Here is a 54,933-nt window from a genome sequence, read left to right on the forward strand (position 1 = left end):
CAGCCGTCGTCCTCCACCCGCACCACCAGACAACCGGGGCGGTGCTCGATCGACACCGCGGCGGAGCGGGCCGCGGCGTGCCGGGCGATGTTGGTCAGCGCTTCCTGGACGACGCGGTAGACCGTGCGTTCGACGGCGGCGGGCACGCTGCCCACCTCGCCGCGGACGGTCAGTGTCACGTCCAGGCCGCTCCCCTGGGCCCGCTCGATCAGCTCGGGCACGTCGGCGAGACCGTGCGGGGGGCGTTCGCCGTCGTCGCGCAACGCTTCCAGGGTGGCCCGCAGTTCCCTGGCGGCTTCGCGGCCCGCGTCGCGGATGGCCAACAGCGCCGCGGGCACCTCCTCACCCCGTTTCCGCGCGACGTGGACAGCCGCCTCGGACTGGACCTTGATGACCGAGATCTGATGGGTCAGCGAATCGTGCAGTTCGCGGGCGATGTGCAAGCGCTCCTCGTCGGCACGGCGGCGCGCGAGTTCCTCGCGGGTGCGCTCGGCTTCCTCGGCGCGGCGTTCGGCCTGGCGCAACGCCTCCCCCGCTGCGCCTGCCGCGATCAGCCACGCGATCTCCAGCGCACCCCGCGCCTGCGCGAACGCCGCGCCGGTGTCGTGCAGGGTGGTGAGCGCGGCCAGCGGTAGCGCCGCCAGCAGAGCCACCGACGCGATCACCGTGACGACGCGGTGCCCGGCCCGCACGGCGGCGTAGACCGCGACCAGGAAGGCGACCGCGGGCACGTCGAAACCGGCGGCCTGGTACCCGAGCGCGCACAGGCCGGTCGCGATCAGCACGGGGATCGGGGCGGTGCGGCGGGCGCCCAGCGCCAGTCCGCTCGCGGCCAGCAGCGCGTAGCCCAGCGGGTCGAGCACGCCGGCGACGGGGTCGGCGGTCGCGCCGGCGACGAGCAGCACCGCGGCCACACCGGCCGCGACCGCCCAGTCCGCGATCCAGGCACGCCTCATGCGTGCACCCTAGCCCGGCGGCGGCGCGATCGGATCCCACGCGCGGCGGATCTTCGCACTACCGCCGACGCGGTAGTGCGTGCCCGGAGTCCGCGGTATGCCCGCACCCGGCGTACGTCATCGGGCCGACCTCGAATTGTCCACGAACACCGGATGTTCCGGCTGTGCCGCGCCGACATGATCGAGGCGACACCTCACTCGTCCGCGAAGGAGCGCGCCATGGATCTCCACCACCTGCTCACCGCAGCGCAGTCGACCCTCGTCCGATCGGCCGTCGACTCGCGAGTTCTCGCCGAGCGCGCGGCCGCCCCGCTGGCGGCAGTCACCGATCTGAGCACCGGCCGGATCGCGGCGAGCAGCGCCGCCCTCATCGGACTGGCGGGCGTGCTCGCCGGCGTCCTGGCGCTGACCCGCCCGCACCGGTTCGGAGCCGGACGCACCGCGATCGCCGCCCTGGCCGCGGGACTGGCCGGTCTCGCGATCGGCGGTGTCGTCGTCGCCACGGCCCGGGGCGCGGTCGGGTCCGGTAACGGTCTCGGCGGCGCCTATGTCGCGGTCCTGGTCGGCGCCGTCGCAGCGGCACTCGGCGCCGTGGCGCTGGTGCGGGCCCGCCGCGCGGAGTAGCCCACGCGGACGCGGAACCGGCGCACCCTCACCCGCCGACCGGCGCGGCCGGATGGGTCTGCGGGTTGGTGCCGGTGGTGAGCAGATCGCGCACCGCCGAGCGGGTGTGCGGCAGCCACAGCGCCTGGACCGGGGTGAGCGGCGGGTCCTCGACGTCGACGACCACGACGCTGCCGCCGAGCGCCGGGCCGCGCGGCGCGGTGACGAAGGCGACCGCGTCGGGGTAGTCCAGCACGGCGGTGACGGGCGCGGTGCCCTGCACCCGGTCGACGACCAGCGCGGGCTCGAAACCGGCACGGCGGCAGGTGCTCAGGATGAAATCGGTGTAGAACGACGCACCGGGCGGCGCCCACACCACGATCCGCTCGCCGCGCAACTCGGTGACCGCGACCGAGGTGCGGTCGGCGAGCCGATGCCCGGCGGCGACCGCGATCCGCACCGGATGGTAGGCGATCACGGCCGCCGCCAGGGCGTTCGGCACCGCCGTTCCACGGCGCAGCGCGAGGTCGACGCGCCCGTCGAGCACCGCAGGCTCCAACTCCGACGGATAGATTTGCCGGGCGGTTACCGACTGCTCGGGCATGGCGTGCCGGACCGGCGCCAGCAAGGCGTGGACCTCCTCGGAGGTGATCGCCGGGGTGTGCGCCACCACGTAGGCGCGGCGCTGCGCCGCCGCCACATCACGCACCCGCCGGGCCAGCACCTGCCCCGCGGCCAGCAGCGCCTGCGCGCCGGACAGCAACTCCTCCCCCGCCGCGGTGAGCCGCACCTGCCGGCCCACCCGATCGAACAACGCCACCCCCAACTGGTTTTCGAGCTTGGCGATGGAGCTCGACAGCGCCTGCTGACTCAGATGCAGCACCTGCGCCGCCCGGCTGAACCCACCCGCTTCCGCCACGCACACGAACTGCTGCAACCGCCGCAGGTCGACGGGATCATCCAGGAGCGACACCGGGGGATTGAACATGAGCGGATGCTAACCCGTGCCCTCCGCCGCTATCGACAACCACCGTTTGTAGTTTGCTCACAGTTATCTGTTTCCTCCGGCGCAACCGGGCCGGTAACGTCGATGCCCGGCGTGGGTGGGCGTGCCGCGAACAGCCCACCCACGCCACGCCACCCCGCACTTCCGCCCTCGGACCCGAGCGATCGACGCCGCACAGGCGATGTGCCGCACGACCGCTCAGGCGACGATCATCACCGGGATTCGGGCATCGTGCAGCACCGCCCGACCGACCGAGCCCAGCGTCGCGGCCGCGAGACCGCGGCGTCCACGACTGCCCAACACCATCAGTTGCGCATCCGCGGACTCCCGTATCAGCACCGGTGCCGGGTCGCCGTCACGGACGAGCCGGGTCACCGGCACGTCCGGGTACTTCTCGGAGTAACCGACGAGGTTGCGGGCCAGCAGAGCGTCGGCGGACTCCGGCGGTCCGGGCCTCGCCTGCCGTTGCGGACTCTGCCGCACCAGCACCGCGACCAGGGCGGTCGCGCGCGCCGACGCCTCGGCGAACGCGACATCGAGGGCGTGGGCGGCGCTGTCGGAACCGTCCACCCCCACGAGCACCGGCAGACCCGGCGATCCGGGAACCTCGGCAGCGGGGACGACCACCAGCGGGCAGCGCGCGCGCCCGGCCAGCGCCGTGCTGACCGACCCGAGCAGAACCCGTTCGAAGGCGACCATCCCGCGCGTGCCGACCACCAGCAGTTGCGCCTCGCGCGAGCGGCGCACCAATGCGGGCACGGGTGCCGGTCCGTCCACGAACCCGGCGATGTCCACGGGCTGCGGATGAACTGCACGCGCGGCGGCCTCGGCGGCCGCCGCCACAGCCGCAGCGCCAGCGTCGCGATGGCTCTGGTCGTGGAAGGCCACCACGCCCAGCCGTGGGCCCAGGTCGATCGCCGCGCCCATCGCATAGACCAGATGCAGTGGAGCGCCGCGGCGGACGGCTTCGGCGGCTGCCCAGCGCACCGCGGCGGTCGACTCGACGGACTCGTCGACGCCCACGACGACGGGGTCGGCGGTGTCCGCGCTCATCGGCCCGCCGCGGCCGGCTGTGGCAGCGCGTCGATGGCATCGAGCTCCCGCAGGCGCGCCTGGGTGCGTTCACCCCGTTCCTTGAAGCCCAGCAACATCTTTCGTTCCATCACCAAGCTGGCCGGTTCCATGACGAGGGCGTAGGCGACCGTCGTGCCGGGCACGCGGCTCGCCGCCCTGATGCGATTGCGGCTGATCAGCCGGGTGCCACCGGCGACCGGACGCAGGGCGAACGACCATACCCAGGTGCCGTCCGCGGCCGCGAACACCAGCGCCCGCTCGGGCTCGACGATCCGCACGGCCATCCGCGGCCCACCGGGCCCGAGCGCGAAGGAGTCGCCGACGCTCACCTGCTGGAACTGCGGCAGGATGTGGTCGGCGCTGTGCATGTTCAGCCCGAACAGGTTCTCGATCCAGTCATAGGTGTAGGCGCCGCCACGGCCGGGTCCGAACTGGACGAGCCACGGCCAGATCGCGGCAGGCTCGGCGGCGATCGTCACCGCCCGGGTGGTCGTCAGGTCGGGGGCGGCGAGCAGTTCGTCGCCCGGCATCGGCGCAGCGGCTTCGGTGGCGGTGGCGCCCCAGCGGACGCAGCGTTCGCGTAGCCCGAACCAGTATCCCGCGGCCAGTGCCGCGGTCACCGCCAGCGGTTTCGTCAGCGACATGGCAGAACTCCTCCGGAGTAGACGTGCACCGCGGCGAGGGGATGCTCGTCGAGCGTGGGTAGCCGCGGTTGTCTTCCAGTGTGGTCGAGCCCGCTCGTCGGGGGCAGGGCACTCGTGCTCGCTGCGTCGGGACCAAGGACTCTCCGCGGCGTCATCCGGCCCATCATGCCGAGTTCTGTCATGATCGTGTCGGCCGACCCGACCGCTCTGGTCCTGCCCGCCGTGGGGATCGCGGTGGCGGGATTCTCCGACAACGCCCTCACCACCCGCGCGTTCGCCGCCCGCCACGGCCACCACGTAGCCGCCGATGCCGAACTCGCCGCGACCGATCTGGCCTCGGGTGCGCTGCACGGGTTCCCGGTCAGCTGCAGCGGCAGCCGCACCACCATCGCCGATGCCATGCACGCCAGGACCCAGCTGTATTCACTGGTTACCTTGGCCGCGGTGGCGGCGGTACCGATCGGCGCGCGGGAGGTGCACGCGGCGTTCCCCACGGCCGCGCCGGCGGCCCTGGTCATCTATGCCGCGCTGCGCCTGATCGACGTGGCCGAACTACGCCGGATCGGCCGATTCCGGCGCAGTGAACTCGTGCTGGCGCTGGCCACTCTCGTCGCGGTGCTCGCCCTCGGCGAGCGCTACGGCGTGGTCCCGGGACTGACGGGCATGCACGACATCGACGATTACCCGCGCGCCGAACCCGTCCCCGGGCTGTTGATCTATCGCTATGACGCGCCGTTGTGCTTCGCCAATGCCGAGGACTTCCGTCGACGCGCGCTGGCCGCGCGCGACCAACGGGTGGCCCTCGACGCCGCCGGGTCGACCACCCGCATCGGTGCGCAGTACCTGTATCCGACGTTGCCCACCGCGATCGCGGCATACCATGCGGCGCAGCGAGATTCGCCCTGAGCCGGCACCGTCAGGAGTGCTGGGCCGCCGCCCGCGCGGTCATTGTCGCGCCGAGGTGCGCACCCCAGGCGGCCGCGCGGTCGAGTTCGCCCGCCGCCAGCGGCCCCGGCGTACCGTCGACGTAGAAATCCCTCGGCTCGTCGATCAGCTGAAACCCCAACGCCCGAAGTCGCTTGCCGATCCCGCGCGCCGCAGATCCGGGCAGCCACGGCGGCTTGCCCACCTTGGTCCCGAACGCGGCGGCCGCGGTGTCCGGCGGCACCGGGGAGGTGTCGGCCAGCCATTCCCGGATGCCGATCTCGGTCTCGACCGGCCGATCGGTCTGACCGGCGGCGTCCAGGCGGGTGCGGGCGCGGCTGAGCCCGAAGGCGTGCGTGGGCCCGCCGACCACCAGCAGGTCGACCGGCGAATCGGGCAGGTCGGCGACGGCGGCCACGTTCAGCAGTTCGACATGGACATGTCCGGCCAGACCGCGGGCGATCGCCTCGGCCACCGCGGCGGTGTTACCGAACATCGATTCGTGGACGATTCGTGCGCGCATCGGATTCTCCCTCGTTGTCGTTGTCTCCACGGTCCGCCGCGCGGGCCGGTCCCGGCAGGGCCACAGGGCCCGGTCCGGCGAGTCGCATGTCCCGACATCGGCCCACGGGACGGAGCGACCGGACCCTGCGCGCGGTGGCTTTCGGGCCTGCCATAACCGGCGGCCGCGGAGGATCATCGAAACCATGAGCTCCCACCCCCGCACCGTCGCCGCCGTCCCTCCCCATCCGGCCGTCGCGACCACCGGCTCCCGACAGTGGCTGTGGCGCCGATGGTTCGGCCTGGTCACCCTCGGCGAGTTGTTGGGTTTCGGGGTCCCCGCGGTGGTGGGAGCGCTGGTGGCCGATCGCGCCGGCGCCGTGGCAGCGGTCGCATTGCTCTCGGCGGGCGCGGTCGAGGGTGCGGTGCTTGGCTGGTTCCAGGCCAGGGCGCTGCGCCCGGTGCTCCCCGCGTTACGCGGCCGGAACTGGGTCGCGGCCACCGTCGTCGGGGCACTCGTCGCGTGGTCGGTGGGCGCACTCCTGGTACTGACCGACGGATTGCGGGGCTGGGCGCCGACACTCACCGCGACGACGATGGTGCTCGGCGGCGTGGTGATCCTGCTGTCCATCGGCACCGCACAGTGGTTCGTGCTGCGCGATCTGGTGGACCGGGCGGCCCGTTGGATCGCGGCGACGGCAGCGGCGTGGCTGGCGGGCCTTGCGGCCTTCACCGCCTTCACCACGCCGCTGTGGCAACCCGGGCAGCCGGTCGCGCTGATCGCGCTGATCGGCGGGGGTGGCGGGCTGGTGATGGCGGCGGCGATGGCGGCGGTATCGGGCGCATTCCTGGTCCGGTTGCTGCCCCGCGGACCGTGGCGATGAGCCGGCTGGGCCCGCTCGACGCGGGCTTCCTGGAGCTCGAGGACACCGATCAACACGTCAGCGCCGGCATCGGGGTGGTGGCGATACTCGGCGGCAAGCCCGGTGAGCGCGACGCGTTCGGGCGCGAACTCGGCCGTCGCGTCGCGGTGGACGACCGGCTGCGGCAGAAGGTGCGCCGCGGCCCGCTCGACATCTCCGCGCCGGTCTGGGTGCCCGATACCGACTTCGACCTCGGGCACCACCTCACCTGGGCGGCCCTGCCCCAGCCGCGCGACGAGCAGGCCCTGTGGCAGCTGGTGGCCACGACGATGGAACGGCGGCTCGACCGCGACCACCCGCTGTGGCACTGCACCGTGGTGGAAGAACTCGACGGTGACCGGTGGGCGATGATCCTGTGCGCCCATCACAGCATGGTCGACGGCGTCTCGGGCGTGTCGCTGTTCGAGCGGTTGTGCGACCCCCCGCCCGGGGTGTCCGGCCGAGCGCCCGATCCCCCGCAAGCCGAGACACCGCAGGCGCAGCGACGCGGGCTCCTGCACAGGGCCACCACCGTGCCCGCACAGGCGGTGCGGGCGGCGGTCGCGGCCCCGCGAGTGCTCGCCCGCACCGCGCTGGGCATGGCACCGCTGGTGTGGAACATCGTGGATCCTCGGCGTGGTTCCTCCCTCAACGGCCCGATCGGACGGCAGCGCCGCTACGCGGTCGCCCGTGTCCGGCTCGACGACATCCACCGCGTGCGCGCGGAATTCGGCGGAACGGTCAACGACATCGCGCTGGTCGCGGTGACCGCGGCGTTGCGGGCGATGCTGCTCGCGCGGGGCGAACGCCCACGGCCGGACACGATCCGGGTACTCACCCCCGTCTCCACCCGATCGGCGAACGCACGGGGGCGATTGGACAACCGGGTCTCGGTGATGCTGCCGCTGCTGCCCGTGGACCTCGCCGACCCGGTGGACCAGTTGCGTGCGGTGCGGACGCAACTGGGCAGGCTCAAACACGGCAGCGAGACCGGTGCCGGGCAGACGTTGATCGCACTCGCCGGACTGGTTCCGTTCGGTCCGATGGCGTGGACCGTGCGGGCCGCGCTGCGCTACCCGCAACACGGCATCGCCGCCTTGGCCACCAACGTGCCCGGGCCCACGGAAACACTGCGCCTGTTCGGCAGTGACGTGCACGACCTCGCACCGTTCGCTCCCATCGCGATGCGCCTGCGGCTGGGCATCGCCATGCTCAGCTACCGGGACACGCTGTGCTTCGGCATCACCGGAGACTACGACAGCACTCCCGACACCGATCTCATCGCGCGCACGATCCCGGCCGCCGTCACCACCCTGCTCGACCGCGCTCGACGGTGACCCGCACCCGTGCGGCGGGCCAGGCCGCGCTTCGGCGCTGCACACACCACTCGGCACCTTCCCGATTGACGATATGACACTTCGTGTCCTATCGTTCTCAATGTGTCTCACAGAAGGAAGGAGTTTCCATGGCCGAGACGATGAACGACTCCAAGACCGTGCTCACGGAACGGGCGAAACAGGACATGGCGACGCACTTCGGCGCGTCGGAATGGACGACCCGGCAGAAGCTGGCGCTGACCTGCCGCGCGCTCTACGACGCGGGGCACGATTCCGGCCTCGCCGGGCAGATCACCGCGCGTGCCGAGCAGCCGGGCACCTACTACACCCAGCGGCTCGGTCTCGGATTCGACGAGATCACCGACGCGAATCTGCTGCTGGTCGACGAGGATCTCCAGGTACTGGAGGGCAGCGGGATGGCCAACCCGGCCAACCGTTTCCACAGCTGGATCTACCGTGCCCGGCCCGATGTCCGGTGCATCGTGCACACCCACCCGTTCCACGTGGCGGCGTTGTCCATGCTCGAGATCCCCCTCGTGGTCTCGCAGATGGACATCGCCCCGCTCTACGACGACTGCGCGTTCCTACCCGACTGGCCCGGCGTTCCGGTCGGCAACGAGGAGGGCGAGATCATCACCGCCGCGCTCGGCGACAAGAAGGCCGTGCTGCTCGCCCACCACGGCCACGTGGTCGCCGGGGCCAGTATCGAGGAGGCGTGCTCGCTGGCCGTGCTGATCGAACGGGCGGCCGCGCTGCAACTGGCCGCGATGGCCGCCGGGACGATCGCGCCGCTGCCCGACCGGCTCGCCCGCGAAGCCCACGACTGGACTCTCACGCCCCGGCGCAGCCAAGCCAACTTCGCCTACTACGCGCGCCGCGCGCTGGTCCGGCACCCCGACGCGATCAGCGGCTGACCCCGAACAGGAGCACCCATGTCCACCATCCACGGCATCATCGCCTACCCGGTGACCCCGTTCGCTCCCGGCGACACCACCACCGTCGACACCGCCGCGCTGACCGCGCTCGTCGAGCGACTGGTCGCCGCGGGCGTCCACGCGATCGCACCGCTGGGCAGCACCGGCGAATCGGCCTATCTCACCGAGCAGGAGTACGACCTGGTCGTCGACACGACCGTGGCCGCCGTCGGGGGGCGCGTCCCCGTCGTCGTCGGCGCCTCCGACCTCACTACCGCCACCACGATCCGCCGCGCACAGTACGCCGAACGCGCGGGGGCCGATGCGGTGATGGTAGTGCCGGTGTCCTATTGGAAACTGTCCGACCGCGAAGTCGTGCAGCACTACCGCAGCGTCGCCGACGCGATCGGCCTGCCGCTGATGGCCTACAACAATCCCGCCACCAGCGGCATCGACATGAGCCCGGAACTGCTGGTGTCGATGTTCCGCGACATCGACAACCTCACCATGGTCAAGGAATCGACCGGCGATCTCGGCCGCATGCTCGCGATCCGCGAGCTGAGCGAGGGCGAACTGCCCTACTACAACGGCAGCAACCCACTCGTGCTGGACGCCTTGGTCAACGGTGCCACCGGGTGGTGCACCGCGGCCGCCTGTCTGGCGCCACGCAGCTGCCTCGACCTGTATGCGGCGGTGCGCGAAGGCGACCACGAGGCCGCGGCCGCGCACTACCGCGATCTCGGACCTCTGCTGCGATTCATCGTGGCGGGTGGCCTGCCCATCACCGTCAAGGCCGGCCTCGACCTGTTGGGCGAGGCCACCGGCGACCCCCGACCGCCGCTGCTTCCGCTCGTGGAGGCGGACCGGAACCGGTTGCGCGACATGCTCGCCGGCCTCGGCGCGACCGGCATCGCGCACTGAGGTCGAGCGCGGCGCCGTGGCGTTCCCCTCGCGCCACGGCGCCGCGCGTGCGGTGTCGTATAGTGCTACCAAGTGTCCGGACGCCGCAGACAGGAGGGACGGTGTCTTCGCTGGTACGGGCGGTGCGCAGGCAGCGCGGACTGACCCTGGAGGAGGTCGCGGCGCAGGCCGGGCTCACCAAGAGCTACCTGTCCAAGATCGAGCGGGAGCAGAGCAACCCCTCGATCGCGGTCGCGCTGAAGATCGCAAAGGCACTCGGGGTCGATGTGGGGCAGCTGTTCGCCACCGACGGCGCATCCCGCTCCCTGGTGATCGACCGCGCCGCCGACGACACCGGCGGCCCCGGCTACCGTACGCTCGCCACGGCCATGCTCGGCAAGTCCATGACGCCGTTCGTGCTGCGCCCGCACGACGACACCGAGGACTACGTGCACGCCGAACACCCCGGCCAGGAGTTCGTCTACGTCCTGACCGGGGAGGCTGAGCTGCACCACGGCGAGCAGGTGACGGTTCTCGCCGCCGGTGACAGCGCTTACTTCGACGCCGCGGTGCCGCACCGGATCCGGCGCCGCGGCGCGGCCGAAACCAGCGTCCTCGTCGTGGCGCATCACGAGCCGGGCGGCCGCGGGCAGTGAGGATCGCCGCGGCCGGCACCGCGCCCTCGGCCGGGGCCCGTCCCGGCCCGCGGAGCGCGGCAGCGCCTCAGCCCGGCCGGACCTCGGCGACGGCGCGCGCCGGTGCGGTGGCCGGGCCCACCGCGGCCGCCACGGCGTTCCCCACCGCGTCGCCCGCCGTGCGGCCCCGGCCTGCCGACCATCGCACGCCCGCGCCGTCGCGATATTCGACCAATGCCAGCGGCTCGCCCGTCACGGTGGTGTGGTGCACGGCGAGTACCTCGAGCTCGACGCCGTGCCGCCGCAGTGCCGCGCCCAGCTCCGCCGCGCTCGCCCCGGAGGCGACCACCCCGTCGATGCCGAGCCGATGGCCCGGATCGTCCTGCGGCGCATCCGCTTCCCCCTCGCGCAGATACACCGCACTGAACAGCGACCACAGTTCCGCCGCCGTCACCTCCCGTCCGGTGTCGTCGGTGTGCTGCTGGACGTGGCGGGCGAAATCGATCTGCAACCGCCGCGGCAGCACCGTGCCGTATTCCGACTCCAGCAGGTAGGCGATCCCGCCCTTGCCGGACTGGGAGTTGACCCGGATCACCGCGTCGTAGCTGCGGCCGATGTCGGCCGGGTCGATCGGCAGATACGGTACCCGCCAGTCGATCTCGCGTTCGGGAACACCGCGGGCGGCCGCTCGCGCGCGATGCTCGGCCAGTCCCTTCTTGATGGCGTCCTGGTGGGTGCCGCTGAACGCGGTGTGCACCAGGTCGCCGACATAGGGGTGCCTGGCGTGGATTTCGACGCGGTTGCAGTATTCGACGGTGCGGCGGATCTCGTCGATGTCGGAGAAGTCGATCATCGGGTCGACGCCCTGGGCGTGCAGGTTCAGCGCCAGGGTGGCGATGTCGACGTTGCCGGTGCGCTCGCCGTTGCCGAACACGCAGCCCTCCACCCGTTGTGCGCCGGCGAGCACCGCGAGTTCCGCGCACGCGATGCCGGTGCCGCGGTCGTTGTGCGGGTGCACCGAGAGGATGACGCTGTCGCGGCGGGCGAGGTTGCGGTGCATGTATTCGATCTGGTCGGCGTAGACGTTGGGGGTGGCGACCTCGACGGTGGCGGGCAGGTTCAGGATCACCGGGCGCTGCGGGGTGGCCTGCCACAGCTCGGTCATCGCGTCGCAGATCTCCAGCACGAAATCCGGTTCGGTGAGATTGAAGACCTCCGGCGAGAACTCGAAACGCACAGTGGGCAGGTCGCCCGCGCAGCGCAGCACCTCGCGGCCGCCGTCGAGGATCAGCGCGCGCAGTGCGGCGCGGTCGTGGCCGAGCACGACCTCGCGCCAGGTGGGTGCGGTCGCGGTGTACATGTGCACCACCACCGGATTGGTGATGCCGCGGATGGACTCGACCGTGCGCTCGATCAGGTCGCGCCGGGCCGGGGTGAAGACGACGACGGTGACGTCGTCCGGGGCGAGGTCGGTGTCGGCGAGGAGGCGGACGAAGTCGAAGTCGGTCTGCGAGGCCGACGGGTAGCCGACCTCGATTTCCTTGTAGCCCATCGCGACGAGCAGTTCGAAGAATCGCCGCTTGCGGGCGGGGTCCATCGGCTCGGCGAGTGCCTGGTTGCCGTCGCGCAGATCGACCGGCACCCACAGCGGCGCCTCGGTCAACCGGCGGGTGGGCCACTGCCGGTCGGTCAGCGGTACCTCGACACGGGAGTGGACATCGCGGTAGCGGTGCGAGGGCATCTGCGAGCGTCGCTGGCGATTCCAGGCGGGCGCGGTCGCGGGGATCTCCCCGACGGGCGTGGAGAGGGTGGGAAACACGGTGGCGGACATGCTTCTCCTGCTTCCTGACGGTCGGCGGTTCGACCGGCGCACACCCCACAGCCACGGCGGGGGGCCGGTCGGTCAGACCCCGCCGTGGCGGTGAAGCAGGAGAAGCGCGTAGTTCGTCATCACGGCGAACTGTAGCAACTCCGCAGACAAGTAGACAAGTCAGCGATGGCGGATCACGGTGATCGGGCACTCCACCACATGCAACAGCGCATTGCTCGTCGAGCCGAGCAGCATCCCGGTGAAACCACCCCGGCCCCGGCTGCCGACCACCACCAGCTGGGCATCGGCGGAGGCGTCGAGCAGTGCGCGCACCGGGCGGTCGGGCACCACGATCCGGCGGACCTGCACGTCGGGGTACTGCTCGGCGAACCCGGCCAGCCGCTCGGCCAGCACGGCGCGCTCCTCCTCGGCGACGTCGTCCCAGTTCGCGGGCAGCGCGATGGTGCTCGCGTCGCTCCAGGAATGCAGCGCGACCAGATCCACCTTGCGGCGCGCCGCCTCGGCGAAGGCGTACTGCACCGCGGCGACACTGCATTCGCTGCCGTCGACACCCACCAGCACCGGCTTGCCGAGCGAGACCGAATCGGTGGCCGAGCGCTCGTGGATGACCGTCACCGGACAGTGCGCGTGCCGCACCACCGCCGTGCTCACCGAGCCGAGCAGCCCGCGCTGGAACGCGCCCAGCCCGCGGCTGCCCACCACCACGGTCCGCGCCGACTTCGACCGGTCCAGCAGGGTCGGGATGATGAGATCCATCGTCACCTCGGTGGTGATCGGCACCGCCGATTCCCGCACCGCCTCCCGCGCCACCTGCGCCGCCTCGGCGACGATGCGCTCACCGTCGTCGCGCATCCAGGTCAGCTCGGCCTGCGGCACGCTCATGGCGGGCGCGAACCCGCCGATCACGGCCACCGAGGCGATCAGGTGCAACGGCACATCGTGCAAGCTCGCGGCCACCGCGCCCCACTCCGCGGCCTGATGCGAGCTCGGCGATCCGTCGACGGCGACCACGATCGGCGCGCCGGGCCGCTCCCCGGGAACACTGTCTGCACTCATCTCGGCTTCCTTTCCCATTCGGCAACCGCCTCCGTCCCCCTGAGCATGCCCCCGATCGGTCCGTCCTACCAGGGACGAACGGCCCGCGAGTCCGAGGACCACCGGCCCACGGCAACCGGGCCGAAAACCCACCGCCTGCACTCCGGGCAGCCGCCGATGCGCGGACAGTCATGGTTCCGTGCGTTGTCAGCCATGTCCCACCCGCGCGGGAACTCCTAGTGTTCCCGATCACAAGGGTCGCAGGCGGACGCCACGGCCCGGTGGTGATCGCGGAAAGGACGGACCCGACGTGGCGACGCTGCAGACGGTGCAGAAGATCGGACCGGTGCTCGACCTGTTCACGGCGCAGCAGCCGGAATGGGGAGTCTCGGAGGTCGCCGCCGCCATCGAGGTGCCGCGGTCGAGCGCGCACGCTCTGCTGTCGAGCCTGGTCGACACCGGCCTGTTGCAGTGCCGCACCCGCGGCCGGTACCGGCTGGGGTGGCGGGTGGTGGAGTTGGGTGAGACCCTGCGCAGCACCGTCGACGTCCGCTCGTGCGCGGCGCCGGTCCTCGAGCGCCTCGTCGAACAACACGGCGAGACAACGCATCTGGCGGTGATGGACCGCTGGAACGTGCTCTACGTGGACAAGATCCTCGGCAACCACAACATCACCGTGCAGGGCGCGCGCGTGGGCACCCGGCTCGACGCGCATTCGACGGCCGTCGGCAAGGTGCTGCTCGCCCAGCTCGACGAGATCGAACTGCGCCGCTATCTCGCGATGCGCCCGCTGCGGCGGCTGACTCCGGCGACCGTGACCCATCCGCAGGCACTCACCGACACCCTCGCCGGGGTGCGCACGGCCGGGCTGGCCGTCGACCTGGGCGAGACGGTGAGCGAAGTGCACTGCGTCGCCGCGCCGGTGCGCGACGATCTCGGCTCGGTGGTGGCGGCGGTGAGCATGAGCGTGCCCGCCACCCGCTTCGCGCAACGGCGGGCCCAGCTCGAGCGCGGTGTCGTCGGCGCCGCCCACGAGATCACCCGCGCCATCGCCGACGCCCACGACCGCGGCCCGCTGGCCCTGCGCGACGACCCGGCCGCCGGGTTCGCGCCGGTCCGGCGGGCAGGCTGACCCCACATCCCGAGCGAGAACAGAGGTGCCGATGGAATCCGAAACCACCGCGCGGAAGGCGGCCGACCGGCTGCTCGAGGTGTACCGCACGGGCCAGCCGATCGACCCGTTGACACCGGAGCATCCGGACGCGTCGATCGAGCTGGCCTACCGCATCCAACAGCGGCAGGTCGAACAGTGGACGCTGGCCGGTGACGTGGTCAAGGGCCACAAGGTGGGCCTGGCCTCGCGGGCGATCCAGCGTCAGATGGGCGTGGACCAACCCGATTTCGGTCACCTCACCGCGAGCATGTTCCATCTCGAGCACCAGCCGATCCCGGCCCGGCGGTTCCTGCAACCCCGCATCGAACCCGAAGTGGCCTTCGTGCTGGGCCGCCCGCTGACCGGCCCCGGGGTGACCGCGGCCGAGGCGGCGCGGGCGGTCGATTTCGTGCTGCCCGCGCTCGAGATCGTCGACTCCCGGATCAAGGACTGGCGCATCGGCATCTTCGACACCATCGCCGACAACGCCTCCTCCGGCGGGGTGATCCTGGGCAGCCGGCCGGTGCCACTCGCGGAGCTGGATCTGCGGCTGCTCGGCTGCACCCTGCACATCAACGGCGAGCTCACCGCCACCGGCGCGGGCGGCGCCGTGCTGGGCTCACCGCTCAACGCCCTGGTGTGGCTGGCCAACACGGTCGGCCCGCTCGGGGTGACGCTCGAACCCGGGCACGTGGTACTGCCGGGATCGATGACCCGCGCCTACCCGGTGGCGCCGGGGGACGCCGTGGCGGCGACGATCAGCGGGCTCGGCAGCGTCACCGCCGTGCTCGGCGGAAAGGACGAACAGTGACCGATCAGGCGTGGAGTGCGGCCCGGGTGGCCGACGTGCTGCTGCGGGCCGAGGAGGCCGCCACCGCGCGGACCTCGATCGCGGCGGACTGGGACGGGTTGGACCTGGCGACCGCCTACACCGCCCAGGACATCGCCTTACGGCTGCGGCTGGCCCGCGGCGAGCGGCTGACCGGGGTGAAACTCGGTGTCACGTCGAAGGCCAAGCAGCGGCAGGTCGGGGTGGACGCGCCGTCGACGGCCTGGCTGACCGATGCGATGATCCTGCCGATCGGCGCGCCCGTGCCGCGCGCGCGGCTGATCCAGGCGCGTGCCGAACCGGAGATCGCGTTCGTGATGGGCCGCAGGCTCGCCGGTCCGGGAGTGTCGGCGGCGACCGCGCTGGCCGCGGTGGACCACGTCCTCGGGGCGATCGAGATCATCGACAGCCGGTTCTCCGGCTACCGGTTCTCGATGATGGACGCGGTCGCCGACAACAACTCCTCCGGCCGCTACGTCACCGGCCCGATCGCGCGGCGACCCGAGGACCTCGATCTCGCGCTGGAAGCATGCCTGCTGGAAGTCGACGGTGAGGTGGTCGACTCCGCGACCGGCGCCGCCGTGCACGGGCACCCCGCCGAGGCGCTGGCGTTCGCGGCCAACACCCTCGCCGAGCGCGGGCTGGCCATCGAGCCCGGCTGGGTGGTGCTCACCGGCGGGATGACCGACGCGGTGCCGGTCGCACCCGGTGCCCGGATCGCCGCGCACTTCACCCATCTGGGTTCGGTCACCGTGGCGGGCGGCTGAGATGCCGATCATCGAGGTCACCATCGCCGCCGGGCGCGACCCCCGGCAACTGCGGCAGCTGATCCACGAACTCACCGCCGCCGCCCAGCGCGCCCTGCACGCCCCGCTGCCGACCATCCGGGTGATCCTGCGCGAGACCCCGCCCACCCATTTCGCCGCCGGTGACGTGACCCTCGCCGAGCGGCAGGGGCGCACCTGACCGTCCGCATATGCCGAATCCCGGATCGGCGAGCCGGGATTCGCGTCGGGCATCGTGATCGGTGGCGCACCCGCCGACGCGACCGGGATACACCCGGAGGGACCGATCCCCGATCCAGGAGAATCCGATGACCCCGCCCGACACTCGCGCCCTCACCGTGGTGGCCGACCCCGCGCCCGCCCCGGAACGGCTGGCCGATCGCCTCTACCACGACCTGCTGTCGCCGCCGGAGGTCCGCGCGGTGCGGACGCGGGTGCGCGGCTTCGCCGACGCCGCCGTCGCCCCCGTCGCCGCCCGCATCGCCGACGGTGACGAACGGCTCGACGGTTTCCCCCGCGACGCCTTCGAAGCGATGGGCGCCGAGGGCCTGTTCCGCATCCCCTTCCCCGCCGACGTGGGCGGCGAGAACCTGGCACATCGCGCGACCGCGACCGCCGTCGTGGTGGAGGAACTCGCCTACCACTCCAACAGCGTCGCCGCCATTTACGACGTGCACTGCATCCTCGCCGGTACGGCGCTGGCCCAGGGCACCGACCAGCAGCGGCGGCGCTGGCTGCGGCCGATCGTGACCGGCGAGATCGTCGGCTCCTTCGCCACCAGCGAGCCCGGCGCGTCCAGCGACCTCTCCCCCGCCGCGGTCCGGACCGTCGCGGAACCGCACGGGGACGGCTGGATCCTGCACGGCCGCAAACGCTGGATCACCAACTCCGTGGTCGCCGGCGTGGTGGTGGTACTCGCCCGCACCGGCGAGGCCCTCACCACCTTCATCGTGCCGACCTCGACGCCGGGCGTCACCATCGGTACGCCCGACCGCAAGCTCGGCAATCGTGGGCAGATCACCGCCGACGTGCTCCTCGACGGTGTACGCCTCGGACCCGACGCGGTGCTCGGCCGAGTCGGCGACGGCCTGCGCATCGCCCTCCAGACACTCACCTACGGCCGCATCGGCATCGGCGCCGCGGGTGTCGGCATGGCGCAGGCCGCCTTCGATCGCACGGTCGCCCACCTGAAGTCGCGCCACGCCTTCGGCGGGTCGCTGGCGTCCACGCAGCACTGGCAGTTCCGCATGGCCGACTACGCCGCCGACCTGGAGGCCGCTCGCAGCCTGTACCTGAAAGCGGCGCTCCGGCTGGACGCGGGCGAGCGCTTCCCCGAACCCGAGGCCGCGATGGCCAAACTGCGCGGCACCGAGCTGGCCGCGCGCATCGCCCGCGACGCCGTCCAGGCCTTCGGCGGCATGGGCTTCGTGCGCTCACTCGGCGCCGACGACACCCCAGGACCGGTGGAGGCCATCTACCGGGACAGCAAGATCGGCGAGATCTACGAGGGCGCCAACGAGATCCAGAAGTGGGTGCTGGCCCGGCAGATCTTCGGACGCGAGCACACCGGCTAGTGCCGCTCAGGCGGTGAGCAGCTCGTAGCTGTGGCCGTCGGGGGCGTGCACGTAGACACCGCGGCCGCCGGCCAAGTGGTTGATCCGGCGGTCCCACCCGTGTTCCGGGCCGGAGCCGTACTCCACGGCGGGCCATGTCGCCAGCCTCGCCAGCACGGCATCGAAGGTGTCGTCGTCGACGCGAAACGCGTAATGGCCGGGCTCGACCCGGCCGCGGTCGTCGAAGTCGAACGTCAGGTCGTCGTTGACGCGCACGGGCACGAACGGCCCGCTCGGGGCGGATACCGCCAAGCCCATCAACTCGGCGAAAAACGTTGCCGCGGCCACCTTGTCGGTCGCGGGGATGATCGTGTGATCGAGAACGATGGACATCGCCACCTCCTGCGGTACGAGCCCGAAGGCCAATTTGTATGCGATACGCACACAACGATACGTGCGTATCGCATACGATGTCGAGGGTGGGTACACGCGACGTTCGAAACACCACCGCCCGAGCAGCCACCGCCCCGGCCGACGCCGCCGCGACCGATGGTGGCCCCGCCCTGTTTCGGCTGGTCCGGTTCTGGTCGCGCCGCTGGAGCAACCAGGCACTCACGCGCGTCGCCGCGAACACCGACGCGGAGCTGCGGCGCGTGCAGCACATCCAGGTCGTGGAAGCCGTCGCCGCCGCGCTACGCACGGGCGAGGAAGCGACCGTCACCGATGTGGCCGAGCAGCTCGGGCTCGACCACTCCGGCGCCAGCCGCATGGTGCGCGACGCCGTCGCCGCCGGGTACCTCGCCCGCGGCGACTCCGCACGCGACCGCCGCCGTGTCGTCGTGCAGCTCACCGGCGCGGGCACCGAATTGCTGAGCGCATCCCACGACTGGCAACGCCGCTGCTTCGACCAGCTCACCGCGACATGGAACGAACAAGACCGCCGCCGCTTCGCCGGCTACCTCCAGCGCCTCGCCGACGAAACCATCCCCTGAACCGCTCACAACCCCCGAGTCGGGAAACGACGAAATCTCCGGTACCGAGGCCGGTACCGGAGACCTCGAGGTGTGTCGGCAGGCTCAGGCCGGGGCGCCGGACACCGCGCGGGAATGGTCGATGTCGTGCGGGATCGCCTGGTCGGCGGCCGCCACCTGCGGATCGTCGACGGGCGCACCGGGTCCGAAGTGCGAGAACTTCTCGATGTGCTGGTCCAGCGCCAGCGGGCTGGGCGTGCCGTAGGTGAAGTAGGTCTCCCACGGCAGTGCCGCACCGCCGACGGCCAGGCCGGTGTCGATGTCGGACATCTGCCAGGTCTTGGTCTGGGCGTCGGGGTCCAGGTGCAGGTAGCCGGCCTCGCCGAACAGTTCGATGCGGTTGCCGCCGGGCTCGAAGACGTAGAGGAACTGGCCCTGGGTGATGCCGTGCTTGTCCGGGCCTGCCTCGATGCGGATGTCGTAGTCGCGGAACATCTCCACCGCGTCGGCGAGGTGTTGGCCGGTGCCGTAGTAGAAGGCCAGGTGGTGCAGTTTGCCGCGGCCGCCGGTCATGTCGCGCATGCAGGCGACCTCGTGGCCGAGCAGATTCGAGCTCATCCACGCGCCGATCTCGACCTCGCCGTCCACCACGCGCTCGGTGGTGCGGAAGCCGAGGTGGCGTTCGAAGGCGTTCTTGACGGCGCTGACATCGGAGGACATCAGGTTGAGGTGGTCGATGCGCTTGACCGGGATTCCGGTGAGCGGCTTCTTGGACGGGCGCGAGAGGATCTTGCTGCGCAGCTCGGCGGGGGCGACGTATTTCTCGGCCTCCCAGAGCAATTGGAGGTTGTGGCCGTCGGGGGACTGGAACCGGAAGGTCTTGCCGTAGCCGGGTTCGTCCTCACTCCAGCTGCCCTCGACGTTGCCCTGCTTCAGCGAGGCGACGCGCCGCTCGAGCGCCTCCGGTGAGCTGGCGCGCAGCGCGGCATGGCCCATGCCGGCCTCGGCGGCCTCGGTCACCTTCAGGCTCCACGGGTAGGGGTCCTCGTACCCGCGCAGGTACACCGACTGCCCCTCCCGGCCCGTCACGTACATGCCGAGGAACTTGGTGAAGAAGTCCAGCGTCTCTTGCGGCGTCGGGGTGTAGAGCTCGGCACGGGCGAGGTGCGCGATGTCGAAACGGGCACTGGGGTCGGTCATGGTTGCTCCTGGTCTCCGCTTGCCCGGCGCGGGGCGCCGGTTGTGGTGGATGTCACGAGCTTGCGGCGTCCCGGCGCGGCCCGGCGGCGGCGTTCGGGATAGCCGAACACGACGGCGTCCGCGACCGCGGCTGTCCGGCCTGCCCGGATCGCGGCGCATCCACGGGCGGGTTCTCCCTAGCGTGGCGGCCATCACCCCGTGTCCCAGGGAAGGTCCCACCAGATGAGTCGATGGAAAGCTGCGATCGTCGGTTCCGGAAATATCGGCACCGATCTGATGTACAAACTGCTGCGCTCCGAACACGTCGATCCCGTGTACATGGTCGGCATCGACCCGGCCAGCGAAGGACTCGCCCGCGCCGCCCAGGAAGGACTCGAGGCCTCCGCCGAGGGCGTGGACTGGCTGCTGAGCCGCCGCGAACTGCCCGACGTGGTCTTCGAAGCCACCTCGGCGAAGGTGCACGCCGCCGCCGCGCCGCGCAACGCCGCGGCGGGCATCACGGCCATCGATCTCACCCCGGCGTCGGTCGGCCCCTACGTCGTGCCCGCGGTCAACCTGCACGAGCACCTCGACGCACCGAACCTCAACATGGTCAGCTGCGCCGGGCAGGCCACCATCCCGATCCTGGCCGCGATCAACCGGGTCGCCGACGCCTCCTACGGCGAGATCGTCGCCGCCATCGCCTCGCACAGCGCCGGACCCGGTACCCGCCAGAACCTCAGCGAGTTCAGCGAGAAGACCGGCAGGGCGCTCGCGCAGGTCGCCGGCGCCGACCGCGCCAAGGCGATCTCGGTGATCAACCCGGCCGAACCGCCGATGAACATGCGCGACACCGTGTACGCCAAGGTCCGCAACCCCGATGCCGACGCGATCGAACGCGCGGTGCTGGACATGGTCGCCGAGGTGCAGCGCTACGTGCCCGGCTACACGCTGCGCCTGATCGACGTCGACGGCGACCTGGTCACCGTCATGCTCGAGGTCGTCGGCGCAGGCGACTTCCTGCCCACCTACGCGGGCAACCTGGACATCATCACCGCCGCCGCCGTGCAGGTCGCCGACGTGCTCGCACAGCGCACTCTCGTGGAGGAACCCGCCCGATGAGCACACCCACCCGTACCGTCACCCTCGTCGACACCACCCTGCGCGACGGCATGTCCTCGGTCTCGCACCGATTCACCCCGAACGACGTCGCGGCGATCGCCGCGGGCCTGGACCGCGCGGGCGTCCGCACCATCGAGGTCGCACACGGCATCGGCCTCGGCGCCTCTTCGATCCAGTACGGTTTCGCCGCCGCCACCGACCCAGAGTACGTGCGGGCCGCCGTCGACGCCGTCGACCACGCCGATATCGCGGTGCTGTACGTGCCCGGCATCGCCACCCTCGCCGAACTGCGGGCCGCCGTCGAGGCGGGCATCCGCACGGTCCGGGTCGCGGTGCACTGCACCGAGGCCGACTGCGCGCAGCAACCGGTGGAATGGGCCAAGGACCACGGCCTCACCGTGATGACCTTCCTGATGATGAGCCACAAGCTCGACCCCGAACCGCTGGCCGAGCAGGCGGTGAAACTCGAGTCCTACGGCGCCGACGTCGTCTACGTCGTGGACTCGGCCGGTGCGATGGTGCCGCAACACGCCGGCGACCGCGTCGCGGCGCTGCGCCGGGCCATCTCGGCCGAGATCGGTTTCCACGCGCACAACAATCTCGGCGTCGGCATCGCCAACGCGCTGACCGCCGCCGAGAACGGCGCCACCTTCATCGACGGATCGCTGCGCGGGCTCGGTGCCAGCGCGGGCAACGCACAGACCGAAGTGCTCGCCGCGGCCTTCGAACGCGCGGGCTGGCACACCGGTGTCGAGCTGTTCCCGCTCATCGACACCGCCGAGCAGGTCGTGGCACCGCTGATGACCGAACCCCAGATCGTCGACGAGACCGCGCTGGTACTCGGCTACGCCGGGGTGTATTCGACGTTCTTCCATCCCACCAAGCGGGCCGCCGCGAAGTTCGGCGTCCCCACCCGCGACATCCTGCTCGAGCTCGGCCGTCGCGGCGTGATCGGCGGGCAGGAGGACATGATCGTCGACGTCGCCTCCGAGCTGGCCGGGCGCACCTACGACCTGCCCGCCCGCGCCGGGATCTGACCAGCGAAAGGAACCGACATGACCCAGAGCTCCGGCGACCCGATCCAGGTGAGCCATCTCATCGGCGGACAGTGGCGCCCGGCCTCCGACGGCGCCACCTTCGAATCCCGCGACCCGCACGACGATTCACTGCTGGCCGTGGTGCCGCGCGGCACCGCCGAGGACGGGACGGCCGCGATCACCGCCGCCCGCACCGCCTTCGACGAGGGACCCTGGCCGCGGCTCGCCCCCAAGGAGCGGGCCGCGATCCTCCACGCCGTCGCCGACGCGGTCGACGCCCACCGCGACGAACTCGCCGAACTCGAGACCCGCGACGGCGGCAAGACCATCACCCAGGCCCGCCATGCCGAAATCCCGCGCGTGGCACACAATCTGCGGTTCTTCGCCGATTACGCCGCCATGGCGGCCAACGAGGCCTACCCCGCCGGCGACCTGTTCTCCTACGTGCTCTATCCGCCCGCGGGCGTGGTCTCGGCGATCAGCCCGTGGAACGCGCCGCTGATGCTGGCGACCTGGAAGATCGCGCCCGCCTTGGCATTCGGCAACACCGCCGTGCTCAAGCCCGCCCCGCAGACCCCGCTCACCGCGCACCGCTTCGCCCAGCTCGCGCTGGAGGCGGGCCTGCCCGAGGGCGTCCTCAACGTCGTGCACGGTTTCGGCGGCGAGGCGGTGGCGGGGCCGCTGACCTCCGACCCGCGCGTCGACCGCATCACCTTCACCGGGTCCAGCGCGACCGGGGTGAAGATCCTCCAGGCGGCCGCGGCCAACCACACCCCGGTCTCGGCCGAACTGGGCGGCAAGTCCGCGAACATCGTCTTCGCCGACGCCGATCTCGATGTGGCCGTGCCGATGGCGATCCGCGCCATCTTCGGCGGCAACGGACAGGTGTGCCTGGCCGGATCGCGGCTGCTGGTGCAGCACAGCATCATGGACGAGTTCCTGGCCCGGTTCACCGAGGAGGCGAACAAGCTCACGGTGGGCGATCCCAAGGACCCCGCGACCTTCCTGGGTCCGCTCATCGAAGCCCGCCATCTCGACAAGGTGCACGGCTACGTCGAACTCGCCCAGGACGAGGGTGGCAAGGTCGTCACCGGCGGCGCGCGGCTGACCGGTCCCGACCACGCGGCGGGCCACTACTATCCGCCGACCATCATCACCGGCCTCACCAACGACTCCCGCACCGCCCGGGAGGAGATCTTCGGCCCGGTCGAGACCGTGCTCGGCTTCGACACCGAAGACGAAGCGCTGCGCATCGCCAACGACTCGCCCTACGGCCTGGCCGGAATGCTGTTCACGCAGAACCTCGACCGCGCCCACCGGATGGCCGCGCGCTGGCGGGCGGGCACGGTCTGGATCAACTGCTTCTTCGAACGCGACCTGCGGCTGCCCTTCGGCGGCGAGGGCGCCAGCGGCGTCGGCCGCGAAGGCGGACAGTACTCCCGCGAGTTCTTCACCGAGCCCCGCGCGGTCACCCTGCGGCTGCGTTGACCCGACCCATCCGACCCCTTTCCCCGACCCGGCCGACGCGGCGAGCCCGCGTCGGCCGTTCGGCAATCCCGAGGAGAACACTGCCGTGACCAGTCCGAATCTGTGCGTCGTGGTCGGCGCGACGGGCGCGATGGGCACCGAGATCACGCTCCGGCTGGCCCGCCGCGGCCTGCGGGTGATCGCCGTCGCCCGCGGGACCGAATCGCTGGCGGCGCTGGCCGAGCGCCACGACCTGATCGAGCCGTGCGTGGCCGACATCGCCGACGACAGCGCCGTCGAGGCGATCGGTGCCGCCGTCGACGCCCCGGTCCGGATGGCGCTGTTCGCCGCCGGGCTGCCGGTGCGCGGATCGGCCGACACCATCAGCCCCGGCGACCTGGCGGTGGGCGCCAACATCAAGATCGCGGGAATGGTCCGGCTGCTGCACGCCGTGCGCGAGCGATTGGTGCGCGGATCGCGGCTGGTGGCCATCGCCGGCTCGCTCGGCCTGGAACCCGGACCGCTGGACGCCGGGCCGGGCACGGTCAACGCCGGCGTCTTCAATCTCATGCGCCAGCTCAGCGTGTTGTACGGCCCCAAGGGGGTCACCGTCCACACCATCGCCCCCGGCCCGGTCGACACCCCGCGGCTGCACCGGTTCGTCGCCGGCGAGGCCGCCGAGACCGGGCGGGATCCGGCGGAGATCTGGGCGCGTCTGCGCGCGAAGACGAGCCTGGGCCGCCTGCCGACGCTCGACGAAATCGGTTGGGCGGTCGAACTTCTGCTCGCACCCCAGGCCGACGCCCTGCACGGCAGCGTGCTCAACGTGGACGCGGGCACCCGCCACGGCGTCCAGTAACCGCCACGGCATCCACCGAAAGGACCACCATGCCGATCGCGCATTTCCATCTCGTGGACGGAACCGGCACCGCCGACCAGCGCGCACGCCTGCTCACCGAAGCCTGCCGCAGTTACGCGCGGGTGCTGGACGCCCCGGTGGACCGCGTGCGCGCCTTCGTCGTGCGCTACCCGGCGGAGGAGGCCGCCACCGCGGGCACGCTGCTCGCCGACGGCGGCGCTCCCGCCCCGTATTTCACCGCGATCGTGCTCGCCGGACGGCCGATCGAGCAGCGCAGGCGACTGGCCGCGGAGTTCACCCGGCTCATCGTCGAGATCCTGGGCGTGCCGCGCGAGGTGGTGCGCGGCCAGGTGGTGGAGGTGAGCCCGCAGAACTGGTTCATCGCGGGCCACCCCGCCGACCAGGTGCGCGCCACGGAGATCGCCGCACGCGCCGAGTCGGGCACCGCCCCATAGGGATTGCGCCGGTCTGCCGACCACCCGAAGGTGGTCGGCAGACGGTTCTCACAAGCACCACGGGTCGTCGCGCAGCAACTCCAGGGAACGGAAGCTCCCGGTGTAGAAGACCAGCGGATGCCCGTCGTCGAACCACAGCTGCTCGACCCGCCCGACGTGCAGGGTGTGGTCCCCCGCGGGATGGGAGGCGGTCACCGTGCACGCCAGATGCACCAGCGCGCCGTCGAGCAACGGCATTCCGTCACGCCACACGAACCGCACCAGGTCCGGCCGGTGGGCCGCGCCCGCGAAGTGCAGGGACAGCGGCTCCTGGTCGCCCGCCAGGACCGACACGGCATACCGGCCCGTCGCGGTGATGCGCTCGTTCATCGTCGCGCGGTTGGCGATCGACACCAGCACCAACGGCGGGTCCAGCGACACCGAGGTGAACGCGTTGGCGGTCATGCCGTGCACGGAGGTCTCCTGGGCGGACTCGGCGGTGGTGACGATCGTGACGCCGCTGGCGAAGCGGCCCAGCGCCTTCCGCATGCGCGGCGGGGTCACCGCGGTCGGTTCCTCGGACACGGTCGTGCTCCTCGTCGTCACGGCGGCCTCAGCGTCGCACGATCGACAGGTCGCCGTTGCCGATCAGGTCCGGCCGGGTCCAGCCGTCCAGGTCGTATTCGGCCATGCACTGCTCGGCGAAACCCTCCAGGCGCTTGTCCAGGCCCTGCGCCTGGTAGGCGAACAACGTCTGGAACCGCACCGCCTCGTGGTCACCGCCGTAGTTGCGCTCGTAGAGTTCGTGGCGACCGCCGAACTCGGTGCCGACCGCGTCCCACAGCAGCTTGAGCAGCTGCACCCGGTCCACGGCCGCCACGCCGTTCGAGCCGCGGACGTACTGGTCGAGGTAGGGCCGGATGTCGGGGTTCTTCCAGTCCTCGGCGTGCGAGTTCAGGTAGATCAGGCCGCTGCCGAGGGTCTGCTGGATGATCTCCTTGATCCGCGGATAGCCCACCCCCATGAATGTGCGGTAGGCCAGCCCGTAGTTCAGATTCGGCTGCACGGCGCCGTTCACCCACGGGTCCGGCGACTTGGCCATCGCATCCGACAGGCCCCAGAACATGTCGCGCCAGTTCAGGATCTCCCCCACCTGCATCTGCACGCCCCGGAAGCCCGCGGTGCCGGTCATCTGCACGGCCTTGAGCACGCAACCGGCGATGAAGTCGAGCTTGACCGCCAGGCGGGCGCAGCCGTGGAACATGAAGCGCGACAGGAAGCCCGACTTCATCACGAAACCGTTCGTGGTCTCCACGTCGTAGGCGAAGACGTTCTCCCACGGCACCAGGACCCGGTCGAACACCATGATCGCGTCGTTCTCGTCGAACCGGCTCGACAACGGGTAGTCGAACGGCGTGCCCAGGACGGCGGCGTTCATCTCGTAGGACGTGCGGCACAGCAGCTTCAGGCCCGGCGAGTCCATCGGCACGGTGAAGATCAGGCCGAACTCCTTCTTCCGCAGCGGCAGGCCGTAGTGCGCGATGAAGTTGGCGTTGGTGATCGCCGAGCCGGTCGCCACCACCTTCGCGCCGGACACCACCAGGCCGGCGTCGGTTTCCTCGACCACGTGCACGCACACGTCGGCGGTCTCGTCGGCGGGCTTGTCGCGATCGATGGGCGGGTTGACGATCGCGTGGTTGAGGTAGAGCACCCGCTCCTGGGCGCGGGTGTACCAGCGGCGGGCGTTGTCGCGGTACTCGCCGTAGAAGTCGGCGTTGGCGCCGAGGGTGCCGAGGAAGGAGGCCTTGTAGTCGGGCGAGCGGCCCATCCAGCCGTAGACCTCGCGCTGCCAGGTGGTGATCGCGTCGCGGGCCAGCAGCAGATCCTCGGCACTGTGCGCGGTCTTGAAGAACGGATGGGTGAAGCCGCCGTTGCCGGTGTCGGTGGGCACCGCGAGCGTGCCCCGCGCCTCGGGGCGGTGCAGCGCGTCGTACAGGCGCGCCACCGAGCGCGCGGAATTGCGGAAGGCGGGGTGGGTGGTCACGTCGCGCACACGTTCGCCCCGGAAGTACACCTCGCGGCCGTCGCGCAGCGACTCGAGGTACTCGGCACCGGTCATCGGGCGGACGGAGTTGGGCGCGTCGACCGCGGGGCCGAGGATTGCTGATGTGGTCATGGTGTTCGCTCCTGAGGGATGGTGGGACTTCCGGGTCGCTACGTGGACCCGCACGACGGGACCGCCCGGCCGCCGCGCACGCCACCATCGCCGATCTTCTATTCCCTTGTCCCGCTGAGGTTTTCAGTGGGCCGGACTCGTCATCGGCGCGTCGTCGGTATATGGTGCACAGGCCGGGTTCCTGTGACTTGGAACACTAGGATGCGGAGGTGTGCCGGAACATGGCTGAGCGCGAACGATCGGGTGACTGCGCGCGCACCGAGGCGTTGGTCTCGCTGCGCACCAGCGAGCTCGACAGCCGGGAGGGCCGCACGCAGTGGTCGAGCACGCTCGAACGGCTCTACTGTGAGATGGACGTGGCCTGGCCCGACCCGCATCGGCACTTCGACGCCGAATGGGGCGGGCGTCCCTTCGGCGACCTGCACGTCAGCACCATCCGCGCCGACGCGCACACCGTCGTGCGGTCCCCGGCCATCATCGGCTCCGACGAGCACGTCGGCCACCTGGTGTGCCTGGTCACCGAGGGCCGCGTGGAGGTGCGCCAGGCCGGGCGGACCACCGTCCTCGAAGACGGCGCGTTCGCCCTGTTGGACTGTGCGGCGCCGTTCGTCTTCCACTCCCCCGCGCCGTTCCGGCAGGTCGTCGTGCGCACGCCGACCGAACTGCTCACCGCGCGACTGCCCGGTCGGATCGTCGAACACGGCACCGCCCGCGCGATCGGCGGCGACACCGGGGCCGGGGAACTCGTCGGCCGATTCCTGCGCGACCTGTCCACCACGACCGCGCCCATCTCCCCCGGCGCGGCGCTGTCGCTCGCGTCCTCGACCGTCGACATGCTCGCCACCGCGCTCGCCGACGGCCCGGTGCCGACCGGAGCCGCGCAGTTGCACCGCACCGAGGACCTCGCGCATGTCCAGCGCGTCATCGAGCAGCAACTGCACGACCCCGAACTCACGCTCGCCCAGGTGGCGGCCGAGGCCGGGATGTCGTTGCGCACCGTGCAGAAACTGTTCAGCGCGGCCGGCACCACCCCGCGCACCTGGTTGTATCAGGCGCGCCTCGAACGGGCCCGCAAGTACCTGGTGACCACGCAGATGTCGGTCGCGCAGGTCAGCGAGTGCGCGGGCTTCCGCGACGTGTCGCATTTCAGCCGTACGTTCCGCGCCGCGTTCGGTACCAGCCCCGGCCGGTACCGGGCCGCCCACACGGACGCCGAAACGCCCTGAGCCGAGCGCGCCGCGCGGTGGCCGCTACGCCGACCGGCCCGGCGACGCGGGCCGGACGGCGGGAAGCGGCCGATCAGACCGGCGTCATCGCCGGGGGCGCGGCGACGGTGAACTCCTCCTTGAAGATCAACCGGGGCGCCATGCGGCGGCGCTTGAGCGCCTTGACCGCGGCGGTGACCATCGCAGGCGGCCCGCACAGGTAGGCGCTGCGGCCCTTGCAACTGGCGAAGTCCGCGAGCACGACGTCGGTGACCAGGCCGGTGGGCCCGTCCCACGTCTCCTCGCTGAGCACCGGGTGATACCGCAGGCGGGGATCGGCCGCGGCGAGCGCGCGGAAGAACTCCACGTCGTAGAGGTCCGCCCGCGTCCGCCCGCCGTGATACAGGTCGAGCGACGGCACGCGATCATTCGCCAAGGCATGGCGCACAATGGCTTTCAGCGGTGCCAGGCCGGTGCCGCCGCCGATGAGGATCGCCGGTTCCTCCTGCGCCCGCAGCATCGCGAACTGCCCGAGCGGCCCGCGCAGCTCGATCCGGTCGCCCGGCCGCAGCCCGGCGAATATCCAGCCGTCGGTGGCGAGCCCGCCCTCGACCCACTTGACGTGGAACTCCAGCGTGCGCGCCTCCGACGGCGGATTCGCCATCGAATACTGCCGTCCGACCCCCGCACCCGGCACGATCAACTCGGCGTACTGGCCCGCGGAGAACTCCATCGGCTCGTCCAGTTCCACGACCAGCCTGCGGGTGTGGCGGGCGATGTCGGCGAGTTCGACCACGGTGCCGGAGTGGTCGCGCAGGGGGTGGCGCGGACCCTCCGGCCCCACGTCGGCGACCGGCGCCACGGTCACATCCGTGCGCGGGGACGCCTGGCAGGCCAGCGCCAGCCCGGCGGCGCGTTCGTCCGCCGAGAGCACCGCCTCGTCCGGTTGCCCGTGCTCGACCTCCCCGGCCAGCACGCGGATCTTGCAGGTGCCGCAGGTGCCTTGCGAGCACGCGTGCGGCAGCCAGCGGTTCTCCCGTAGCGCAGACTCCAGGATCGGCCGGTCCGCCGGGGCGGGAAACGGCTGCTCCTGCCCGGCGACCGTCACCGTGTGAGTCATCGTCAGACCTCCCAACGCACCCGCAGGCCCTGCGGGCCGCGGAAGGTCCAGCCCCAGAAGGTCGGCGCGTGCTCGGGATCGGGTTCGATGTTGGGGATGGTCTCGAACAGTTCCTCGAGCGCGATCCGCACGATCGCCGTCCCGAGGTAGGTGCCCGCGCAGGCGTGGTTGCCCGCGCCGAAGGCCAGATGCGGCATGACCGGGCGGTCCACATCGAACACGTCCGGATTCGCCCAGACCGTCTCGTCGCGGTTGGCCGACCCGTAGGCCAGCATCACCGGCGTCCCGGCGGGCAGATCGACGCCGCCGATGTTCACGTCGTGATTGGCCACCTTCACCGCCGCGCTCCAGATCGGCGCCACCCACCGCGCGCCCTCGGTGATCGCGCGCGGCACCAGCGCCGGATCGTCGACGACGCGCTCGAGCTGGTCGGGGTGCTCGAGCAGACCCGCCAGCGTCGTGGTCATGACGTGTCCGGGCTCCTGCAGGGCGCCGAGCAGGAACACGTAGATGTTCGGGTAGATCTCCGCGCGGTCGCGGACCTGCCCGTCGGGCATGCCGTCGTGCAGCCAGTGCGAGATCAGGGTGTGATCGGGATGGGCGGTCCAGTGGTCGAGCATCGGATCGACGGTCGCGATGATCTCCTCCTTCACCCGGTCACCGGCCTCGAACGGGGCCGGGTTGGCGAAGTTGCCGAGGTCGTCGACCGCGGCGTTGCCGTAGGACAGCGCCAGGGTCTGGAACCAGCGCACCAGCGTCTCCGACGGCACCTCGGTCAGGCCCATCAGATCGCCGACCGCGCGCACCGACACCGGCGCGAAGTAGGCCTCCTGGATGTCGACCGCGCCGAGGTTCTCGATCTCGGCGAGGATGCGCCGCGCCTGCGGCCGGACCAGCGCCTCGACATAGGAGTCGACCGCGCTGGGCCGCAGCTGCGGATCGATCCACTCCCGGATGCGGCGGTGCTGCTCGCCGTTGGAATCGAGCACGGTGCCCTGGCCGAACGTGCGCCCGCCGGAGGGGGCGATGACCGTCGACCAGGTCTGGGAATCCTGGGCGATCTGCAGGCACAGTTCGCGGGTCGCCACGACGTGCATCCCCACCGCGGGCACGTAGGCGACCGGGGCTTCGCGGCGCAGCCGCTCGTAGATGGGGTTGGGATCGCGGTCGAGTTCGTCCATCGTGATCTCGTCGATCCAGCTGCGGGTCGTGGTCATGGGGGTGTTCTCCTGTCCTCGGCTCGGGCGAGCTATCGTCTTCCGCCGGATTGCTGTGATCTGGAACACTAGGGCGCGGAGGTGAGCCGGAACCATGACCGACAGTGCATCGAAGGATGACTCCCCGTGCACCGCGACCGGCTCCTCGGTGGCACTGAGCATCCGCGAACTCGGCACCGCCGAGGGCCGGGCGCGGTGGCGGACACACTCGATCGCACCTACTGCGAGATGGACGTCGACTGGGGCCGTTCCCGGGATCGGTTCACCGCCGACCTGGTGGCCCGCCCGATGGGTGAACTCACCGTGAGCGTCGTGCACGCCGATCCGCACACCGTCGTGCGCACGCCCGCGATGATCGCCTCCGACCCCAACGACGATTTCCTGCTGTGCCTGATCACTCGCGGATCGGCTGTGCTGGAACAGGATTCGCGCCGGTCCGTGCTGCGGAACGGCGCGTTCGGCATTCTCGATTCCTCGCTGCCGTTCATGGTCGACGGCACCACCGAATTCGAACAGATCGTGCTGCGCGCCCCGCGGGACGTGCTCGCCTCGCGCCTGCCGGTGGACGTGGTACGCGAGATGACCGGCGCGGGCATCTCCGGGCAGGCCGGCCTGGGCCGGCTGGTGTCGCGGTTCCTGGTCGATGTCGCCGCCGCGGACACGCCGCTGTCCACCGGCTCGGCCGACTCGGTGGCGGGCGCCGTGCTGGACCTGCTGGCCACCGCGCTGTGCGAGTACGCCACCCCGTTGACCGCCACCGCCCGGGTGCACGCCGAGGACCTGCGCCGGGTGCAGCACCTCATGGCGCGGCGGATGCACGACCCCGATCAGACGCTCACCGAGGTCGGCGCGGAGCTGGGCATGTCGCTGCGCTACATCCACAAACTGTTCAGCGCGGCGGGCACGACGCCGCGCACCTGGCTCTACGACCTGCGGCTGGCCCGCGCCCGCGCCCTGCTGCTGGACACCGATCGCACCGTCGCCGACATCAGCGTCCAGGTCGGCTTCCGCGACGTCTCCCATTTCAGCCGCGCCTTCCGCCGCCGCTTCGGCGCCAGCCCCGCCCACTTCCGCGCCCAGCGCGCGGTCGGCTCCTAGCTCACGCCGCGGCCCTCGAAATGCGCTGTGCCCGTGTCGTCCACGGGCCGGGCGGGGAGCTGCCGGAGTGCTCGGACGACAGCGCGCCAGCGGCTGCGTTCCCAGGCCAGCCCCGTGCTCACCCCCTCCCGATAGGCCATCGCCACGGTGTCGTCGTGCCCGCGGTCGGCCAGGCGCAGCAGCGCGGCCTCGGCCCTGGCCTTCTCGAGTTCGGCTTCGACACCGGCGAGCACCGCCTCGGCCGCGTCGGCCAATTCCGCGGTGATCGGCAGCGCCCGCGCGAAGGAGTCGGTCGCTTCCTGCAATGCCTTGCTATTTCCAGCAACCATCCGCCCATTCTGCACGCACGGCGGAATGAATCCGGTATTTCGCGGGGAACGGCGAACGAGAGTGGAACGGCTGGTCTGTTTCGGAAATCACGCCGAACGATTCACGGTGTCGGCGCCGACCGTTCCGAGGCACCCTTACCGTCGACAAGCCGCCCCGCCGGGCCGGCTGCGGTCGATGAGGTATTTCCGCGGGTCGGTGTGAGTCGGTCGGAGCGCGGTGTCTCGAATTGTTTTCCGGCGGAGGAAAAACGAGGACGCCGATTGTCGGGAGTACCTGCCATCATGCACGCCATGACGACTTCCGACCCCGTGGCCCCATTCGAGTGGCTCCTCACTCACGACGGCCGTCGCTGCCCGCTGGACGAGATCTACACCGTAGCCTTCTTCCGTGGGCTCGATCCGTCGGAGGTGGTGCGCCGCTACAGTCGTGGCGAGGACCACGGCCAGGAAGCGAGCTTCGACGAGCTCATGGAGCAGGCCGCCGAAAACTCCTCCCTACCAGGCAGATCCGGGGGAGGCACCGTGGGTGTCGTGCGGGTCGGTGAGTGGAGCGTGGCCATCGAGCCGGACGGGTGGATGGCCACGCTGCACGATGTCCTGGCCGACTTGTCGCGTGGTTGTGAGGTGGTGGCGATCACTCGGCACGACTACGCCGAGGCCAGCTTCGCGTACGCGATCGACGGCACGGTTGTCACGGGCTACAAACCCTTGGATTGCCCCCACTCTCGACACGGCACCGAGCCCGACCGGCTCAACGGGTTCATGCGGGAACTCGGCATGACGGTGGACGTGCGGGACGACGAGAACGATGGCGACGAGTACGACTGGGAGGAAGAGGACGAGCGGGCCGAGAGCGACTACTTGGCGTCCCTGCCGAGAGCTTTCGCCTTGGCCGCGAAGCTCACCCACGTGCGGTTCACCCCGGAAATCCTCGATCGTGCGATGGTCGTCGGGCCCGTCGCGTACAAGTGATCGTCCAATAGCCGCCGCGACGAGTGCGGAATCTCCGAACCGTGGCGGATCCGCCGCGGTCGCCCTCGCTGATCAGCTGTCGGCTCTCCTTGGGGGGTGGGAGAGCGATGTGGTGTCGCCGCTGCCAGCGCTTGTCGTGGTGGGCGATTTCGTCGTGGTCGCGGAGCAGCACGTCGTCGGCCAGCGATTCGCCGATCGCCAGGGGCGGATCGTCCGGGCCCAGCGACTGGGCAGCCGGCGGGCACGCCGGTGACGTCGAACACGGCCGGCGGCTGCTGGCCGATGGGGACGGCGGTGTCGATGATGGTGCGGTCGGCTTGGATGAGCGCGGCGATGGGTCGCCAGGCGGCGATCTTCTGGCTACTGTCCCATCATGTCCATCGAGTGCTCGATCGTCGTCCCCGGACCGCGGTCGGAGGTCTTCGCCTGGCACGCGCGGCCGGGAGCGTTCGCGCGCCTGGCGCCGCCCTGGCAGCCGGTGCGGTTGCTGGCCGAGACCGATTCGCTGGCGAGTGGGCGGGCGGTGCTCGGGCTGCCGGGCGGGTTGCGATGGGTGGCCCGGCACGATCCGCAGGAGTACCGGCCGCCGTGCCGATTCGTCGATGCGGTGGCGGCGGAGGAGCCGGCGTCGATGCCGGTGGGACGAGTGTTGCGGTGGCGGCACATCCACGATTTCGAGGACGTCGACGGCACGCACACGCGGGTGATCGATCGGGTGCGGACGCCGATTCCCGAGGCGGTGTTGCGGCCGATGTTCGCCTACCGGCATCGGCAGCTGGCCGACGATCTGCGCGCGCACCGGCGGGCCGCCGAGCACGGGTTCGAGCCGGTGACCGTTGCCGTGACGGGCGCGTCGGGACTGGTCGGATCGGCGCTGTGCGCGTTCCTCGCCACCGGCGGGCATCGGGTGGTGCGCGTGGTGCGGCACCCGGCGCGGTCGGCGGACGAGCGGCGCTGGGATCCGGCCGACCCCGACCCGGACCTGCTCGACGGGGTGCACGCGGTGGTCCACCTGGCGGGCGCGTCCATCGCCGGACGGTTCACCGCCGCGCACCGGCGGGCCGTCCGCGACTCGCGGATCGCGCCGACACGACGGCTGGCCGAGGTGGCGGCGCGCGCGGGCGTCTCGACCTTCGTCTGCGCCTCGGCCATCGGCTACTACGGCTACGACCGCGGGGACACGCCGCTGACCGAGGACGCCGAACAGGGCTCCGGTTTCCTCGCCGACGTGGTCGCGGACTGGGAGGCGGCGACGGCACCGGCGGCGGACCGAACACGCACGGTGCTGATCCGCACCGGGATCGTCCAGTCGCCCCGCGGCGGCACGCTGCGGCTGCTCCGTCCGCTGTTCACCGCCGGCCTGGGCGGGCGGATCGGCGATGGGCGGCAATGGCTTTCGTGGATCGGGCTGGACGACCTGGTCGACGTCTACCACCGTGCGCTGTGGGATGCGACGCTGACCGGGCCGGTCAACGCCGTCGCGCCGGAGCCGGTCCGCAACACCGACTACACCCGGACCCTCGCCCGGGTGCTGCACCGGCCTGCGGTCTTCCCGGTACCGCGGGCCGCGCCGGCGCTGCTGCTCGGGCGCCAGGGTGCCCGCGAACTCGCCGCCGCGAATCAACGGGTGCTGCCCGAACGGCTTCGCGCCGTGGGGCATACGTTCCGGATGCCGGAGCTGGAGGAGACGTTGCGGCATCTGCTCGGCCGCACGCGGGCGCCGCTCAGCTGAGCCGGTCGACGGCTTCGGCGAGGCTGCCGAGACGGTCGGCGTCGGGGGGCAGCACGACCTCGTCCCAGCCGGGCCCGCCGACGAAGACCCGCGCACCCGCACCCAGGCACGCCCGCACGGCCGAGGTCAGGGCGGTGGATTCGCGGTGCGACCAGAGCACGACGGCGGCGCCCTCGGCGTGCCTGCCCAGCGCGTCGACCAGGGCGGCGGTGGGCACGTCGGGGCCGAGCATGCGCGCACCCAGGCCGCGTTCGGCCAGGGCCGCGCGCAACACGTCCAGCGGCAGGGCGTGGGTTTCCCCGCTCGTGCAGGCCAGCAGCGCACCCGGCCCGGCCGAGGGCGGGAACGCCCGCTGCAGCGCCGCACCGATACACCAGGACAGCAGGTGCTCGACGTCGATGCAGCCCTCCCCCGCGCCCTGCCGGGCGACGATGTCGGCGAATGCGGGGCGGCACAGCGTCTCCCAGGTGTCGACCACGCCGAAGGCGCGCAGGTGGGCGTCGAGGTGTGCGGTGACGGTGGCGGTGTCGAGGGCGAAGGCGGCCGCGAGCAGGGGCCCGCGATCGCCGGGTGCAGGCGCGGGTCCCCGGGCGGTGGCGGCGGCACGGGACGGGCTGACGCCGGCGCGGATGAGCTCGAGCATGCGTTCCAGCAGCGCGATGTCGGTCTCGGTGTAGAGGCGGTGGCTGCCGGGCCGGTCCTGGACCGGGCCGATGCCGTAGCGACGGTTCCAGCTGCGCAAGGTCGCGGTCGGCACACCGAGACGTTCGGCCACCGCGCGTACCGGGTAACCGGACGCGCCGGAGGGGGGAACCGGGACCGCGGGCATCGTCACATTGTGCCCGGTCGATCCGGTGGGCTCCGCAGCGGACACGGCTGATACGGCTCGAATTGAATCGTTTGTGCATCGTTCTGTTACGCTGAGGGCACACCGAGCGCCGAGGAGGCGGGCAATGTCCAGTCGCACAGCAGGGTGGGCCGCGGGCCTCGCGGGACTCGCTCTGGCCGGCACGGTCCTCAGCGGCCCGGTGGCGAACGCGGCGCCACCGGTCCCGGTGACATCGGTCGACCTCGACCGCTACGTGGGCCGCTGGCATCAGCTCGCCGCGATTCCGCAGCCGTTCAACCTCGCGTGCGCGCGCGACACCACCGCCGAGTACACGCCGCTGCCGACCGGGGACGTGGGCGTGCACAACCGATGCACGACCTGGACCGGCGGGATCGACGAGATCCGCGGCACCGCGCGGGTGAACGATCCGGTCACCAACGCGCAGCTGCATGTCAGCTTCCCCGGTGTCCCGACGCAGGACCGGCTGGACGGGCCGACGAACTACATCGTCACCGCGCTGGGGCCGGACTACTCGTGGGCCGTCGTGACCGACCCGAATCGGCTGTCCGGCTTCGTCCTCGCCCGCGAGCCTGCGCTCGACGAATCCGGGTGGGCGGCGGTGCGTTCCGCGATCGTGGCCGCCGGCCAGAATCCGTGCTTCTACCTGACCACGCCCACCACCGGCGGCCTCGCGACACTGCAACCGCTGTGCGCGCGGTGAATTCGGCGCGATGACCGCCATCGCGTTGTTCACCCGTGACCTGCGGGTGCACGACAACCCCGCGCTCGCCGCCGCCCGGGACGCCGGTGACGCGGTCGTGCCGCTGTTCGTGGTCGACGCCCACCTGGTGCCGGATCGGTGCCCGCCCAACCGGGCCCGCTTCCTCGCCGCGGCGGTGCGCGAACTCGACGCCGAACTCCGTACGCGGGGTGGACGTTTGATCGTGCGACGTGGCGTGGTGGCGGACGAGGTGGCGCGCGTGGTCGACGAGACCGGGGCGCGCACGGTGCACCTCGCCGACGACGTCAGCGGATACAGCGCGGCGCGGGCGGACGCGTTACGGGAGAGACTGGATCGCCGGGGCGTTCGGCTCGAGCCGCACCCGGCGAGCATCACCACCGTCGACGGCGACGTGCTGCGGCCCGCCACCGGTCGCGATCATTTCGCGGTCTTCACCCCGTATTTCCGCCGGTGGTCGGAGGTTCCGCGGCGCGCGCCGCTGCCGCCGCCGGATGACCTCGAGGTGCCGGACCTGCCCAGTGCGGCATTGCCGGCTCCCGAATCGCTGAACCGGGGCGAGCCGTCGCCGCAGCTGTCCGTCGGCGGCGAGACCACCGGCCGCGCGCTGCTGGATTCCTGGCTGGCCGGCCCGGTCGACGACTACGTCGAGACCGGTGACGATCTCGCGGCGGACGCCACCTCACATCTCTCGCCCTACCTGCACTTCGGCTGCCTGTCCCCCACCGAACTGCTCCACCGCGTCGATGTCGGCAGCGCGGGCGGACAGGCGTTCGCCCGGCAGCTGGCCTGGCGCGACTTCCACCACCAGCTGCTGGCCGCCCGCCCGGCCGTGGCCCGGCACGACTACCGGCCGCGCCCGATCCGATGGCGGGACGACCCGCAAGCGCTGGCCGCCTGGCGCTCGGCACGCACCGGCTTCCCGATCGTGGACGCCGCCCTGCGCCAACTCCACACCGAAGGATGGCTGCCCAACCGGGCCCGGCTGATCGCCGCCGCCTTCCTCACCAAGACCCTCGGGCTGCACTGGCGCGCGGGGGCGGGGCATTTCCTGCACTGGCTGGTCGACGCCGACCTGGCGAACAACCAGCTCAACTGGCAGTGGGTCGCGGGCACGGGCAGCGACACCCGGCCGAATCGCGGTTTCAACCCGCTGCGCCAAGCCGACCGCTACGACCCCGACGGCCTGTACGTCCGGCGGTGGATTCCCGAACTCGCCGACCTCGACGGTGGCCGCATCCATCGGCCGTGGCGAGCCGAGGTGGATTATCCGTCGCCGATCGCCGAATGCCCGGGGATGTGAGGTCGGGGCGGCCACTACGACGGCGGGTAGTATGAGCGTCGTGCGGAGTCCGGTGAGTGGTGCGGCGCGGGTGCGTGGCGCATTCGTCGGCGCCGCCGCGGGTGCGGTGAGTATCGCGGCGCACGGCCTCGGCGGCGGCGCCCTCACCCCCGGACAGTCCGCGCTGGGCGTGCTGATCGGTGTGTGCGCCGGCTTGGGCGTGCTCGCCGGGGCACGTCCCGGACCGGCCGGTCTGCCCGAACTCATGGTCCTGCTCGGCGCCGGACAGGCGATCGGCCATGCCGCCCTGTCGGTCGGGCCCGGCCATCACCACGAATCCACCGCCACGTCCGGCATGCTCGTCGCGCACCTGGTGGCGATCGTGTGCGGGGCGGTACTCATCCGCGCCGCCGAATCCGCGCTGGGTCGCGCGGCCTCCAGCGTCCGGCGCACCCTCGCCGCGCTGCGCCCTGCGCCGCACCGGGACGACGACGCACGCGTCGGCGTTCCCGCCGCGGGCCCGAGCCTGCCCCGGCTGCCACTGCTCGCCTCCGCGGTGGGGACCCGCGGACCGCCCGCGCGAGCCTGACCCACTCCCACCACACGGACTGTCGACGCCGAAACCGAACTCGGACAACCGAGTCCGGTGGGTGTCGCGCGCCGCGACCGGCCGACGTCCGACCCCTTTCCTCTTCGATCCACGGAGTCCCCATGTCCTCGATCACCCGTATCCTGCTGCGCCGCGTCGCCCCCGGCGTGGCCGCCCTCGCCGCCGCGCCGCTGCTGCTCACCGCCTGCTCCGGCTCCGACGACAGCCCCGCCGGGTCGCGCGCGGCCGACGTCGTCACCATCGACGACCAGTGGGTCAAGGCGGCCGCCGCCGACATGTCCGCGGCGTTCGGCACCCTCACCAATTCCGGCGACCGCGACCTCACCGTCGTGGCGGCCACCAGCCCGGCCTCGGCCCGGATGGAACTACACGAGGTCGTCGCCGACGCCGCCGGCGTCAAGACCATGCGCCCGAAGGACGGCGGCTTCGTGGTGCCCGCACACGGCTCGCTCACCCTCGCGCCCGGCGGGGACCACCTGATGTTCCTGGAACTGCGCGGCCCGCTGCGCACCGGCTCGGAAACCCCGGTGACGCTGTCGTTCGGTGACGGCTCCAGCCTCACCTTCACCGCGCAGGTCCGCGACTTCTCGGGCAACCAGGAGAACTACGCGCCGGGCACCGAGCACGGCGCCGCCGCGACCCCCGAGCACGGTGCCTGAGCGCGCGCACGCGGGTGCACCCGCGTCGGGCGCCCCGCCTCGGCTCAGCAGGCGGCGGTTGCTCGGCGCGGGAGCGGTGGCCGCGGGGGCGACCGGAATCGGTGCGGCCGCACTCACCGGCTTCGGCCGCGCCCCCGCGCCGGTCACGGACGCGTCCGCGACCGAGCCGTTCTTCGGCCCGCACCAGGCCGGCATCGCCACCCCCGCCCAGCGGCACGCGGCGTTCGTCGCCTTCGATCTGCGGCCCGGAGTCACCGGCGACGACGTGGCCGGTCTGCTGAAGATCTGGACCGGCGACGCCGCCCGCCTCACCCAGGGGCTGCCCGCCCTGGCCGACACCGAACCGGAACTCGCCGCCCGCCCGGCCCGGCTCACGGTGACGATCGGGCTCGGCCCCGGCGCGTTCGTCGGCCGCGAGTCGCGGCGTCCCGCCTGGTTGCGGCCGCTGCCCTCGTTTCCCATCGATCGGCTCGAACCGGCCTGGAGCGACGGCGATCTGCTGTTGCAGATCTGCGCGGACGAAGCCACCACGGTGGCCCACGCGGTACGGGTGCTGTCCCGCGCGGTCACCTCACTGGTCACGGTGCGCTGGGTGCAGCGCGGGTTCCGCGACGCCGCACCCGGGCAGACGCCGCGCAACCTGATGGGGCAGGTCGACGGGACGGTCACGCTCGCACCGGGAGCCGACTTCGATCGGCTGGTCTGGCACGACGGAGCAGACGCGCCGTGGCTGGCGGGCGGCACCTCGCTGGTGCTGCGCCGCATCGCGATGCAGCTGGACACCTGGGACGAAATCGACCCGGAGGGGCGCGAACTCACCGTCGGGCGCCGGCTCGACACCGGCGCGCCGCTCACCGGAACGAACGAATTCGACGAACCGGACTTCGCCGCCGTGGACAAGCACGGCATCCCGGTGATCCCGCCGTCCTCGCACATCGCCCGTGCCCGCCACACCCACGACGGCGAACGGTTCCTGCGGCGCGCCTACAACTACGACGACGCGCCGCAACCCGGGCAGATCTCCAACTCGGGCTTGCTGTTCGCCGCCTACCAGCGCGACATCGACGCCCAGTTCCTGCCGGTGCAACAGCGGCTGGCCGAGTTCGACGCGCTGAACGAATGGACGACACCGGTCGGCTCGGCGGTCTTCGCGATTCCGGCCGGGGCGCGGGAGCCGGGCGACTACGTGGGCCGCGCGCTGTTCGAATCCTGAATCGCGGGGGCCGGTGCAGCCGCATCGGCCCCCGCGGCCGTTTTCGCCGCGAAGGAGGACGCCAGCCAGGCGCAGACGATCAGCTGGATCTGGTGGAAGATCATCAGCGGCAACACGATCAAGCCCACCGGCTGTCCGGCGAACAGCACCGTCGCCATCGGCAGCCCGGTCGCCAGGCTCTTCTTCGAACCGCAGAAGATGATGACGATCCGGTCGGCCCAGGCGAATCCGAAGACGCGGCCGAGCACCGCGCACAGGCCGAGCACCACGGCCAGGATCGCGCAGCACAGGGCGACCACGAGCAGGATCTGGCCCGGCGAGGTGGCGCTCCAGACGCCCTCGTTCATCCCTTCGCTGAATGCCACGTACACCACGAGCAGGATCGAGCCGCGGTCCACCAGCATCGTGGGCCGCCGGTGCCGCTGCACCCACTCGCCGATCCAGCGGCGCACCAGCTGACCGATCAGGAACGGCACCAGCAGTTGCACCACGATGTCGAGCACCGAGGAGGCGTCGATGTGCACGGTGCCGGCGGTGTCGAGCAGCACGATCACCAGCAGCGGGGTGAGGAACACGCCCAGCAGGTTCGAGAACGAGGCGCTGACGATGGCGCCGGGCAGGTTGCCGCCCGCGATCGAGGTGAAGGCGATCGAGGACTGCACGGTCGAGGGCACCAGGCTCAGGAACAGCAGGCCGGTGCGCAGATCGTCGGCGATCAGACCCGAGGTCGCGGCGTAGGCGGCCACGCCGATCACCGGGAACACGAGGTAGGTGACCGACAGGATGGCGCCGTGCAGGCGCCAGTGCCGCAGGCCCGCGAGCGCTTCCGCCGGGGACAGCCGCATGCCGTAGAGCAGGAACAGTGTCGCGATGGCGACCTTCACCAGCCACTGCGCGGCATCCAGGTACCCGCCCTGGGCGGGCACCAGCGCCGCCACCGCCGCCGTCGCGAAGATCGCCAGCACGAACCCATCGATAGACTTCGCCAACCTCACCCGGCCACGGTATCGGCCAGGGTCTTATCGGGAAACACGATGGCAGCGATAAGTGTGATCACGTTCCGTGATATACCGGGAGGCGTGTTCGACCCGCAGCTGGTGCGCAGCTTCCTGACCGTCGTGCAATGCGGCAGCTTCTCGGCAGCCGCGCAGCAACTCGGGGTGCGGCAGTCCACCGTCAGCGGGCACATCGCCCGGCTCGAGCGCGAGGCGGGCGCGGTGCTGCTGCTGCGCGACACCCACCGCATGGAACTGACCTCCGACGGCACCGCGATGGTCGGCTTCGGGCAGGCCATCCTGACCGCGCACGAGAACGCCCGCCGCTACTTCGCCGACTCGGCGCTGTCGGGCACCCTGCATCTCGGCGCCGCCGAGGACCTGGTGGCCCGCGGCCTGCCGCGCATCCTGCGCGACTTCCGCGCCCGCCATCCGCGCGTCGACCTGCAGCTGACCGTCGGCCTGAGCCGCACCATCCACGACCGGCTGCGCCGCGGCGACCTCGATCTGGCCTTCGTCATGCGCAAGCCCGGCGAAACCCACGGCGAGCCGGTCCACCGCGACCGCCTGGTGTGGGCGGGCCCGCCCGACGCCGCCGACCGCGACCCGGCCGAACCGGTCCCCCTGGTCGCCTACCCGCCGCCGAGCATCACCCGCTCCTGCGCCTACGCGGCCCTCGACGCCGCAGGCATCCCGCTACGTCCCGCCTGCACCGCCAACTCCCGCGCCGGCCTGCGCGCGGCGGTGCTGGCCGGGCTCGGCTACATCGTGCACCCGCGCTCCCTGCTCCCCGACGAACTCGCCCCGGTCGGCGACCGTCTCGGCCTGCCCGACCCCGGCGAGGTGGAGTTCGTCCTCATCCACCGGCACAGCGTGCCCAACCCGGCCGAACAGGCCCTCAGCGAGGCGATCCGCCACTCCCTGCCCCGCCTCGACGGCGAGGGCGAGTTCGTGGGGTGACCGCCGGCGACGAGAGCCGCCGGCGTCACCGAGCAGCGGGGTCGACCGAGACGCCGACGAGGGCGAGGAACGCGACCGTGGCCGGGCTCGGTCCCGGCGTGCCCCACACCACGAACTCGACGCGCTGCGGGGCGTCGGTCACCGGGACGGTCGCCAGGTCCGCGAGGTCGGTGGCCCGCGGCAGATAGGTGACCGGCAGGAAGCCGACCGCCAGCCCGCTGCGGATCACCTGCACCAGCAGCGCCACGTCGGTGACCTCGAAGGCGACGTCGCGGCCCAGCCCGGCGCGCGCGAAGGCCTGATCGGTTTGTGCGCGGGCCGCGGTGCCGTAGGGGAAGTCGACGAACGGTGCCACGGCGAGGTCGGCCAGTGACAGCCGCCGCGCCCCGGCCAGCGGGTGGTCCTGGGCGAGCACCGCGACCAGCCGGTCCCGGGCGAGCTCGTGACTGCCCACCCCGGTCGGGCGCCGCCCGGGTGGCAGGCCGAGGAACGCGACGTCGAGCCGCCCCGCCGCGACATCGGCCACCAGATCGTCGCTGGCCCCCGCGCGCAGCCCGACCCGCACGCCCGGATGCCGGGTGCACAACTCGCGCAGGGCGGCGGGCACGTCGACCGCGGCGACGGACGGGATGACGCCGACGTCGAGCCGCCCGCGCACCTCCCCCACGGTCGCCACCGCCTGAGCGGCGGCCCGGTCGGCGGCCTCGAGGCACTGGCGGGCGGCGGGCAGGAACGCCTCGCCCGCCGCGGTGAGGCGCACCCGTCGGCTGGTGCGCGCGAACAGGCTCACGCCGAGTTCGTGTTCGAGCCGCTTGATCTGGTGGCTCAGCGCCGACGAATCCCGCACGGGGGCAGGGGCATTCGGCGGCCCTCACCCTCGCCACCGCGGTCGCCCCGGTCGTCTGGGGCACCACCTACGCCGTCACCACCGAACTGCTGCCGCCGGGGCATCCGCTGTTCGCCGGTCTGATGCGGGCACTGCCCGCGGGGCTGCTGGCCGTCGCGATCGGCCGCGCCCTCCCGCACGGCGACTGGTGGTGGAAGAGCGCCGTGCTCGGCGTTCTCAACATCGGTGTCTTCTTCCCGATGCTGTTCTTCGCCGCCGAACACCTGCCCGGCGGGGTGGCCGCGACCCTCGGATCGATCGTGCCGCTGATCGTCGCGGTGCTGGCCGTCCCGCTGCTGGGCGAGCGGCTGGCCATCCGGCGGATCGTGTGGGGTGCCGCCGGCGTGGCCGGTGTCGGTCTGGTGGTGCTCGGCCCGGACGCCGGGCTGGACGCGGCCGGGATCGCCGCGGGCCTGCTCGGCGCGGCGTCCATGGCGCTCGGACTCACCCTGACCAAGCGGTGGGGGCGGCCCGCCGGGGTGCCGCCGGTGGCGCTGGCGGGCTGGCAGCTCGGCACGGGCGGGCTGGTGCTGCTGCCGGTCACCGTCCTCGTCGAAGGCGCGCCGCCACCGCTCGACGGCCGCGCCGCTCTCGGATACCTGTGGCTCGGGCTCGTCGGCGGGCTGCTCGCCTACGCGCTGTACTTCCGCGGCGTCGGACGCCTGCCCGTCACCTCGGTCGCGCTGCTCAATCTGCTCTCTCCGCTCACCGCGGCGGCACTGGGCGTGCTGGCGCTCGGGGAGACGGTGACGCCCGCGCAGGCGGTCGGGTTCGCGATCGTCCTCGCCGCCGTGATCGCCGGCCAGCTGCCCACCCGCCCAACTGTTTCCACGCCCGCACTCCCGCCGCCCGGTGCGGCGGCCATCCCGACAGGAGCACAGCGCGCCGGGGCGCGGACGCACCGCACCGACCGCGGCGTCGGCGGTGCCGAGTAGATCCGCGACGCGGTCCCGGTCGCGCGCGTCGACGGGGACGAGCGGGTGGGCGCCGGACCGCGCGACCGCGGTCACGGCGTGGCCGCGCGCGGTGGCCTCGTGGGCGACGCGAACACCGACCATGCCGGTGGCGCCGAAGACGACGATCTTCATGCCGCGCTGGCCAGCCTCACCCAGCTCCGCGTCTGCGAACCCCATCCCGCCCGCTGGACCTATCTCAGCCCACCCGCCCTGCTCGAACCGGGTGAGCGCACCGGCCGCTACCGTCGCGGCACCACCACCCTGCTGCTCGACGCCGACGGCCGATCCCGCATCTCGGCCGAGGACCTGGCCGTCGCCGTGCTGGACGAACTCGAGAATCCCGGCGGGGACCGGCATTTCACGGTCGCGTACTGACTCTCGTTCCCGGTCGGCGGGCCGCCGGTCGCACCATGCAACGCGGTGCAACGGTAGTGGGCTGTGTTGCGCGTCACATATACGTAGGTGGATCGGCGCCCCGCCGAGGGAACAGGAGTGGCAACCCATGCGAGCAGCTGTGTACTACGGCCCGAACAAGGTCGACGTCGTCGACGTACCGGAACCCGAGCCGGGGCCCGGCGAGGTGAAACTACGGGTGGGCTTCAACGGCATCTGCGGCACCGACCTGCACGAGTACTACGCCGGGCCGATCTTCGTGCCCACCGAACCGCATCCGCTCACCCACCGGCAGCTGCCGCTCGTGCTCGGACACGAGTTCTCCGGCACGGTCACCGAGGTCGGCAGCGGTGTCACCGGCATCGAGCCCGGCGACCGGGTCGCCGTCGAACCGCTCTACACCTGCGGCCACTGCGGCCCCTGCCGGGCGGGCACCTACAACATCTGCCGCCGGATCGGTTTCCACGGCCTGATGTCCGACGGCGGCATGGCCGAATACACCGTGGTCCCGGCCCACATGATCCATCGGCTGCCGGACTCGGTGCCGCTCGAGCTCGGCGCGCTCGTGGAGCCGATGTCGGTGGCCTACCACGCCGCCACGCTCGGTGATCCCAAGCCGGAGGACACCGCCATGGTCTTCGGCGCCGGACCGATCGGCATCGGGCTCTGGTTCGCGTTGCGCGCCAAGGGTCTCGACGACATCTACGTCGTGGAACCGTCGCCCACCCGACGCGCCGCGATCGAAGCGCTCGGCGCCACCACCCTCGACCCGACCGCGATCGACGTCCCCGCGTTCATCGACAACGCCACCGACGGCGCGGGCGCCGACGCGACCTACGACGCCGCGGGCGTGCAACCCGCGGTCGAGACCGCCCTGGCGTGCCTGGGCGCGCGCCGGCCGCTGATCAGCGTCGCCATCTACGAGAAGCCGCTGACCACACCGCTGCAACGGCTCGTCATGAACGAATCCCGCATCCAGGGCTCGCTGTGCTACACCTCCGCCGACTACCGCGCGGTCATCGACCTCATGGCGCAGGGCCGCTACGACGCCACCGGCTGGGTGGAGACGATCGCCCTCGAGCAGGTCATCGACGAGGGCTTCGAGGCGCTGCACGCGGGCACCAAGATGAAGGTGCTCGTCGATCCGGCGGAGGTGGCGGCATGAGCGTCGTCCTCGTCACCGGCGGCGGGCGCGGAATCGGCCGCGGCATCGCCCTGCGCCTGGCCCGCGACGGCCACGACCTCGCGCTCGTCGACCTCGACCCGTCCACGCTCGCCGCGGTCGCCGACGAAATCCGCGAGACCGGCCGGGCGGCAACGACCTTCGTCGCCGACGTGAGCGACCGCGATCAGGTGTTCGCCGCCGTCGACCACGCGTACACCGCGCTCGGCGGATTCGACGTGATGGTGAACAACGCGGGCATCGCCCAGGTCGCCCCGATCGACGACGTCCGCCCGGCCGACGTCGACACGATCTGGCGCGTCAACATCGACGGTGTGCTGTGGGGCATCCAGGCCGCCGCGGCGAAGTTCCGGGCGCTGGGACAGAAGGGCAAGATCGTCAACGCCTCCTCCATCGCCGGACACGACGGCTTCGCGATGCTCGGCGTCTACAGCGCGACCAAGTTCGCCGTGCGCGCCCTCACCCAGGCCGCGGCGAAGGAGTACGCGGCGCACGGCATCACCGTCAACGCCTACTGCCCCGGCGTGGTCGGCACGGACATGTGGGTCACCATCGACCGCCGCTTCGCCGAGCTCACCGGCGCGGCCGAAGGCGAGACCTACGCCAAGTTCGTCGACGGCATCGCGCTCGGGCGCGCCCAGACGCCCGAGGACGTCGCGGCGCTGGTCTCCTACCTGGCCGGGCCCGACTCCGACTACATGACCGGACAGTCGATCCTCATCGACGGCGGCCTGGTCTTCCGCTGACCGACCCCTGGTCGGGCCTCCCGCAGCCTGCGCGGCTCGTTCTCCGCCGGCGCGTTCCGGTGGACCCCCTCGGGTCCGCCGGCGACGCGGAGGATGCGGCTGCCCGCGTAGGCGGCGGCCGGCGAGAAGGCGCCGCGCAGGCGCTGCGCATCCGGCGCACGGTAGCGGGCCGGTTCAGCGCCGGAGCCCGCCCAGCAGTGCGCGGGCCAGCGCGGCGGCGTCGGCTCGGCCCCGCTGGACGTCGTCGGATTCGGCGATGGTCATCGACATTTCGGTCAGCGCGCCGTACAGGGCGCTGGCGAGCAGTTCCGGGGGGTGCGGCTCGACCAGGCCGGTGCCGAGCAGCTCCCGGGCACCCTCGAGGACCAGGCCACCGAGGTGGCGCCGGTCCAGCTCGCGCCACCGCCCCCATCCGAGCGCGATCGGCCCCTGGAGCAGGACGATGTGGCGGTAGTCGGGCTCGGTGCACACGTCGAGGAAGGCTTCGATGCCGCGGTCGACGCGGTCGAACGGGTCGGTCGCGGAGTCCACCGCGGCCCGGATACGGTGCGCCGCCCGGTGTTCCAGCTCGTCGAAGACGGCTTCGAACAATCCCTTCTTGCCGTCGAAGTGGTGATACAGCGCCCCGCGCGTCAAACCCGCCGACCGCACCAGTTCCTCGGCGGACAGGTCGGCGTACTCCCGCTCGGCGAACAGCCGGGCGGCGGTGCCGAGCAGCGTCCGCCGGGTGTCCTCGATGTGCTTGTCACGCAACGACGTCATACCGTACGTTTATCACATACACGATGTATGACGAATACACCGTGTATGGCCATCGAGTGTGGCGGCGATCGCGGATGACGATCGCCTGCCCCGATGCGGAGCGGAGGACTGTGGTGGACAGATCGGTGGATGTCGTCGTCGTCGGCGCGGGGATCGCGGGACTGGTCGCCGCCCGCGACCTGGTGCGCACCGGACACGAGGTACTGGTCCTGGAAGCGCGGGACCGGGTGGGCGGGCGACTGCTCAATGCCGAGTTGCCCGGCGGCGGCCCGATCGAGGTCGGCGGGCAGTGGGTCGGCCCCACCCAGCATCGGGCGATGACGCTGATCCACGAGCTCGGTCTCCAGACCTTCCCGACCCACGACACGGGCCGCGCCATCGCCGAAATCGGCTCGTCGCGGGCGGAATACACCGGCGCGATACCCAAGCTGAACCCGCTGGCGTTGGCCGACGTGGCCCAGGCACAGCTGCGCCTGGACCGTCTCGCGCGGCGGGTCGCCCGCACCGATCCGTGGCGCGCCGAACGCGCCGAAGCCCTGGATGCCCAGACCTTCGACACCTGGTTGCGCCGCACCACCTACACCGCGGCCGGGAGGTCGTTCTTCCGGGTGATCACCGAGGCGGTGTTCGCCGCCGGGCCCGAGGACCTGTCCGCGCTGTGGGCGAGCTGCTACCTCGGTGCCGGCGGCGGGGTCGACGCCATGATCGGCGTCGCGGGCGGCGCCCAGCAGGATCGGGTGGTCGGGGGCACCCAAGCGATCGCGATCGCGCTCGCCGGGGAACTCGGTGACCGGGTCGTCCTCGGCAGTCCCGTGTCCGAGGTCGAATGGGACGAGGCCGGTGTGCGGGTCCGGGCCGGCGGCGGCACGGTGCGGGCGCGGCGGGCGGTGGTGGCGGTGCCGCCGCCGTTGGCCGCGCGCATCCGCTTCTCCCCCGGGCTGCCGGGCGACCGCGACCAGCTCGTCCAGCGCATGCCGATGGGCCGGGTCGTCAAAGTCAACGTCGTCTACGACGAACCGTTCTGGCGAGCGGACGGGTTCAGCGGTCAGGCCGTGAGCGACCGGCGGCCGCTGGCAGTGGTCTTCGACAACACCCCGCCCGCCGGTTCCCCCGGCGTACTCGTCGGCTTCCTGGAGGGCCGCCACGCCGACGCCTGTTCGCGGATGGACCATCCGACCCGCCGCGCCCAGGTCATCGACGACCTCGCGGGCTACTTCGGCCCGCGCGCCCGCACGCCGATCGACTACATCGAAAAGGACTGGGCCGACGAGGAATACAGCCGCGGCTGCTACGGCGCGTTCACCGCGCCGGGCACCCTCACCCGCTTCGGGCACGCCCTGCGACCCCCCATCGGCCCCCTGCACTGGGCAGGCACCGAGACCGCGACGCGCTGGGCGGGCTACATCGACGGCGCCGCCGAATCCGGTCACCGGGCCGCGCGGGAGATCGCCGCCGCCCTCGACCCGAGGCACGACGCCGCGCGCCCGTCCGCCCTGCGGTGACCGTCGCCCTGCCGTGCTGCGGCGGCGACGCTGCGGCTCGCGGTCCGCGGATCCCCGGCGTCGATTCGACCCGGTGCTGCTCCCGCGCGCTCATCCGGCGGTGACCAAGCCCTGGGCGATCATCCAGTCGCGCGCGACCTCGGCGGGTTCGCGGCCCTCGACGTCGACCTGTCGATTCAGTTCGGTGACGGCTTCATTGGTCAGCCGGGCCGAGATCGGCGCCATGAGGGTCGCGATCTGCGGGTGGGCTTCGGCGAAATCCGCCCGCATGACCAGTGCCGCATTGTATTTCGGGAAGAAGCCCAGATCGTCGTGCAGCAGGACCAGGTCGAGGGCGGGGATGCGGCCGTCGGTGGCGGCGACCGAGCCGAAACGGCACCGGGTGGCATCGGCGGTGGCCTGGTAGACCAGGGCGTCCTGCACGATCTGTTTGCGCACCCTGCCCGCGTCGATGCCGTACTTGCGGGCCAGGCCGGGGAAACCGTCCTGGCGGACGTTGAACTCGGTGCCGACGCAGGTCGCGGCGGCAGCGGGATCGCGCTCGATCAGGCGAGCGTAGTCCGACAGGGTGACCACGCCGGTCTCCTGCTGGGTGCGTCTGCTGGTGACGAGGGCGTAGGTGTTGTTCATCGGCGCCATCGCCGTCCACAGCATGCCGTGTTCGGCGAGGTCGGCGGCTCGCAGCTGGTCGAACTGGGCGCGCTCGTCGGGGATGGGTGTCTCGTTGCCGAGGTAGTTGATCCAGCCGGTGCCGGTGTAGTCGTAGGCGATGTCGATCTGGCCGTGCAGTTGGGCGTCGCGCAGGCTGTTGGAGCCCTGGATGTTGGTCAGGTCGCGCACGTCGGCGCCGGCCGCCGACAGCGCGAATTCGATGAGGTAGCCGAGAATGTTCTGTTCGGTGAAGTCCTTGGAGCCGACGGTGACCGCGACACCGTCGAGTTCGGGCACCGGGCGGATGCTGCCCGGTCCCACGCGCAGCGGCACCGCGCCGCCGGACTGCAATCCGCATCCCGCGGCCAGCAACAGCGCGGCGACGAGGGCGAGCAGGCGGCCGGTCATGTCAGCCCTCGCGGGCCGAGGAACTCCTCGGCCAGTGCGCCCAGCCAGTCCACCAGCAGCGCCAGCGCGACCGCGAGCACCGCGCCGACCACCAGCGTCACCGTGTCGCGCAGCTTGTAGCCGGTATCGATGAGGATGCCCAGGCCGCCCGCGCTGACCAGGAACGACAGTGTCGCGGTGCCCACGGCCAGCACCAACGACGTGCGCAGACCCGCGAGAATGTAGGGGACGGCGAGCGGGAACTCGATGCGGTGCAGCACCGTCGCCGCCGACATGCCCTGGCCGCGTCCGGCGTCGACGACGATCGGGTCCACCTGCTGATACCCGAGAATGGTGTTGCGCAGCACCGGAAGCAGCGCGTAGAAGGCGATGGGCGCCACGCCGACCCAGAACCCGGTGGTGCGGGTGAGCAGATAGCACAGCACGATCAACCCGATCGCGGGGGCGGAGGCGCCGATGTTGGCGATTCCGAGGAACACCGGCGCGAGCCGCCGATATCGCGGCCGGGTCAGCAGCGTGCCCAGCGGCACCGCGACGACCACGACGATGAGCATGACCGCGGCCGTGATGAGGATGTGCTGCCAGGTGACGGTGGCGATGGTGCGCGCGTTGAGACTGGCCTGCTGGGTGACGGTGAGCTCCCGGCGGAACGCCCACACCAGCACGCCCGCGGTGAGCAGCAGCACCACCAGCGGCTGCCCGAGCAGGCGCAGTCGTTCGGCGCGCCGCTCGGCGCCGGGCCGGACGGCGGGCGGGGCCGCGGTGGTGAGCGATCCGGTCGTGACGGTCATCCTCGGCCCGCCGATCCGGCGCGCAGCGCCGAGAGGTGCCCGACGAGGGTGTCGATGGTGACCAGGCCCCGGTACTCGCCACCGGCGCCGGTCACCACCGCGGTCGCGGTCGCCGTGGCGAGCATCGCCGCCAACGCGTCCTGCAGCGTCGAGGACGCCGAAACCGTGTCCCCGACCGGGGTTCCGATGCCCGTCAGGCTGTCCGCACCGGCCAGCTGCTCGGCGTCGACCCAGCGCAGGGGCCTGCGCGCGCTGTCGAGGATCAGCGCCCACGGCCGGTCCGCGCCCGCCAGTGCCCGCCGCAGGGTGGCGACGGGCGCGTCCTCGTCGGCGGTCGGGCAGTCACCGAGTCCCACGTCCGCGACACGGGTCAGCGTGAGCTGCTCGAGCGCCGCGTTCGCGCCGACGAAACCCGCCACCGTCTCGTCGGCGGGAGCGGCCAGGATCGCCGCGGGCGTGTCGTACTGCAGGATCCGGGACCGGGCGCCCAGCACCGCGATCCGGTCACCGAGCTTCACGGCCTCGCCGAAATCGTGGGTGACGAACACGATGGTCTTGCCCAGTTCGGCTTGCAACCGCAGCAGTTCGTCCTGCAGCGCGCCGCGGGTGATCGGATCGACCGCGCCGAACGGTTCGTCCATCAGCAGCACCGGCGGATCCGCGGCGAGCGCCCGCGCCACCCCCACCCGCTGCTGCTGACCGCCGGAGAGCTGCCGCGGATACCGGTCGCGGTAGGTCGCCGGGTCGAGACCGACCAGGGCCAGCATCTCGTCCACCCGCGCGTCGATCCGCGCCCGATCCCAGCCCACCAGGCCGGGCACGGTGGCGACATTCTTGGCCACGGTCATGTGCGGGAACAGTCCGGCCTGCTGGATCGAGTAGCCGATGCCGCGGCGCAGCCGATCGGGGTCCATGGTGAGGGCGTCGCGGCCGCCGATGGTGATCGTGCCCGAGGTCGGCTCGATGAGCCGGTTGATCATGCGCAGGGTGGTGGTCTTCCCGCACCCCGACGGGCCGACCAGCACGACGATCTGCCCGGCCGGGATGGTCATCGAGACCTCGTCCACCGCCGGTTCGGGATGTCCGGGATAGCGTTTGGTGACCGCGTCGAGCACGATCTCGACCCCCGACACCGCCGGGGCTGCGGTGGGCGTTGCGGTGTCAGTCACGGATCCCCTCCGACGTGGTGAGACGGCCGACGACCAGGAACATGCCGTCCAGCAACAGCGCGAGCACGATGATCAGCACCGTGCCGGTCAACGCCTGCGGCACCGCGTTCGGGCTGCCCAGCCGGGACAGCCCGGAGAAGATGAGGTTGCCGAGGCCGGGCCCTTTCGCGTAGGCGGCCAGCGCCAGGATGCCCATGATCAACTGGGTGCTCACCCGCATGCCGGTGAGAATCGCGGGCCACGCCAGCGGCAACTCGATGCGGGCCAGCACGCGCAGGCGGTTCATGCCGACGCCGCGCGCCGCGTCGACGATCGACGGATCCACCGAGGACAACCCGATGATGGTGTTGCGCAGGATCGGCAGCAGCGCGTACACGACCAGCGCCACGATCGTGGGGGCCACGCCGAGGCCGAGGACGGGAATCAGCAAGCCGAGCAAGGCGAACGACGGCACCGTGAGGATCGCGCTGGTGGCCGCGGTCGCCGCCGCGGAACCGAGCGGACTGCGGTAGACCAGCACGCCGAGGACCACGGCGACGAGGGTGGCGAGCACCAACGACTGCAGCACCGCCGACACGTGCAGATAGGAGTCGACCATCAGCTGATGGCGGCGCTCGACGACGAACGACCACAGCGTATCCAGTGCCCCACCTCCCGGTCTTTCGCTGTGGCGCAGCCTATCCCGCCGGTTCGGCGGCGCGCAGCGGTTTGCGCGCCGCCGAGCGGTCGTCAGGCCTGCGCGGCGGCGCGTCCCGCGCGGCGGCCGTAGAAGCTGCCGTCGCCGAGCGAGGCGCCGCTGACGTAGCCGCCCGCGCTGATACCGGAGGTGCAGCGGCCCGCGGCGAACAAGCCGGGGATCGGGTCACCGGCGACGTGCAGGACCCGCGAATCCAGATCGGTGCGCACCCCACCGAGGGTGAAACCGCCGGTACGGCCGCGCAAGTCGAACGCGGCCAACGGCGTACCCAGCGGCTTGACCCACTGGGTCTTCTTGCCCAGCACCGGATCCACGCCGTCCTTGGCATGCCGGTTGTAGACCTCGACGGTCGCCTGCAGCACACCGTCCGGGAAACCCATCTCCGATTCGAGCTCCGCCACCGATTCGGCCACCCAGGTCGGCGGCTCATTGCGGGAGGCCGCGAACGTGGACACCGTGCCGAGCGCTTCCTCGAGCCCGGCTTCGTCCAGGATCAGGAAGGCCTCGTTGTTCTGCCGGATCAGCGTCGACTGCCCGATGTGGCTGGGATAGGAGTCCTCGGGGATGTAGCGCTGCCCGCGCCCGTTGACCAGGATGCCGCGGGCGATCACCTGCGGATCGGCGAAGATCGCCACCTCGATGGCGTCCATGTGCGCCAACTGCGCACCCAGCGCCTGCGCCACCCGGATACCGATGCCGTCGTGTTCCTCGATCGCGGCCGCGGGCCGGTTCACCAGCAGCGGCGTGTACGCCGCCACCATCTCCTGGTTGTAGGCGAAACTGCCCGTGGCCAGCACCACCCCCCGCCGGGCACGCACCCGCACCGGCTTGCCGTACCGTCGGGCGACCACGCCGACCACCCGCCCGTCGTCGTCGACCACCAGTCGCTGCAACCGCACGTCGAACTCCGCCCGCACCCCCAGCGATTCGGCGGTCTCGACCAGCGGCTTCATCAACATGTAGCCACCGCCCTTGTCCCCGGTGTGCTTGTCGGCCATCTGGGGCAGATGACCGCGCGGGGCGGGCGTGGCGATCGTGTTGAACGGCGCGGCGTTCTCACCACCGGAGAACATCAGCCCCTGATCGGCGGGCGGCTCCCAGCCCGGCTCACCCCAGAACTCCTCCTTGAACACCACCCCCTGCGCCACCAGCCACTCGAAATGTTCGACACTGCCCTGGCAGTAGTCGTGGATCTTCGCCGCATCCACCCCGGGGCCCAGCGCCGCGGTCAGGAACGTCTCCATGTTCTCCGGGCTGTCGTCGAACCCGAGCGCCTTCTGCAGCGGCGTCCCACCGCCGAGGTAGATGAACCCACCCGACAACGCCGCCGCCCCACCCCACCCACCGGTGCGCTCCAGTACCAGCACCTCCGCCCCCGCCCGCGCCGCCTCGATCGCCGCGCACGCCCCCGCCACCCCGTAACCGACCACCACCACGTCGGCCTCGTCGTCCCATCCGCTGATCGCGGCGGCCCGCTCGGGGCGAACATCTCCGACATCCGACATCGAACTACTCCTGTTCCGTGCGGGCGGCGATCCCTGATCCACCCGCACATCGGCCTGGATCTGCGCGGCTACCTGCGGATTTGCCCGTACTGTTGCGCGTGCTTGACAATCGCGCCCAGTATCGACCGGCACCGGCCCGCCGCCGTCCGCGGTTCCCGCTCAGTGAGAACGCGGAGCTGCGGGGGCGGCGGTTGCCGCGGGGCGATCGATGGACCGGTGAGACATGGGCCGGTCGTTGCTGTCCGGCCGATGATTCACCGCTGGTGGGGCGAGGCGACGGAATGGAGCAATCTCGCTGCGCCGGAGGAGAGTTCGTGGATCACCTCGGCTACCGGGCGGACCGACGTGACCATGCCGACGCCCTCGCCCGCGTCGACGGGCAGCTGGTCGGGGTGGTCGGCGGCGATGGCGGCGCGGAGGGAGCGGCGCGCTTCGGGGTCGCCGCGCAGCTCGTGCTCGCGGCCGGTCCAGCGGTCGGTGAAGGGGTTGCGCAGGACGCGGGCGGGGAAGCGCGGCGGCCACGGATAGCCGAGGGCGGCGTCGACGGCGTGGGTGGTGACGGTGTCGGTGCCCGCGGCGGCGATCATGGCGCGGCGGGCGGACTCGGAGAGGGTCGATTCGGTGCAGGCCGCCAGGTGGGTGCCGATCCAGGCGCCGCTCGCGCCGGCCGCGAGCACGGCCGCCAGGCTCGCGGGTGAGCCGATGCCACCGGCGGCGAGCACCGGGACCGAGACCGCGGCGAGCACCGCGTCGAGCAGGGGCAGAGTCGCCATTTCGGCGGCGCCGTGCCCGCCGCCCTCCGCGCCACGGGCGACCAGCACGTCGATACCGGCGTCGGCGGCGCGGCGGGCGTCGTCGGGGGTGAAAACTTGGGTGGCCGTCCGGATTCCGGACTCGCGGGCGCGGGCCGCCCACGACAGGTCGGTGCCGAAACTCACCGCGAGCAGCGCGGGCCGCGCGGCGAGGGCGGTGTCGAGTAGGGCGGGTTCCTGCGCGGCGACCCAGTCGACCAGGCCGATGCCGAATCGCCCGGTGACATGGTCGAGTTCGCGGCGCAGGGCCGCCGCCGTCGCACTGCTGCCCATTCCGATCATGCCGAGCCCGCCCGCCGCGGTCACCGCCGCCGCCAGGTTCCCGCCCGCCACCCCACCCATCGGGGCGTTCACGATCGGCACCCGCAGGCCGAGCGAGCGCGACCACGGGGTGCCGAGCAGGACGTCGTCTGGGGTCAGGTCATCGCGAGACATCCGTCCATGCCAGCACACCGGCGGCGCCCCACCCCTGCCGGGGCACTCCGCCGTCTTTCGCCGACGAGGACGCCGGGTGTCGACGGCAGGTTGCGCTGAGCGGAGCCGCCGAGGCAGGCCCCGGCCCGGGGCATTCAGTCCGGCTCGGCCCAGGACGCGACCGGCAGGGCGAGGTAGACGCCGACGTGGTGATCGGCGGGCACGACCGCCTCCGCGCGGCCGAGAATCTCGTCGGCGCGGCGCCGGCGGT

At 71.8% G+C, this 54,933-nt stretch carries 56 protein-coding genes and 3 pseudogenes (2 of these 59 only partly in view); 34 read left to right on the plus strand and 25 right to left on the minus strand.

All coding sequences use genetic code 11. The features are described from left to right. Positions 1-956, minus strand: partial view of a sensor histidine kinase gene (locus CRM89_RS08305; protein ID WP_098083671.1) — the 5' portion only. The gene continues 151 nt to the left of window position 1, outside the view; the window shows 956 of its 1,107 coding nt (coding positions 1-956); its start codon is at positions 954-956; its stop codon lies off the left edge, out of view. Between the two features lie 219 nt (positions 957-1,175). Here CRM89_RS08305 and CRM89_RS08310 point away from each other — a divergent pair, with 219 nt between their 5' ends. Continuing rightward, positions 1,176-1,580, plus strand: a complete 405-nt coding sequence (locus CRM89_RS08310; RefSeq protein WP_098086924.1) for a DUF6223 family protein — start codon at positions 1,176-1,178, stop codon at positions 1,578-1,580. A 28-nt stretch (positions 1,581-1,608) separates the two neighbouring features. Here CRM89_RS08310 and CRM89_RS08315 read toward each other — a convergent pair whose 3' ends face one another. From CRM89_RS08315 to CRM89_RS08325, 3 genes are all read right to left on the minus strand, one after another. Beyond that, a complete protein-coding gene (locus CRM89_RS08315; protein ID WP_060590863.1) occupies positions 1,609-2,547 on the minus strand; it encodes a LysR family transcriptional regulator in 939 nt (312 codons plus the stop codon). A gap of 216 nt (positions 2,548-2,763) precedes the next feature. Further along, positions 2,764-3,618 (minus strand): universal stress protein, encoded by an 855-nt coding sequence (locus tag CRM89_RS08320; RefSeq protein ID WP_098083672.1) that lies wholly within the window; start codon positions 3,616-3,618, stop codon positions 2,764-2,766. Beyond that, positions 3,615-4,283: an SRPBCC family protein gene (locus CRM89_RS08325; RefSeq protein ID WP_194999066.1), complete on the minus strand. Its 669-nt coding sequence runs from the start codon at positions 4,281-4,283 to the stop codon at positions 3,615-3,617. Before CRM89_RS08325 ends, CRM89_RS08320 begins: the two co-directional genes overlap by 4 nt. A gap of 195 nt (positions 4,284-4,478) precedes the next feature. On the opposite strand from CRM89_RS08325, the pseudogene CRM89_RS08330 reads away from it, so the two are divergent. Beyond that, positions 4,479-5,189: pseudogene (locus CRM89_RS08330) on the plus strand (SulP family inorganic anion transporter); the annotation flags it as partial. 10 nt (positions 5,190-5,199) lie between these two features. Here CRM89_RS08330 and CRM89_RS08335 read toward each other — a convergent pair. Further along, a complete protein-coding gene (locus CRM89_RS08335) occupies positions 5,200-5,730 on the minus strand; it encodes a hypothetical protein (RefSeq protein ID WP_098083674.1) in 531 nt (176 codons plus the stop codon). 184 nt (positions 5,731-5,914) lie between these two features. On the opposite strand from CRM89_RS08335, the gene CRM89_RS08340 reads away from it, so the two are divergent. The 5 genes from CRM89_RS08340 to CRM89_RS08360 all read left to right on the plus strand — a co-directional run bounded on the left by CRM89_RS08340 (position 5,915) and on the right by CRM89_RS08360 (position 10,417). After that, positions 5,915-6,592, plus strand: a complete 678-nt coding sequence (locus tag CRM89_RS08340) for a hypothetical protein (protein WP_228792015.1) — start codon at positions 5,915-5,917, stop codon at positions 6,590-6,592. Continuing rightward, entirely contained in the window at positions 6,589-7,947 is a 1,359-nt protein-coding gene (locus tag CRM89_RS08345) for a wax ester/triacylglycerol synthase family O-acyltransferase (protein WP_098086926.1), read from the plus strand. The genes CRM89_RS08340 and CRM89_RS08345 overlap by 4 nt, the downstream gene beginning before the upstream one ends. A 128-nt stretch (positions 7,948-8,075) precedes the next feature. Next, a complete protein-coding gene (locus CRM89_RS08350) occupies positions 8,076-8,861 on the plus strand; it encodes an aldolase (protein WP_098083675.1) in 786 nt (261 codons plus the stop codon). 18 nt (positions 8,862-8,879) lie between these two features. Continuing rightward, positions 8,880-9,782 carry a dihydrodipicolinate synthase family protein gene (locus CRM89_RS08355; RefSeq protein ID WP_098083676.1) on the plus strand — a complete coding sequence of 301 codons (903 nt, stop codon included), beginning with the start codon at positions 8,880-8,882 and terminating at the stop codon, positions 9,780-9,782. Between the two features lie 101 nt (positions 9,783-9,883). After that, positions 9,884-10,417: a helix-turn-helix domain-containing protein gene (locus CRM89_RS08360; RefSeq protein ID WP_098083677.1), complete on the plus strand. Its 534-nt coding sequence runs from the start codon at positions 9,884-9,886 to the stop codon at positions 10,415-10,417. A gap of 67 nt (positions 10,418-10,484) precedes the next feature. Here the strand turns inward: CRM89_RS08360 and CRM89_RS08365 are convergent, their stop codons facing one another. Together CRM89_RS08365 and CRM89_RS08370 are read right to left on the minus strand one after the other, a co-directional pair. Continuing rightward, positions 10,485-12,227, minus strand: coding sequence for a 2-isopropylmalate synthase (locus tag CRM89_RS08365; RefSeq protein ID WP_098083678.1), 1,743 nt, complete (start codon positions 12,225-12,227; stop codon positions 10,485-10,487). Between the two features lie 159 nt (positions 12,228-12,386). Then, complete coding sequence (locus CRM89_RS08370; RefSeq protein ID WP_041560173.1) at positions 12,387-13,283, minus strand: universal stress protein; 897 nt, start codon at positions 13,281-13,283, stop codon at positions 12,387-12,389. A 289-nt stretch (positions 13,284-13,572) separates the two neighbouring features. Here CRM89_RS08370 and CRM89_RS08375 point away from each other — a divergent pair, with 289 nt between their 5' ends. The 5 genes from CRM89_RS08375 to CRM89_RS08395 all read left to right on the plus strand — a co-directional run bounded on the left by CRM89_RS08375 (position 13,573) and on the right by CRM89_RS08395 (position 17,603). Further along, on the plus strand, positions 13,573-14,394 hold the full coding sequence (locus CRM89_RS08375) for an IclR family transcriptional regulator (RefSeq protein ID WP_060590843.1): 822 nt from the start codon (positions 13,573-13,575) through the stop codon (positions 14,392-14,394). Between the two features lie 31 nt (positions 14,395-14,425). Further along, positions 14,426-15,226, plus strand: coding sequence for a 2-keto-4-pentenoate hydratase (locus CRM89_RS08380; RefSeq protein ID WP_098083679.1), 801 nt, complete (start codon positions 14,426-14,428; stop codon positions 15,224-15,226). Then, entirely contained in the window at positions 15,223-16,011 is a 789-nt protein-coding gene (locus CRM89_RS08385) for a 2-keto-4-pentenoate hydratase (RefSeq protein WP_098083680.1), read from the plus strand. Before CRM89_RS08380 ends, CRM89_RS08385 begins: the two co-directional genes overlap by 4 nt. Position 16,012: 1 nt before the next feature. Next, positions 16,013-16,210 (plus strand): tautomerase family protein, encoded by a 198-nt coding sequence (locus CRM89_RS08390; RefSeq protein ID WP_098083681.1) that lies wholly within the window; start codon positions 16,013-16,015, stop codon positions 16,208-16,210. A 127-nt stretch (positions 16,211-16,337) separates the two neighbouring features. Beyond that, entirely contained in the window at positions 16,338-17,603 is a 1,266-nt protein-coding gene (locus CRM89_RS08395; protein ID WP_098083682.1) for an acyl-CoA dehydrogenase family protein, read from the plus strand. A gap of 6 nt (positions 17,604-17,609) precedes the next feature. Here CRM89_RS08395 and CRM89_RS08400 read toward each other — a convergent pair whose 3' ends face one another. After that, positions 17,610-17,975: a VOC family protein gene (locus CRM89_RS08400; protein ID WP_011209578.1), complete on the minus strand. Its 366-nt coding sequence runs from the start codon at positions 17,973-17,975 to the stop codon at positions 17,610-17,612. A 77-nt stretch (positions 17,976-18,052) separates the two neighbouring features. Between CRM89_RS08400 and CRM89_RS08405 the strand changes: the two genes are divergently transcribed. Continuing rightward, entirely contained in the window at positions 18,053-18,574 is a 522-nt protein-coding gene (locus CRM89_RS08405; RefSeq protein ID WP_228821707.1) for a MarR family winged helix-turn-helix transcriptional regulator, read from the plus strand. 84 nt (positions 18,575-18,658) lie between these two features. Here CRM89_RS08405 and CRM89_RS08410 read toward each other — a convergent pair whose 3' ends face one another. Continuing rightward, positions 18,659-19,753 carry a VOC family protein gene (locus CRM89_RS08410; RefSeq protein WP_011209581.1) on the minus strand — a complete coding sequence of 365 codons (1,095 nt, stop codon included), beginning with the start codon at positions 19,751-19,753 and terminating at the stop codon, positions 18,659-18,661. 222 nt (positions 19,754-19,975) lie between these two features. Between CRM89_RS08410 and CRM89_RS08415 the strand changes: the two genes are divergently transcribed. The 5 genes from CRM89_RS08415 to CRM89_RS08435 all read left to right on the plus strand — a co-directional run bounded on the left by CRM89_RS08415 (position 19,976) and on the right by CRM89_RS08435 (position 24,672). Beyond that, complete coding sequence (locus CRM89_RS08415) at positions 19,976-20,854, plus strand: acetaldehyde dehydrogenase (acetylating) (protein WP_098083684.1); 879 nt, start codon at positions 19,976-19,978, stop codon at positions 20,852-20,854. Beyond that, positions 20,851-21,891, plus strand: a complete 1,041-nt coding sequence (gene dmpG / locus CRM89_RS08420) for a 4-hydroxy-2-oxovalerate aldolase (RefSeq protein ID WP_086841960.1) — start codon at positions 20,851-20,853, stop codon at positions 21,889-21,891. Before CRM89_RS08415 ends, dmpG begins: the two co-directional genes overlap by 4 nt. Positions 21,892-21,909: 18 nt before the next feature. Then, on the plus strand, positions 21,910-23,379 hold the full coding sequence (locus tag CRM89_RS08425) for an aldehyde dehydrogenase (RefSeq protein ID WP_098083685.1): 1,470 nt from the start codon (positions 21,910-21,912) through the stop codon (positions 23,377-23,379). 85 nt (positions 23,380-23,464) lie between these two features. Further along, a complete protein-coding gene (locus CRM89_RS08430) occupies positions 23,465-24,217 on the plus strand; it encodes an SDR family NAD(P)-dependent oxidoreductase (protein WP_098083686.1) in 753 nt (250 codons plus the stop codon). 29 nt (positions 24,218-24,246) lie between these two features. Next, the gene (locus CRM89_RS08435; RefSeq protein WP_098083687.1) at positions 24,247-24,672 is read left to right on the plus strand and encodes a tautomerase family protein; all 426 of its coding nucleotides are present in this window, start codon (positions 24,247-24,249) and stop codon (positions 24,670-24,672) included. Positions 24,673-24,720: 48 nt separating this feature from the next. Here the strand turns inward: CRM89_RS08435 and CRM89_RS08440 are convergent, their stop codons facing one another. Both CRM89_RS08440 and CRM89_RS08445 read right to left on the minus strand, forming a co-directional pair. Next, positions 24,721-25,200: a flavin reductase family protein gene (locus CRM89_RS08440; protein ID WP_041561052.1), complete on the minus strand. Its 480-nt coding sequence runs from the start codon at positions 25,198-25,200 to the stop codon at positions 24,721-24,723. Positions 25,201-25,264: 64 nt separating this feature from the next. After that, entirely contained in the window at positions 25,265-26,827 is a 1,563-nt protein-coding gene (locus CRM89_RS08445) for a 4-hydroxyphenylacetate 3-hydroxylase family protein (RefSeq protein WP_060590824.1), read from the minus strand. 221 nt (positions 26,828-27,048) lie between these two features. On the opposite strand from CRM89_RS08445, the gene CRM89_RS08450 reads away from it, so the two are divergent. Next, positions 27,049-28,053, plus strand: coding sequence for an AraC family transcriptional regulator (locus tag CRM89_RS08450; RefSeq protein WP_098083688.1), 1,005 nt, complete (start codon positions 27,049-27,051; stop codon positions 28,051-28,053). Positions 28,054-28,126: 73 nt separating this feature from the next. Here the strand turns inward: CRM89_RS08450 and CRM89_RS08455 are convergent, their stop codons facing one another. Further along, positions 28,127-29,152: an NADH:ubiquinone reductase (Na(+)-transporting) subunit F gene (locus CRM89_RS08455; RefSeq protein WP_098083689.1), complete on the minus strand. Its 1,026-nt coding sequence runs from the start codon at positions 29,150-29,152 to the stop codon at positions 28,127-28,129. Between the two features lie 2 nt (positions 29,153-29,154). Continuing rightward, entirely contained in the window at positions 29,155-30,369 is a 1,215-nt protein-coding gene (locus CRM89_RS08460; protein WP_011209591.1) for a cytochrome P450, read from the minus strand. Between the two features lie 94 nt (positions 30,370-30,463). Between CRM89_RS08460 and CRM89_RS08465 the strand changes: the two are divergent. Beyond that, positions 30,464-31,467: pseudogene (locus tag CRM89_RS08465) on the plus strand (helix-turn-helix domain-containing protein). On the opposite strand, the gene CRM89_RS08470 reads toward CRM89_RS08465, so the two are convergent. Further along, positions 31,464-31,796 carry a hypothetical protein gene (locus CRM89_RS08470; protein ID WP_127516104.1) on the minus strand — a complete coding sequence of 111 codons (333 nt, stop codon included), beginning with the start codon at positions 31,794-31,796 and terminating at the stop codon, positions 31,464-31,466. The pseudogene CRM89_RS08465 and the gene CRM89_RS08470 overlap by 4 nt on opposite strands. Before the next feature lie 291 nt (positions 31,797-32,087). Here CRM89_RS08470 and CRM89_RS08475 point away from each other — a divergent pair, with 291 nt between their 5' ends. The 3 genes from CRM89_RS08475 to CRM89_RS08480 all read left to right on the plus strand — a co-directional run bounded on the left by CRM89_RS08475 (position 32,088) and on the right by CRM89_RS08480 (position 34,500). Then, positions 32,088-32,768 (plus strand): DUF6461 domain-containing protein, encoded by a 681-nt coding sequence (locus CRM89_RS08475; protein ID WP_060593288.1) that lies wholly within the window; start codon positions 32,088-32,090, stop codon positions 32,766-32,768. A 109-nt stretch (positions 32,769-32,877) separates the two neighbouring features. Further along, entirely contained in the window at positions 32,878-33,021 is a 144-nt protein-coding gene (locus tag CRM89_RS30850; RefSeq protein ID WP_172964462.1) for a hypothetical protein, read from the plus strand. Positions 33,022-33,141: 120 nt separating this feature from the next. Next, a complete protein-coding gene (locus CRM89_RS08480) occupies positions 33,142-34,500 on the plus strand; it encodes a TIGR01777 family oxidoreductase (protein WP_098083691.1) in 1,359 nt (452 codons plus the stop codon). Here the strand turns inward: CRM89_RS08480 and CRM89_RS08485 are convergent. Beyond that, positions 34,493-35,329, minus strand: a complete 837-nt coding sequence (locus CRM89_RS08485; protein WP_060590814.1) for a MerR family transcriptional regulator — start codon at positions 35,327-35,329, stop codon at positions 34,493-34,495. The genes CRM89_RS08480 and CRM89_RS08485 overlap by 8 nt on opposite strands. Before the next feature lie 124 nt (positions 35,330-35,453). On the opposite strand from CRM89_RS08485, the gene CRM89_RS08490 reads away from it, so the two are divergent. The 5 genes from CRM89_RS08490 to CRM89_RS08510 all read left to right on the plus strand — a co-directional run bounded on the left by CRM89_RS08490 (position 35,454) and on the right by CRM89_RS08510 (position 39,832). Further along, entirely contained in the window at positions 35,454-36,050 is a 597-nt protein-coding gene (locus CRM89_RS08490) for a lipocalin family protein (protein ID WP_098083692.1), read from the plus strand. 10 nt (positions 36,051-36,060) lie between these two features. Beyond that, complete coding sequence (locus CRM89_RS08495) at positions 36,061-37,371, plus strand: deoxyribodipyrimidine photo-lyase (RefSeq protein WP_098083693.1); 1,311 nt, start codon at positions 36,061-36,063, stop codon at positions 37,369-37,371. A 40-nt stretch (positions 37,372-37,411) separates the two neighbouring features. Then, complete coding sequence (locus tag CRM89_RS08500) at positions 37,412-37,939, plus strand: hypothetical protein (RefSeq protein WP_228788261.1); 528 nt, start codon at positions 37,412-37,414, stop codon at positions 37,937-37,939. Between the two features lie 122 nt (positions 37,940-38,061). Continuing rightward, complete coding sequence (locus CRM89_RS08505) at positions 38,062-38,619, plus strand: copper chaperone PCu(A)C (protein ID WP_060590807.1); 558 nt, start codon at positions 38,062-38,064, stop codon at positions 38,617-38,619. Continuing rightward, entirely contained in the window at positions 38,612-39,832 is a 1,221-nt protein-coding gene (locus CRM89_RS08510; RefSeq protein WP_098083694.1) for a Dyp-type peroxidase, read from the plus strand. Before CRM89_RS08505 ends, CRM89_RS08510 begins: the two co-directional genes overlap by 8 nt. Here CRM89_RS08510 and CRM89_RS08515 read toward each other — a convergent pair. Next, positions 39,802-40,827, minus strand: coding sequence for a bile acid:sodium symporter family protein (locus CRM89_RS08515; protein ID WP_098083695.1), 1,026 nt, complete (start codon positions 40,825-40,827; stop codon positions 39,802-39,804). The two genes, CRM89_RS08510 and CRM89_RS08515, sit on opposite strands and share 31 nt — an antisense overlap. Positions 40,828-40,866: 39 nt before the next feature. On the opposite strand from CRM89_RS08515, the gene CRM89_RS08520 reads away from it, so the two are divergent. Next, complete coding sequence (locus CRM89_RS08520) at positions 40,867-41,787, plus strand: LysR family transcriptional regulator (protein WP_170986751.1); 921 nt, start codon at positions 40,867-40,869, stop codon at positions 41,785-41,787. Positions 41,788-41,812: 25 nt separating this feature from the next. Here the strand turns inward: CRM89_RS08520 and CRM89_RS08525 are convergent, their stop codons facing one another. Next, complete coding sequence (locus CRM89_RS08525) at positions 41,813-42,634, minus strand: LysR family transcriptional regulator (RefSeq protein WP_216641966.1); 822 nt, start codon at positions 42,632-42,634, stop codon at positions 41,813-41,815. On the opposite strand from CRM89_RS08525, the pseudogene CRM89_RS08530 reads away from it, so the two are divergent. The 4 genes and pseudogenes from CRM89_RS08530 to CRM89_RS08550 form a co-directional block, all read left to right on the plus strand. Beyond that, a pseudogene (locus tag CRM89_RS08530) lies at positions 42,625-43,608 on the plus strand (EamA family transporter); the annotation flags it as partial. The gene CRM89_RS08525 and the pseudogene CRM89_RS08530 sit on opposite strands and share 10 nt — an antisense overlap. Positions 43,609-43,707: 99 nt before the next feature. Continuing rightward, a complete protein-coding gene (locus CRM89_RS08540) occupies positions 43,708-44,004 on the plus strand; it encodes a hypothetical protein (protein ID WP_371391964.1) in 297 nt (98 codons plus the stop codon). A 127-nt stretch (positions 44,005-44,131) separates the two neighbouring features. After that, complete coding sequence (locus CRM89_RS08545; protein WP_060590797.1) at positions 44,132-45,187, plus strand: 2,3-butanediol dehydrogenase; 1,056 nt, start codon at positions 44,132-44,134, stop codon at positions 45,185-45,187. Beyond that, the gene (locus CRM89_RS08550; RefSeq protein ID WP_011209608.1) at positions 45,184-45,951 is read left to right on the plus strand and encodes an acetoin reductase; all 768 of its coding nucleotides are present in this window, start codon (positions 45,184-45,186) and stop codon (positions 45,949-45,951) included. Before CRM89_RS08545 ends, CRM89_RS08550 begins: the two co-directional genes overlap by 4 nt. A gap of 174 nt (positions 45,952-46,125) precedes the next feature. Here the strand turns inward: CRM89_RS08550 and CRM89_RS08555 are convergent, their stop codons facing one another. Further along, a complete protein-coding gene (locus CRM89_RS08555) occupies positions 46,126-46,713 on the minus strand; it encodes a TetR/AcrR family transcriptional regulator (RefSeq protein WP_098083696.1) in 588 nt (195 codons plus the stop codon). 113 nt (positions 46,714-46,826) lie between these two features. Between CRM89_RS08555 and CRM89_RS08560 the strand changes: the two genes are divergently transcribed. Further along, on the plus strand, positions 46,827-48,215 hold the full coding sequence (locus CRM89_RS08560; protein ID WP_229434657.1) for a flavin monoamine oxidase family protein: 1,389 nt from the start codon (positions 46,827-46,829) through the stop codon (positions 48,213-48,215). Positions 48,216-48,305: 90 nt separating this feature from the next. On the opposite strand, the gene CRM89_RS08565 is transcribed toward CRM89_RS08560, so the two are convergent. From CRM89_RS08565 to CRM89_RS08595, 7 genes are all read right to left on the minus strand, one after another. Beyond that, positions 48,306-49,274: a glycine betaine ABC transporter substrate-binding protein gene (locus tag CRM89_RS08565; protein ID WP_060590791.1), complete on the minus strand. Its 969-nt coding sequence runs from the start codon at positions 49,272-49,274 to the stop codon at positions 48,306-48,308. Beyond that, the gene (locus CRM89_RS08570) at positions 49,271-50,065 is read right to left on the minus strand and encodes an ABC transporter permease (RefSeq protein ID WP_172964463.1); all 795 of its coding nucleotides are present in this window, start codon (positions 50,063-50,065) and stop codon (positions 49,271-49,273) included. The genes CRM89_RS08565 and CRM89_RS08570 overlap by 4 nt, the downstream gene beginning before the upstream one ends. Then, entirely contained in the window at positions 50,062-51,234 is a 1,173-nt protein-coding gene (locus tag CRM89_RS08575; protein WP_098083697.1) for an ABC transporter ATP-binding protein, read from the minus strand. The genes CRM89_RS08570 and CRM89_RS08575 overlap by 4 nt, the downstream gene beginning before the upstream one ends. Next, a complete protein-coding gene (locus tag CRM89_RS08580; RefSeq protein WP_011209614.1) occupies positions 51,227-51,832 on the minus strand; it encodes an ABC transporter permease in 606 nt (201 codons plus the stop codon). Before CRM89_RS08580 ends, CRM89_RS08575 begins: the two co-directional genes overlap by 8 nt. 131 nt (positions 51,833-51,963) lie before the next feature. After that, positions 51,964-53,436, minus strand: a complete 1,473-nt coding sequence (locus CRM89_RS08585) for an FAD-dependent oxidoreductase (protein WP_011209615.1) — start codon at positions 53,434-53,436, stop codon at positions 51,964-51,966. Positions 53,437-53,690: 254 nt separating this feature from the next. Beyond that, positions 53,691-54,683, minus strand: coding sequence for a nitronate monooxygenase family protein (locus CRM89_RS08590; RefSeq protein ID WP_107646860.1), 993 nt, complete (start codon positions 54,681-54,683; stop codon positions 53,691-53,693). A 134-nt stretch (positions 54,684-54,817) separates the two neighbouring features. Further along, positions 54,818-54,933 carry the end of a hypothetical protein gene (locus tag CRM89_RS08595; protein ID WP_098083698.1) on the minus strand. Its footprint extends 238 nt past the window's final position, so 116 of the gene's 354 nt are visible here — the last part of the coding sequence; the start codon falls outside the window, past its right edge — the gene reads right to left on this strand; the stop codon is at positions 54,818-54,820.

This window comes from Nocardia sp. FDAARGOS_372 (genome assembly GCF_002554515.1).
In the GTDB taxonomy this organism is placed as follows: Bacteria; Actinomycetota; Actinomycetes; order Mycobacteriales; family Mycobacteriaceae; genus Nocardia; species Nocardia farcinica.

What these genes read in the sequence shown, in the direction of transcription:
- CRM89_RS08340 (WP_228792015.1), top strand. Translation starts at nt 5,915, where the DNA reads ATGAGCTCCCACCCCCGCACCGTCGCCGCCGTCCCTCCCCATCCGGCC.
- CRM89_RS08355 (WP_098083676.1), top strand. Translation starts at nt 8,880, where the DNA reads ATGTCCACCATCCACGGCATCATCGCCTACCCGGTGACCCCGTTCGCT.
- CRM89_RS08460 (WP_011209591.1), bottom strand. Translation starts at nt 30,369, where the DNA reads ATGACCACGACCCGCAGCTGGATCGACGAGATCACGATGGACGAACTC.
- CRM89_RS08470 (WP_127516104.1), bottom strand. Translation starts at nt 31,796, where the DNA reads ATGGTTGCTGGAAATAGCAAGGCATTGCAGGAAGCGACCGACTCCTTC.
- CRM89_RS08435 (WP_098083687.1), top strand. Translation starts at nt 24,247, where the DNA reads ATGCCGATCGCGCATTTCCATCTCGTGGACGGAACCGGCACCGCCGAC.
- CRM89_RS08585 (WP_011209615.1), bottom strand. Translation starts at nt 53,436, where the DNA reads ATGTCGGATGTCGGAGATGTTCGCCCCGAGCGGGCCGCCGCGATCAGC.
- CRM89_RS08335 (WP_098083674.1), bottom strand. Translation starts at nt 5,730, where the DNA reads ATGCGCGCACGAATCGTCCACGAATCGATGTTCGGTAACACCGCCGCG.
- CRM89_RS08445 (WP_060590824.1), bottom strand. Translation starts at nt 26,827, where the DNA reads ATGACCACATCAGCAATCCTCGGCCCCGCGGTCGACGCGCCCAACTCC.
- CRM89_RS08550 (WP_011209608.1), top strand. Translation starts at nt 45,184, where the DNA reads ATGAGCGTCGTCCTCGTCACCGGCGGCGGGCGCGGAATCGGCCGCGGC.
- CRM89_RS08565 (WP_060590791.1), bottom strand. Translation starts at nt 49,274, where the DNA reads ATGACCGGCCGCCTGCTCGCCCTCGTCGCCGCGCTGTTGCTGGCCGCG.
- CRM89_RS08455 (WP_098083689.1), bottom strand. Translation starts at nt 29,152, where the DNA reads ATGACTCACACGGTGACGGTCGCCGGGCAGGAGCAGCCGTTTCCCGCC.
- CRM89_RS08555 (WP_098083696.1), bottom strand. Translation starts at nt 46,713, where the DNA reads ATGACGTCGTTGCGTGACAAGCACATCGAGGACACCCGGCGGACGCTG.
- CRM89_RS08590 (WP_107646860.1), bottom strand. Translation starts at nt 54,683, where the DNA reads ATGTCTCGCGATGACCTGACCCCAGACGACGTCCTGCTCGGCACCCCG.
- CRM89_RS08320 (WP_098083672.1), bottom strand. Translation starts at nt 3,618, where the DNA reads ATGAGCGCGGACACCGCCGACCCCGTCGTCGTGGGCGTCGACGAGTCC.
- CRM89_RS08415 (WP_098083684.1), top strand. Translation starts at nt 19,976, where the DNA reads ATGAGTCGATGGAAAGCTGCGATCGTCGGTTCCGGAAATATCGGCACC.
- CRM89_RS08405 (WP_228821707.1), top strand. Translation starts at nt 18,053, where the DNA reads ATGTCGAGGGTGGGTACACGCGACGTTCGAAACACCACCGCCCGAGCA.
- CRM89_RS08410 (WP_011209581.1), bottom strand. Translation starts at nt 19,753, where the DNA reads ATGACCGACCCCAGTGCCCGTTTCGACATCGCGCACCTCGCCCGTGCC.
- CRM89_RS08370 (WP_041560173.1), bottom strand. Translation starts at nt 13,283, where the DNA reads ATGAGTGCAGACAGTGTTCCCGGGGAGCGGCCCGGCGCGCCGATCGTG.
- CRM89_RS08480 (WP_098083691.1), top strand. Translation starts at nt 33,142, where the DNA reads ATGTCCATCGAGTGCTCGATCGTCGTCCCCGGACCGCGGTCGGAGGTC.
- CRM89_RS08400 (WP_011209578.1), bottom strand. Translation starts at nt 17,975, where the DNA reads ATGTCCATCGTTCTCGATCACACGATCATCCCCGCGACCGACAAGGTG.
- CRM89_RS08580 (WP_011209614.1), bottom strand. Translation starts at nt 51,832, where the DNA reads ATGGTCGACTCCTATCTGCACGTGTCGGCGGTGCTGCAGTCGTTGGTG.
- CRM89_RS08545 (WP_060590797.1), top strand. Translation starts at nt 44,132, where the DNA reads ATGCGAGCAGCTGTGTACTACGGCCCGAACAAGGTCGACGTCGTCGAC.
- CRM89_RS08325 (WP_194999066.1), bottom strand. Translation starts at nt 4,283, where the DNA reads ATGTCGCTGACGAAACCGCTGGCGGTGACCGCGGCACTGGCCGCGGGA.
- CRM89_RS08475 (WP_060593288.1), top strand. Translation starts at nt 32,088, where the DNA reads ATGACGACTTCCGACCCCGTGGCCCCATTCGAGTGGCTCCTCACTCAC.
- CRM89_RS08315 (WP_060590863.1), bottom strand. Translation starts at nt 2,547, where the DNA reads ATGTTCAATCCCCCGGTGTCGCTCCTGGATGATCCCGTCGACCTGCGG.
- CRM89_RS08490 (WP_098083692.1), top strand. Translation starts at nt 35,454, where the DNA reads ATGTCCAGTCGCACAGCAGGGTGGGCCGCGGGCCTCGCGGGACTCGCT.
- CRM89_RS08495 (WP_098083693.1), top strand. Translation starts at nt 36,061, where the DNA reads ATGACCGCCATCGCGTTGTTCACCCGTGACCTGCGGGTGCACGACAAC.
- CRM89_RS08365 (WP_098083678.1), bottom strand. Translation starts at nt 12,227, where the DNA reads ATGTCCGCCACCGTGTTTCCCACCCTCTCCACGCCCGTCGGGGAGATC.
- CRM89_RS08570 (WP_172964463.1), bottom strand. Translation starts at nt 50,065, where the DNA reads ATGACCGTCACGACCGGATCGCTCACCACCGCGGCCCCGCCCGCCGTC.
- CRM89_RS08380 (WP_098083679.1), top strand. Translation starts at nt 14,426, where the DNA reads ATGGAATCCGAAACCACCGCGCGGAAGGCGGCCGACCGGCTGCTCGAG.
- CRM89_RS08520 (WP_170986751.1), top strand. Translation starts at nt 40,867, where the DNA reads ATGGCAGCGATAAGTGTGATCACGTTCCGTGATATACCGGGAGGCGTG.
- CRM89_RS08505 (WP_060590807.1), top strand. Translation starts at nt 38,062, where the DNA reads ATGTCCTCGATCACCCGTATCCTGCTGCGCCGCGTCGCCCCCGGCGTG.
- CRM89_RS08345 (WP_098086926.1), top strand. Translation starts at nt 6,589, where the DNA reads ATGAGCCGGCTGGGCCCGCTCGACGCGGGCTTCCTGGAGCTCGAGGAC.
- dmpG (WP_086841960.1), top strand. Translation starts at nt 20,851, where the DNA reads ATGAGCACACCCACCCGTACCGTCACCCTCGTCGACACCACCCTGCGC.
- CRM89_RS08485 (WP_060590814.1), bottom strand. Translation starts at nt 35,329, where the DNA reads ATGCCCGCGGTCCCGGTTCCCCCCTCCGGCGCGTCCGGTTACCCGGTA.
- CRM89_RS08395 (WP_098083682.1), top strand. Translation starts at nt 16,338, where the DNA reads ATGACCCCGCCCGACACTCGCGCCCTCACCGTGGTGGCCGACCCCGCG.
- CRM89_RS08310 (WP_098086924.1), top strand. Translation starts at nt 1,176, where the DNA reads ATGGATCTCCACCACCTGCTCACCGCAGCGCAGTCGACCCTCGTCCGA.
- CRM89_RS08450 (WP_098083688.1), top strand. Translation starts at nt 27,049, where the DNA reads ATGGCTGAGCGCGAACGATCGGGTGACTGCGCGCGCACCGAGGCGTTG.
- CRM89_RS08440 (WP_041561052.1), bottom strand. Translation starts at nt 25,200, where the DNA reads ATGCGGAAGGCGCTGGGCCGCTTCGCCAGCGGCGTCACGATCGTCACC.
- CRM89_RS08390 (WP_098083681.1), top strand. Translation starts at nt 16,013, where the DNA reads ATGCCGATCATCGAGGTCACCATCGCCGCCGGGCGCGACCCCCGGCAA.
- CRM89_RS08425 (WP_098083685.1), top strand. Translation starts at nt 21,910, where the DNA reads ATGACCCAGAGCTCCGGCGACCCGATCCAGGTGAGCCATCTCATCGGC.
- CRM89_RS08350 (WP_098083675.1), top strand. Translation starts at nt 8,076, where the DNA reads ATGGCCGAGACGATGAACGACTCCAAGACCGTGCTCACGGAACGGGCG.